Below are 57,671 nucleotides of genomic sequence, written 5' to 3'. Positions count from 1 at the left end.
GCCACCGCCGGCTTTTCCACGCCGGCACAGACCCAATGGCAGGTGAGCAATACCTACCTGCAACGTGATGTCCCCTCACTGCGCAGCGAGTTCACGGCGGGTGAAACCTATACCGGTGGCGACATTTTTGACAGCATCCCGTTTCGGGGTATGAAACTGGCTTCTGAGGAGGCGATGTTACCCGACAGTCAGCGCGGTTTTGCCCCGGTGATAACCGGTGTGGCGAACGCCAATGCGCAGGTGACGGTATCCCAGAATGGCAACATCATATATCAAACCACGGTGGCGCCGGGGCCGTTTCGTTTCACCGACCTCTACAGCACCGGGAGTGCCGGCGACCTGACGGTGACCATCAAAGAGGAAAATGGCCGTACCCGCGTCTCGACAATTACCTCGTCGTCCCTGCCGGTGATGCAACGTCCCGGCGGTATTAAATATGAATTGACGACCGGTCAATATCACGGCGGCAATCTGACCGATGGCAGCCGTTCCCCGGTATTTGCGATGGGCACGCTGGTCTATGGTTTGCCCCACAATATCACCCTGTATGGCGGCGGACTGGCCGCAGGCAACTACCAGTCGGGTGTATTAGGCTCGGGGGTGTCATTGGGGGCATTTGGCGCGCTGTCTGCGGATGTGACGCTGGCCCACGCACAGTTGCAAAAGAGCAGGGATCAGGAAGAAAGCGGACAATTCGGCCAGTCTTATCGCGTGAAATACTCTAAAAACTTGCTGAGTACCGGCACCGGCATTGATCTGGCCGCCTACCGCTATTCCACCCAGCATTACTACAGTTTCAGTGATGCTAACAGCATGGGCTACAGCCTGAATGAATATCAGGTGCCGTGGGCACTTGACCGGCGTCAGAACACCTGGCAGGTGAACCTGCGTCAGACACTGGGACGCTGGGGCAGTCTTTACGCCTCCGGGACGCGCAACAATTATTGGAATGGCCGTACCGACAACAACCTGAGTCTGGGTTACAACGCGATGCTGATGGGGATCAGCTATAACCTGAGTTATAACATTTCTCGTATCAAGGGCGAGGGCCACTGGCCGGAAAACCGTCAGGTGTCATTCAATATGCAGGTCCCGCTGAGCCTGTTTGGATCATCGTCGGCATTACGGGGCGTTTACACCCGCTATACCGCCTCACGCGACTCGCAGGGTAACCTCTCTCAGCAGACCGGCATCAGTGGCATGTTATGGGATAACCGCCTGAGTTATCACCTCCAGCAAGGCTGGGGACACAGCGGCCAGCAAAACAGCCGGGCCCTGTCGCTGGGTTATCAGGGCAGTCAGGGGAGCGTTAATCTGGGTTACAACGACAGCGCAGACAGCCGGCATGTTACCTATGGCACGTCCGGCGCCCTTCTGATCCATCCTTACGGGCTAACGCTGTCACGCTCGTTGGGCGATACCGCCGTGTTAGTCCGCGCACCCGGGGCGAAAGGGGTGACGGTCAGCAACGGCAACGTACAGACCGACTGGCGTGGCTACGCCGTACTGCCGGGCGGATCGGTCTACCACAAAAACACCATCAATCTGGACCCGTCCACTTTGCCGGAAGGGGTCGATATTGACCAGACCAGCCGCAACGTTTACCCGACCAAAGGGGCGGTGACGCTGGCCAACTATCAGGTTCGGCTGGGCAGCCAGTTGCTGCTGACCCTGACACATCAGGGCAAACCCGTGCCCTTTGGCGCCACCGCGACGCTGGCAGGAAACGCAACCCAAGCCGGCAGCGGCATTGTGGGCGATAACGGCCGGGTTTATCTGAGCGGCATGCCGTCCGCCGGTCATGTGAAAGTCAAGTGGGGAAACGAGGCAAATCAGCAATGCACCACCCGTTATCAGGTGTCGTCCGATACCCCCGGAAAACTGGTGCAGGCCGATGCCGTGTGTCTATAAGCGTAACCTTCATATGGGCAACCTGACCGGTGTGCCCGATGAGATATCACCTGTCTCACTTTTACGTCCGGGGCGCCACCAAAAGCGAAGTTAGCCCCGACAGTGAAAGAGCGAGGTGAACAGATGAATAATTTGGAGAGAGAAGGATGTTAAAAACTGAACGTTTGTGGGGCGGTCATACAGGAAACCCCGTCCCAACCATCATGGGGCTGGGGGTGTCACTGCTCTTTTTATTGACCGCATTACCCCTCCAGGCGGCCGAGACTTATCAGGATTGCGAAACAGAACTGGTGAATAAGGTTAGCAATGTAACCGTCACCGGCTATGCCATGATGCCGAACAACAAAGATAAGCGTGATTATTCACGGGATGAAATAGTGGGATATACCACCAGTGGCCCTCTTGACTGGTCGACAACCTGTCGCGTCCCCACCGGGACCCAGTTTATGGCCTACACCTTAGGATCGGGGACCAGCTCATTGATCTCTTCGTCATCACCGGGTAGCGTCCGGGTAGGAAAGGCTGGCGACTTTATGGTTGATATCGGGCAATCTTCACTCTCTTGCCAGACACATGGTTCACCCAATACTTATCAATCAACCAGTCTGGTCAAAGGGAATGCTGGCGTTAACCTTCCCTGCGTCCCGGATGCCAACGGTCTGGTTGATATCAGTGTCCGCTCGGTGACCGGAGCCATTTACCCGGACAGTGACGGGAATTTCAATGCAAAACCGGCTGGAAGTTATTTGTCAGTGGGCGCGATCGGCTGGACTCCTGCGACCATATCGGGCTCTAACGGCATGTTGAAACCCCTGTGGACTACAGTCATCCTTTCATCCGTTAAAAAGCCGTCCACCTGTGCGGTTGTTCTTACTCCGTCATCGGTGGATTGGGGAACAGTGAAAAGAGCCGGTAAACAGGTGGGAGATCCACTTGAGTTAGCAAGGCAGATAGGGATAAGCAGCACCTGTTCCGGCGATGATGATGTATTTCAAAATTCACGCCTGCTTTACCGGATCGATGGGCCGTTTGTGCCGGGGAAACCAAATGCCTTGGCCTCGTCAATAGAGGATGTCGCCTTCATGTTTACTGATGCGGCCAACAAACCCTTATCACTCAGTACCGGGCACCGAAGTGAAGGGCAAAATGCAAGATACGTTAAACAAGGGGACGATAGTTATACGGCATCGACGCAAGTGTCTGTGGTACCGATTCTGTTGAAGACTGACGGTGCCGGAGGGCTAGCCAGAGCCGTCGCGGTCATTTCCGTATGGTCGGATGTTAACTTCGTCGCCCCATAGGCTTAGTTATTACTCTTGTTGCAGCGCCTACCGGCGCTGCAACAAGCTAGCCGACAACCCTAGATAAGTTAAATGACTCCTTATATACCCGTCATCTTTCAAGTTGCCTCTTTGTTGGCTGCACTCGCTCACCCCGGTCACATAGTTATCTATGCTCCCGGGGATTCGCTCCTTTGCCGTCGCGATGCATCTTGAAATCCATAGGGTATAGAGTGATTAATTTGATGAAACTTCGACAAATCAGAGTCATTAAGACAACGAATCAAACCAATGCCCCATAAATCGTCAGTAAAGCAACGACAACAATGATAGAAAAAGTCACCTTTTTCGCCAATATCACCGCTGCAACAGGCGTTTGAATTGAATCAAGATGAGGCTCGCGACTTAATGAAAACTGAGCAAGCTGACAGAGCACTTTATATTGTGAAGTTCTTAAATCACTAAGAGAAGCAACCCACGCCGGTAAAGCCCGTTCACCATGCCCTAATAAAGCATAGGCAACACCCGCCAGACGAGCAGGAACCCAATCCAACCAATGCAACAAGCTATCAACACCAGATTGCGCACGCTGAACCGAAGTACCATATTGCGCTAACCATCCCTGATAAGCTCTCAAAAAGCCATATCCCATCAAAACAACCGGACCTAATTTACCCGCTACAATCAACCAAAAAATCGGCGCCAGATAATAGCGAAAATTTATCCATAACAACGCATTTTGTATCTCTCGCAACATATTCTCTTTGCTGGCATCAGAGGGTAAACCATGAATAATTACGAGACGCGTAAGATATTCCCTTTGTTGTTCCCTATCATCCTGATGAACAGTACGAAAATATTCACGATAGTCATGCCGTAAGCGCCCCGCTCCAATGCACAGCAAACAAATGAACACCCATAACACCAGTTCAAGAACACCGAACATAAAATCATTTAATATTTCAATCAGTAACCATGTTATCAGCATGACTGCTAACGTCATCAAAAGACTTTTCCATAACGAAAAGGATTTCATACCGGTAAATAATGGCTCAAGACGGTGCTCCAATTGCCAATGGTCACCCATTTTAAAAACTCGTTCCCACGCCAACACTAACAACAGTATAAAGAGAGTCATTCTTTCTGCTCCTGTAACAATTGCTGGTAATGTGTCCAATCGAAATAAAGTCCCAGATCAATTTTTCTTCCCAGAACAACATCATTATAGCCAGTGATATGCTCTTTTATATCCAGCCCTTCCTATACCCGTCATCTTTCAAGTTACCTCTTTGTTGGCTGCACTCACTCACCCCGGTCACATAGTTATCTATGCTCCCGGGGATTCGCTCCCTTGCCGCCGCGATGCATCTTGAAATCCATAGGGTATATATCCGGGTCTACCTATAAGCCATTGTGTCAGTACAACAAAGCTTTCCCGGAGACAAACTAATACGATGAATAACCAATAAAACAGTTGCTCACCTGTGGGCACAAATCGTGTGAAAGAATTTTTCTAACTCAATTCATCATGCAACCACATTTTTTCTTTTCCTTAATCTAGATGATAAAACCAAGATAGTAGTTGTTCACTACACAACAGGGTAGCATGTTAAGACCATCAATATTGTTATCACCTCTGGAGCTTTTTAATGACAAAACAAAATTACAATGTAGATCAGCGCCGTGCAGTTCTTATGGAACACTTGCAGAACGACATTCCTGCCAGTGTAACCCTCGCACTAAAAGAAGATCTGGGCGGAAATACAAATTTCACCTCTGATATTACCGGCCAATTAATTCCCGCAGATAAACAAGCCACCGCTGTCATTATCACTCGGGAAGATGGCATTTTCTGTGGACAACAATGGTTGAATGAAGTTTTTACTCAATTAGGCGACCAAATCTCCATTGAATGGTTAGTCAAAGATAGTGATGCGATTACAGCTAACCAAAAACTTTGCATATTACGAGGCCCAGCACAGATATTACTGACCGGTGAACGCACCGCCCTTAACTTTATTCAAACTCTCTCTGGCGTTGCAACGGAAGTCCGTCATTATGTTCACTGTCTTACCGGTTTAAAAACTCAATTACTTGATACACGCAAAACGCTACCAGGATTACGCACCGCCTTAAAATATGCTGTACTTTGTGGAGGTGGTAATAATCACCGCCTCGGATTATTTGATGCTTTCCTTATTAAAGAAAACCATATTATTGCCAATGGCTCTATTAAACAGGCAGTAGATAAAGCTCGTTATTCTCACCCTAATGTCCCTGTTGAAGTCGAAGTAGAAACGCTAGATGAACTCATTCTGGCACTCAAAGCTAATGTTGATATTATTATGCTAGATAATTTTACTATTCCAATGATGAAAGAAGCCGTCGCTATCACATCAGGTAAAGTCGCTTTAGAAGTATCCGGTAATATCACCCTGGATACTTTGCGCAGCTATGCTGAAACAGGCATCGATTTTATTTCTGTTGGAGCACTCACCAAACATATTAGAGCATTAGATCTCTCCATGCGCTTTAATTAGCAATAATAATATTGATGGTGGTGTAAATCAGCAATGAGTAACTAGCAAATTTGCGAACACCACCGTAAATATTTTTGCAAACCTTGCAATCCAAAAATTCTTTTTCGAGTCAATTCCATAACCTTCATATATCCTATTTCATTTTTTTCTCTTTCCTTCATTCTCTATATCGCAATACCACAACACGGAGAAAAAATATGAAACAACAAGGATTTACTTTAATGGAGATCATGGTTGCTATTGCTATCATTTCCATCTTAAGTGCCATTGGTATTCCTAGTTATCAAGGATATATCCAGAAAGCCGCTTTAACAGATATACTACAAAATATTGTACCTTATAAATCAGGGATAGAACTTTGCGGTTTTGAAACTGAAGATTTCAATGGTTGCAATGCAGGAGCAGTGTCAATTCCAAAAGAACATAACAGCAGATATATCGATAACATTTCAGTTAAAAATGGGGAAGTTACCATTAACGGTAAACAGAGTCTTAAAAACCTCAGCGTTACATTAAAGCCGACACAAAATACACAAACAGGTATAATTAAATGGAATATTAAATGTGAATCGACAAACAATTCATTAAAAAGTCGTTGTCAGGAAATATTTGAATTTTAATTCATTACTCTTATCAATACACATTTACCCAGGAAACAACAATGAACTCACTTTCAGCAACGGAAAATACATTAATGGAAAAAGAAATTCATGATATTTGTCAACGCCACCAATCTGTTGTGATAAAAAAAGATGATAATACGATAACAATTGCCAGCAGCGAATTACCCAATGATGATTTATTATCAGCATTACGCTTTATTTCCGGATGTATTGTTAATGTAGAAATTTGGCCACTGGCAAGGATCGAATCAGTATTACATCAAAATATTTCACTGAGTCATGCACCAGAGGAAGAATCCTCTCTATTACCACTTAAAGCTGATATCAATACAGATGAAAATGATGCCCCCGTCATTCAACTTATTAATCAAACTTTATTAACTGCAATTCAACGGCGTGCATCCGATATTCATTTTGAACCCTTCCAACAGGGTTATCGTATCCGTATCCGGGTTGATGGCGCATTACACCTCTTGTCTTCGCCATCTCATCAAATGAATGCAAGCATTGCCGCACGCCTTAAAATAATGGCGAAATTGAATATTGCTGAAAAACGGTTACCTCAAGATGGACAATTTGATTGGTCTGACACCCGACACAACTATGCTATCCGTATGGCAACTTTGCCAACCATACACGGAGAAAAAGTTGTGCTTAGAATATTAAATACAATGCAGCAATTATCGTTAGATCAATTAGGTATTCCTGACCCATTATTAAATCAGCTCCGACAAAAACTCGCATTACCACAAGGAATGATTTTAGTGACTGGTCCAACGGGTAGTGGGAAAACCGTAACTTTATATAGCTGCTTACAATATCTGGATCAGAATAAAAAGAATATTTGTAGTGTAGAAGATCCCGTCGAGATCCCACTGAATGGCATTAATCAGACACAAACTAATAGCAAAATCGAGCTCAATTTTGCCAAAGTATTACGGGCACTATTGCGCCAAGATCCTGATGTCATTATGGTAGGAGAAATACGTGATGGCGAAACAGCCGAAATTTCAGTAAAAGCGGCACAAACAGGTCATTTGGTTCTTTCCACATTGCATACTAATTCAACCATAGATACATTATCGCGCCTACAAAATCTGGGTATTTCAGGTTATATGGCTGCTTCTTGTATCAAATTAATTATCGCCCAACGACTTGTCAGAAAATTATGTCTTCATTGCCGCAAGCAACAAACAGAAGAAACCATTATTAATATTGAAAATAATTCTCTATTCATTAAGCAATGGTTAGCAGTTGGTTGTGAGCATTGTTTCTCCGGTTATTATGGCCGAACGGCTATTTATGAATTCTTAGAAATAACTTATGATATTCAACAAATATTATCAGAACAGAATCCTAAAAATGTGCAAAAAACCATTATGGCTCAAAGAAAAGACACTTTACTTTCATCCGGTATTTTATTAGTGGAACAAGGTATCACGACATTAGAAGAAATTTATCAAGTCACAGGTCAGGAATAGTAATGAAAATCCATTATCTTTATAATTGGCAAGCAGTGAACAACAAAGGCGAAATATCAAAAGGGAAATCACTATGTGATAACAGGAAAGTTTTATATCATCAGCTTATTCATTCTGGATTGCAACCTTATAATATAAAATGTGAAAAATTGATATTTTATCATCAACAACAAATTGCCTACCGTTTGAATTTCATTCGTCAATTGGCAACACTATTATCATCAGGAATGCCATTACTGAATTGCCTCAACATTCTTATTCGAGAATGTGCTCATCCATTATGGCACTGTGTATTATTAGATATTAGCAAGAAAATTACCCGTGGAGAATCATTTTCCTCCTCATTAAAAAATTATCCATTTCTATTCCCACCTTTATTTTGTCAACTTATTTCTGTTGGTGAATTAACCGGGCAATTAGAAGTCTGCTGTCAATTATTGGTTAAACAACAGGAGCAACAAGATAAGTTACAGAAGAAAATAGCAAAAGCACTGCGTTATCCTCTGATTATTACCATTGTTGCCAGCATCATTATTTTATTGATGCTTATTTTTGTTTTACCTGAATTTGAACATATTTATCATTCATTTGATGCACAGCTTCCTCTGCTCACCCGCAGTTTATTAATCACTTCCAACTGGCTGATTCAATATGGTGGCTATGGTGTTATTGGATTAATTATACTGTTTCTATTTTATCTACAATTACGTCAACGCCATACAATATGGATTACTCGTGAAAAAAATCTAATGTTACGTTTACCCGTTATTGCAAAATTAATTAGTTGTCAGCAATTAGGACAACTTTTCCATATTCTGTTTATGACACAAAAAGCCGGCCTAACACTCACCGCAGGGTTAGACAGTGCTATTGCATCAATAAATCATCCGGTATTTCTGCAAGCGACTAAATTCTTACGAGCTCAAATTAATCAAGGGGTACCAATGAGCGAAACACTGAAACAACAATCTTGTTTTCCTGCTCTGTGTCAGCAGTTTGTCAGTGTTGGTGAAGAATCTGGCAATCTGGAGCTATTATTAGGCAATCTCGCTAATTGGTACCAACAACAAGCATTGGAGATTTCTGATAATATGACCCAGTTACTAGAACCAATACTTATAGTCATAATAGCAATTATTGTCGGTACGCTATTGCTCGCAATGTATTTACCCATTTTTCAACTGGGTACAATACTCACCTAAAGACTCACCTAAAGCAAAAATGATTCTGTCGCTTTGTCTCTAGGTCATCTGCCCCCTTTCGGTTACAATCCCGAAATAGTATCAAGTAATATTAAGGGATAGGATGACTTATATTATTGCACTCACAGGTGGGATTGGCAGCGGTAAAACCACCATCGCCAATGCTTTTGCAGCGCTTGGTGTTCCTCTTGTTGACGCAGATATTATTGCCAGAGAAGTCGTTGCTCCTGGAACACCTGCCTTACAAACCATTTCAGAACACTTTGGTCATGACATATTGACACCCGATGGTAACCTTAACCGAGCACTGTTACGCCAGAAAATATTCACAAATAATCAAAAAAAACAGTGGGTTAATCAACTTCTTCACCCTCTAATACATCAAGAAACCCGACGGCAATTAGAACAGATAACGGCACCTTATGTTATTTGGGTTATTCCATTATTAGTCGAAAATAATTTAAGGCATTTGGCAGATCGGATTTTAGTCGTTGACGTTTCACCTGAATTACAAATCAGCCGGGTAGCCACTCGTGATGGCATTAGCAACCAACAGGTTGAAAATATTTTAGCTGCCCAGGCATCCCGTAGCGAGAGGCTGGCTTATGCCGATGACATTATCTCAAATCATGATAACGTACAGGCAATTGCTCCTCGTGTTGCCGAACTACATCAACAATATTTAAAGTTAGCTGGATCAGCCAAGCAGGATAATCATGATAAGTGACACAACTTCTACAATCATTTTTGAACACCCTCTGAATGAAAAAATGCGGGCATGGTTGAGAATTGAATCTTCTCTGCAACAACTCACCAGTCAACGCCATCTAGACTCACTAGCAAGCAGCCTCGCCTTCTTCCGCACTGTGACTGAGCTACTTGAAGTACTAGAACGTGGGGAAGTACGTTCTGAATTGCTAAAAGAATTAGAACGCCAACAGGCAAAATTAAAACAATGGGCTGAAATACCCGATGTTGATATTAATATCGTCAATAGCTTCAGATTAAAATTGAAAGAGCGAGCTATCGCATTAAGTAAAGCTCCACGGCTGGGGCAATCCCTTAAAGAAGATAAAATTATCAGCCTGGTGCGCCAGCGTCTCAGTATTCCCAGTGGCTGCTGTGGTTTTGATCTACCCACCCTACATCTATGGCTTCACTTACCACAATCAGAAAGAGATAAAATGGTCGCATTCTGGATTGATAGTTTGCTACCTCTCCAACAAGCCCTGGAAAGTATTTTAGAACTCATCCGCCAATCTGCTATTTTTCGTTCAGAAATCAGTAAAAACGGTTTCCATCAGAATACAGCAGAAGGCGCAGATTTACTAAGATTACGTTTGCCATTAACACCTTTATTGTTTCCCCAAATTTCCGGTCATAAGACCCGCTTTGCTATCCGTTTTTTACCATTAGATAGTGAAAAAGGCTCCGTGCCAACTCATTTACCATTTGAATTGGCATGCTGTTAATATTACGAACTAATTATCAGGAAAATTATTATGTCTGAATTACTCACGATTGAATGTCCAACATGTGGTAAGACTGTGGTTTGGGGAAAAATAAGCCCATATCGCCCATTTTGCAGTAAACGCTGTCAATTAATTGACTTAGGCCAGTGGGCAAATGAAGAGAAACGGATACCAAGCCAAAATGAAAACTCCGATAGTGATGATTGGAGTGGACAACCTGAGCAATAATAAATAGCCGCGTTATTAATAATGCGGCTATTGACAACTCAAGCGGTAAGTAATGCAACAATGCTACGATTAGCAGGCGGGAATTCATCAGCAATTAAATCTTTCTGTAATACCCACCGAGAAAGTTGCTCTTCTTTACCGAAAGGTTCATTTTCCCATTCATCCACCAAGAAGAAATACAGGGTAATCAACCTGTCAGGAAAATCATGTTCAACCGTTTTTACCAGCTCATAATGAGTAACTGTAATACCAATTTCTTCCTGTAACTCACGTATTAAAGCCTGTTCAGGCGTTTCTTCTTTCTCAACTTTCCCACCAGGGAATTCCCAGAAACCACCCATATGGACATCAGCATGACGCTGAGTAATAAAAATTTCATGTTGCGTATTTCTGATAATCCCAGCGGCTATATGCAGGTGTTTCTTTTCCATATTACCCTTACTTCTTCATCTATTCTTTTTGATTGCTCAACAACCAAATGCTATATCCAACGTTGCTCACTTAAAACTAACAGTAAAAAGGCGGTTTCCCGCCTTTTCATTGTTACTGCAAGCGCCCGTGGCAATGTTTATATTTTCTACCCGATCCACAAGGACAAGGATCATTACGGCCTACTTTACGAGCTCCACTGGCAATCTGAGCTTCTGTTGTAGACATCAATGCGCCTTTTTCAACCTCATGGCTTAATTGCTGTTGCCTTGCCAAGCGTTCAGCTTCCGCCCGGCGCTGCTGCTCCAATGCCTCTACTTCTTCCGGCAATCTCACTTGAACTTTGCTCAATGTACTAATCACTTCATATTTCAGCGATTCCAGCATGTTTGCAAACATAGCGAAAGATTCACGTTTATATTCCTGTTTTGGATCTTTCTGAGCATAACCACGGAGATGGATCCCCTGACGTAGGTAATCCATTGCTGCCAGATGCTCTTTCCACAACATATCCAGAGTCTGTAACATGATACCTTTTTCGAAATTACGCATCATTTCAATGCCAACAATCTCTTCTTTACGTCTATAGACTTCAACAGCCTGTTCAAGGATACGCTCACGCAACGTCTCTTCGTGTAACTCAGGCTCTTTATCCAACCACTCTTTGATCGGCAACTCTAAATCGAAATCAGTCACTAAACGTTGCTGCAAACCTTCCACATCCCACATCTCTTCCAGAGATTGAGGGGGAATATAAGCATCGATGGTTGCTTTAAATACATCTTCACGAATGCTACCAATGGTTTCACTAACATCACTCACATCCAGTAAGTCGTTACGCTGAGTATAAATAGCACGGCGCTGATCGTTAGCAACATCATCGTATTCTAACAATTGCTTACGTATATCGAAGTTACGGCTCTCCACTTTACGCTGAGCATTAGCAATGGCTTTAGTTACCCACGGATGTTCAATCGCCTCACCCGGTTTCATACCCAGTTTACGCATCATGCCAGTGACACGATCAGAGGCAAAAATACGCATCAGTGAGTCTTCCATTGATAAATAGAAACGGGATGATCCCGCATCCCCTTGACGCCCGGAACGCCCGCGTAACTGATTATCAATACGACGAGACTCATGACGCTCCGTACCGATAATATGCAAACCACCCGCCGCCAGAACCATGTCATGACGCTCCTGCCATGCGGCTTTAATCTCTTCAATCTGAGCTTCTGTGGACTCTGTCAGTTTAGCAATTTCTGCCTGCCAACTACCGCCTAGCACAATATCTGTACCACGACCCGCCATATTAGTTGCAATGGTTACCGTACTCGCTTGACCAGCCTGAGCAATAATGTCCGCTTCCATTGCATGAAATTTGGCGTTAAGTACGTTGTGCTCGATACCCGCGTTAGTCAGTTCACGGGAAACCAGTTCAGATTTTTCAATAGAAATAGTTCCCACCAATACAGGTTGCCCCTTGCTGGTACGTTCTCGGATATCTTCAATGATAGCTTCAATTTTTTCAGCTTCGGTCATATAAACCAGATCTGGCAAATCATTACGGATCATTGGACGGTTTGTCGGAACCACAATGGTATCAAGCTTATAAATAGAGCTAAACTCAAACGCTTCTGTATCTGCCGTACCGGTCATACCCGCCAGTTTTTCATACAACCGGAAGTAGTTTTGGAAGGTAATTGAAGCTAACGTTTGGTTTTCATTCTGAATTTCTACACCCTCTTTAGCTTCAACAGCCTGATGCAATCCATCAGACCAGCGACGCCCCTGCATAGTACGGCCCGTATGCTCATCAACAATAATGACTTCACCATCTTTCACGATATAGTCAACATCACGGGTAAACAGCACATGGGCACGTAGTGCGGCTGTAACATGGTGCATTAACATGATATTGGTTGGCGAATATAGGGATTCACCTTCTTCCATCAAGTTGGCTTCTGCCAGTAATTGTTCAATCAAAACTAAACCGCGTTCCGTCAAGTTAGCCTGACGGGACTTTTCGTCGACAGAAAAATGGCCTTCTCCCTGGAAAGTCTCTGAATCCTCTTTTTCCTGACGAATCAATTTAGGGATCAACTTATTGACTTTGATATAAAACTCAGAACTATCTTCAGCAGGGCCAGAGATAATCAATGGCGTCCGCGCTTCGTCAATCAGAATGGAGTCAACTTCATCCACTAGCGCGTAATGTAGCTTACGCTGAACACGCTCTTCCGGGCTAAATGCCATGTTGTCACGAAGATAGTCAAAGCCATATTCGTTGTTAGTACCATAGGTAATATCCGCAGCATATGCCTGGCGTTTAACGGGTGCCGGCATACCTGGCAGGTTAATACCAACACTCAATCCCAGAAATTCAAACAATGGGCGGTTATTTTCGGCATCACGCTGCGCCAGATAATCATTCACTGTGACTACGTGAACACCATGCCCAGTTAATGCATTCAAATAAGCAGGCAAAGTCGCTGTCAGTGTTTTACCTTCACCAGTGCGCATCTCCGCAATGCAACGTTCATTCAGAACCATACCACCCAGTAACTGAACGTCGAAATGACGCATAGCAAACACGCGCTTACTTGCTTCACGTACTGTTGCAAACGCTTCAGGTAACAGATTTTCCAGCGATTCGCCTTTTTCCAAACGGGCACGGAATTCGACTGTTTTACCCTTCAATTCATCATCAGACAATTTTTCAAACTCTGGCTCCATGCGGTTGATGACATCAACAACTTTACGCATACGACGCAGTGTACGGTCATTACGACTACCAAAAACCTTTGTTAATAATTTAATCAGCATAATCAATTACATCTCAGATAAGGCCGTTATCTCGCAGCCAGCAAATAGTTATTTATTTCGAAAATTTGTAAAAAAACGAAGATTCAGAGGTAAGCAGTAGGACCTGCACGGATACCTTGGGCTTTAGCAATCCAAAACGTCGGAGTATAAGAAGATTGTGATACAACATTCAGGAACGGTATATCTAAAACTGGTTCAGGTGGCTTAGGTTCCCGAATTAATAGTGTATTCAGGGTTTCCAGAACAAGCTGCTGAATACTGGAAGAACTTAACCGGATACTTTGTTTTGCTGTTTCATCACTCATAGGTTGCGAAACAGAAAAAGCAAAAGAAAGCTGTCTGATCACGTTACGTACAGCATGTTGTTGCCAGTAATTAACGCCATTGGCTGGCTGGTGTTGAACATTCTGCAATGAGAATAGATTATCAAAAGCCGATAAAGCCTGATTTTGCCAACTCTGGCTAGGCGAGGTATTAGCTTGTGAAATATTATCGGGAACACCCGCTAAAATGGTAGGAACGCCAATACTTGCCGCAACCACCCCTAATAACAGATGTGACCAGAAATAACGTCTGCCAAATTGTCGCCAAAGATTTAGAATACCCATTAATCCTTCATCATACCGGAGCTACTTTCATTATGCGCGATAGCCGCCCACAATCATTAGATGTTCTTTTTGAAGACGCCGCCGCCGTTGAGAAAAGCCCGCTTCATGTTATCCAGCAACGTGCCTTCGCTTTGTTAAAACTTAACCGTGCCGTTGTCAGCTTGCTTCCCGCACAATTACATCCGTGGTGCCGGGTCGCTAATTATCGCAAACAAATTCTGGTACTGGAAGCAGGAAACGCCAGTTGGATGACCAGATTGCGTTACGAGCTGCCAACGCTGCTTTCTACACTAAGAAGCGAAATTCTACCATCATTGTCATCTATCGACATCAGGATTAACCCATCACTCATGATTAAGCATGGCAATAGTGCGCAGAGCTTCGCAAAAACGATGAGCGATGAGCATAAAACTTTACCGACACGTCAGTTAAGTCAAGAGAGTGCGAAAGAATTAATAATGCTAGCGAACCGTAGTCCAAAAAAGCTGAAGGAAAGATTAGAACGACTAGCTGCACTGGCCGGAGAGAGTGCCAGTACAGCTAAAACGACTAAGCGATAACGCTAAATAAATTTAAGTGCTAACGCTGAATAGTGTTGACGCCGAGTAAAAAACATCAGCGAGAACAAAACCACTGATAACATAACCCACTGATATATCATTGAATTATTATCAGCATACTAGAGAGTTATGCCATTACAGTTGATGGAGCACGAAAAGCCAATGGCATTTCAGCTTCATCTTCGAAAGTAGTCAGCTCCCATGCACTTTCTTGCGCCAGAACTGCCTGCAATAGTTTATTGTTCAACGCATGACCAGATTTGAACGCAGTAAATGCGCCAATGATGTTATAGCCACACATAAACAGATCACCAATTGCATCCAGCATTTTATGGCGAACAAATTCGTCTTCAAAACGCAAGCCATCTTCATTAAGCACACGATAGTCATCAACAACAATCGCACAATCAAAGCTGCCACCTAAACACAACCCTTTAGATTGTAAGTACTCAATATCACGCATAAAGCCAAATGTACGTGCACGACTGATTTGACGAACAAACGCTTCTGCCGAGAAATCCAGACAGTAACTTTGAGTGCTTGAATCAATCGCAGGGTGATTGAAATCAATAGTGAAATCCAAGCTGAAACCATTATAAGGTGCCATCTCTGCCCACTTATCCCCCTCCTCCACACGCACGGTTTCCTTAATACGCAGGAATTTTTTAGATGTGTTCAGCTCTTCAATACCCGCATCCAGCAGCAGGAAAACAAACGGGCTGGCACTACCATCCATAATGGGAATTTCTGGCGCATCAACTTCGATAATAATATTATCGATACCTAACCCCGCAAGCGCTGCATTCAGGTGCTCAACCGTTGAGATTCGCACGTCATGCTCATTTACCAGGCAAGTACAAAGCATAGTATCACGCACGGATTTTGCATCTGCCGGAAAATCAACCGGTGGATTCAAGTCAGTGCGGCGATAGATGACCCCGGTGTTAGCCGGTGCTGGGCGCATTGTTAGCATGACTTTTTTGCCGGTATGTAGACCGACACCAGTCGCCTGAACAATACGTTTAAGTGTCCTTTGTTTGATCATCGTTTTATCTCGCAATGTTATCCATCCTGCCAACCACTATACACTATGATTGGCGGGCAAGTTTAGCACAAAAAGCGGAGAATCCAATTTTTTAGCTATTAATCGGCCTGTTTACGCAAAAATGCAGGAATATCCAAATAATCGGGCTCCTTGCTAGTTTGTACGTTTTGGTCATTCACCACTTTTGCTGCTGGTTTATTTTCTTCAGACAATGAAGACATACCGCCAGGCATTTGCTGATGACGGTGTTCCATTACACTTGACTGAGAAGACTTATTGGTAACCAACGTAATTTCAGGGCGTTTATCCATACCAATACCCGTGGCAACCACAGTCACACGCAACTCATCATTCATGTCTGGATCTAAAGAAGTACCGATCACGACGGTTGCATTATCAGATGCAAATGCACGGATCGTGTTACCCACTGTTTCGAACTCATCCAAACGCAGATCAAAGCCAGCAGTAATGTTAACCAGAACACCACGAGCGCCTGACAAGTCGATATCTTCCAGCAATGGGCTGGATATCGCCATCTCAGCAGCTTCTTCCGCACGATCTTCACCCTGCGCAATACCGGAACCCATCATAGCGTAGCCCATTTCGGACATCACGGTACGCACATCAGCAAAGTCAACATTCATTAGACCTGGACGCGTGATCAGTTCAGCGATACCCTGAACCGCCCCTTTCAAAACATCATTAGCTGCGCCGAAAGCGTCCAGTAGTGAAATGCCGCGGCCAAGTACTTTTAACAGTTTGTCGTTAGGGATAGTAATCAATGAATCCACATGCTTGGACAATTCAGTGATCCCTTGTTCGGCAAACGCCATACGTTTCTTACCTTCGAAATTGAAAGGCTTAGTCACCACAGCAACTGTCAAAATTCCCAGCTCTTTTGCAATCTCAGCCACCACAGGCGCGGCGCCAGTACCGGTACCACCGCCCATACCGGCAGCGATAAATACCATATCCGCACCATCAAGCGCAGTACGCAATGCATCCCGATCTTCTTGAGCAGCAGTACGACCAACCTCCGGGTTTGCACCCGCCCCCAAACCTTTAGTAATACCATTACCAATCTGGATAGTCTGGCCGACAGCAGTTTTACGCAATGCCTGAGCATCCGTATTTACTGCAAAGAATTCAACACCTTCGATGCGTTCACGCACCATGTGCTCAACAGCGTTACCGCCGCCGCCGCCGACGCCGATGACCTTAATCACCGCGTCATTGGTTAATTCTATTGGTTCAAACATAGTTTCTCTCCGCTTTATGCCTTTATATCGAGACTAAAAATAGATGTAGTCTCTGTATAAAATTAAAACTCTTTTTTCAGCCAGCTACTGACTCTCTTAAACCAACGGCTCACTGAAACATGTTTTTCAATATCCGCATCACCATTAAGATGAGAGGCTTTTCCGTAATGCAGCAACCCTACCGCTGTTGAATAATAGGGTTGCTGCGCATAGTCCGTCAGACCAGTAATATTAAGAGGTTGACCGATACGCACCTGAGCATGGAACACACGCTGAGCGCATTCAGCCAAACCATCAATCTGAGCACCACCGCCAGTCAAGACAATACCCGCAGCCAGATGGTGTTTAACCCCCTGCTGGCGTAACTGTTCCTGCAATCGCAAGATTTCATCATTCACTAAATTCAGTAATTCGATGTAACGCGGCTCAATGACTTCAGCCAACGTCTGACGCTGTAAGCTACGTGGTGGGCGTCCACCGACACTAGGTACCTCCACACTTTCATCTTTGCTGACCAACGAACCTAGTGCACAACCGTGGCGTACTTTTATCGTTTCCGCATCGCTTGGTGGCGTACCAAAGGCATAAGCAATATCACTGGTGACAACGTTACCGGCATAAGGAATAACTTTGGTATGACGCAGCGCTCCGCCGGTATACACCGCAATATCCATCGTCCCTCCGCCAATATCTACCACGCAAACGCCCAATTCACGCTCGTCTTCGGTCAAAACAGCATAGCTGGCAGCCAACCCGGAAAAAATAAGCTGATCGACTTTCAAGCCACAGCGTTCAACGGCTTTTGCAATATTCTTCGCCATATCATTATGACAGGTAATCAAGTGAACTTTCGCCTGCATACGCACACCGGAAAGCCCCACCGGATTTTTAATGCCTTCCTGATAATCGATAGCATATTCTTGCGGAATAACATGCAGTATTCGGTATTCATCACGTACACGAACTGATTTGGCAGTATGAACAACATTGTCCACATCTTCCTGAGTAACTTCCTCTTCGGAAATAGGAACCATCCCGATTTCATTCTGACAACTGATATGTTTTCCAGATAACGCCAGATAAACAGAGGAAATTTGACAATCTGCCATCAATTCAGCCTGATCGATAGCCCGCTGTACACATTTAACAACCGACTCTAGGTCGTTTACACCGCCTTTATCCATACCGCGGGATGGACAGCTTCCCACCCCGATAATATTAACCATACCATCGGGCAGAATTTCACCAACAAGGGCAGATACCTTTGCTGTGCCAATCTCTAGGCCAACTACTAATTTTCTGTCCGTCGATTTGATCATCGTTGTTCTGCCTGCCTCATATAATTATTGCCAGTAATTGTTTATTGCCCTTTGACCGGAGCATTAGGATCACCCATTGGTAAAGATGCCCAACCTACCGCGGCACCACTGTCATAACGCAAATCCACATAATCTACCCTTTTCTCTGTGTTCTGCTGTAACAGCGGATAAAGCTCGATAAAACGTTTAATACGGCCTGTTGCATCCATTCTTCCCAGCTTTAGCTGGATACCATTATCCAGAGTCAGTTGCCAGGAACGACGCGCAGTCATTGCCGCCGCTTTTAATTTCAGTTTATTGGCAGCGAGAAGTTTAGCCATGGCTCGGTAACCATCAAGTACTTCTTTTTCACTGCCTTGTGGGCCATAAAGCATCGGGAAATACCCTTTAGCTCCCCATTCAGCCGGAATGCTGAATACCTGACCTTCGGCATCCAGCATCTGTGTGTCATTCCAGCGCACATAAGGGATATATTCTACCAGATGAATTCTCAGTTCATCAGGCCACTGTTTGCGGACAGTGACTTGCCTTATCCACGGCATCCGTTCAATTTGTTGCTGAATGATATTCACATCCTGCGTCATGAAAGTTCCCGGTTGCCCTAATGACAAAATTGCTTGCCGGATATCATCGTTGGTAGTGTAGTGACGCTCACCCGTTACCACCAATTTTGAAATAGGCAATCTGTTAGCATCTTTCATCCAGTTAAGGACGGCCAAACCTCCCCAAATAATGGTCCCAAGTACCATCAGGAAGAAGATAAGCCCTGCCAGATAAGAGCCGTTACTAGGACGGGAACTGCTATTTTCATTATCCCGTCCCCTCACTTTCAGGGCCGCTTGAGACATATCAATCAGCCAACTCCAAAATCTTTACCACCAACTGTGAAAAACTTAATCCAGCCTGACGCGCAGCCATCGGCACCAAGCTGTGACTGGTCATCCCCGGAGAGGTATTCACTTCCAACAGATAGAAATCACCATCAGTATCCATCATGACATCAACTCGCCCCCAACCACTGCATCCAACTGACTGATAAGCTTTAAGCGCCAGTTCTGTCAATTGCTGCTCTTTTTCATCACTTAAGCCACTTGGACAAAAATATTGTGTTTCTTCAGACCAATATTTTGCATCATAGTCATAAAAAACAGCAGCGGGTTGAATACGAATAGAAGGTAAAGCCGCATCACCAAGGATGGCTACTGTGTATTCCGGGCCGTTCAACCATTTTTCTACCAGCAAGTCAACGTCATAACGAAACGCTGCCTCTAATGCGCCACGCAACTCTGAAATCTCATCAACCTTAGTCATACCAACACTGGAACCTTCCAGACTTGGCTTAACAATTAATGGCAAACCTAAATCTGCTACATATTCTTGGAGTTGAGAATCAGTCAATCGTTCAAATTGCTGAGAATTAATTGAAACATATGGCGAAACAGTCAACCCAATTCCCTGCCATAACTGTTTTGTACGCAATTTATCCATTGACAGTGCAGAGGCCATCACGCCACTACCGGTATAGGGTAACTGCAAAAATTCCAATACACCTTGCAAAGTACCGTCTTCCCCACCACGCCCATGAAGCGCGATAAAGACTTTCTCAAATCCAGCTTCTTTAAGTTGAGTCACAGGAAAATCTTTTGTATCAACTGGATATGCATCAATACCCGCTTCTCTCAATCCAGCCAACACGGCTTGTCCCGATAACAGCGAAACTTCACGCTCAGCGGAAGTTCCGCCCAACAGTACCGCGACTTTCTCAGCCATTGTGTTTTTCCTCATTCAAAGATGGCTGTAATTTCGTTTCAGCCAGATTACGCGCTATTTTGCCTATATTGCCGGCCCCTTGAACCAGAATTAAATCATTACCATCCAGCACCTGTGCCAATGCAGCGGTCACCTTTGCCGGATCAGAGACCAAAATCGGATCTAACTTACCGCGGCTACGGATAGTACGGCACAACGAACGACTATCTGCCCCCGGAATAACCACTTCACCCGCAGAGTAAACATCCAACATCAGCAATACATCTACCTGATTCAATACATTGGCAAAGTCATCGTACAAATCACGGGTACGGGTATAACGATGAGGTTGAAATATCATCACAATCCGTTTATCCGGCCAGCCCGCGCGAGCGGCTTTAATGGTTGCATCCACTTCCGTTGGATGATGACCATAATCATCAACCAACATCGCACTGCCACCTTTGCCGTTAACATGTTCCAGAGGAAAATTCCCCAAAAAATCAAAACGGCGCCCGGTTCCCTGAAAACCTGCCAACGCAGCCAAAATATCACTGCCAGAAATCCCTTCCTCAGTCGCAACAGCCACTGCTGCCGCCGCATTCAGCGCATTATGGCGGCCCGGTGCATTCAATACGACTTTCAGATCTGCCATATCTTGACGACTAACAGTAAAATATCCCTGAGCACCTTTTTGCTGATAATGGGTGATACGTACGTCCGCGTCCTCACTAAAACCATACGTCGTGATATAGCGCCCAACACGAGGAATTAACTCTTTGGCAACCGGATCATCAATGCACATGACTGCACGCCCGTAAAAAGGTAGGTTGTGCAAGAAGTTGATAAACGTCTGTTTCAAGTTTTCGAAGTCACCATGATAGGTATCCATATGGTCTGCTTCGATATTCGTAATGACCGCCACCATCGGCTGCAAATGCAAGAAAGAAGCATCACTTTCGTCAGCTTCCGCAATTAAATAACGGCTACTGCCAAGACGAGCATGCGTTCCTGCTGCTTTAACTAAACCACCATTAACAAAAGTGGGATCTAAACCAGCCTGTGCATAGATGCTAGAAATCATCGCTGTTGTTGTCGTTTTACCGTGAGTCCCGGCAATAGCAATACCATGACGGTAGCGCATCAGTTCTGCCAACATCTCTGCTCTGCGAATAACCGGAATTCGGGCCTCACGAGCAGCAACAATTTCCGGGTTATCCGCCAAGATTGCGCTTGAAGCCACAACAACACTGGCATCCAGTATATTTTCAGGACGATGATTAAAATAAATCTGAGCGCCCAACTTAGTCAGTTGACGAGTTACCGGGTTTGGTGCCAAATCAGATCCACTAATCTGATAACCTTCATTAGCCAACACTTCGGCGATCCCCCCCATGCCAGCACCACCAATGCCAACAAAGTGGATGTGCCTGACTTTTCTCATCTCAGGCACGAAAACTCTTAATTTCGCCAGTTGTTGTGTATTCACGTTTTCTTCTTCACTATATATGTTTGCTTCACCGCCCCTTTTAAGGCGGTCTAAATCATTTTTTTGCCGCATCGATTAATGCCGCCGATACTCGCTCAGTTGCATCAACAATTGCTGCTGAACGGGCTTTTACCGCCATTTCCAGCAATTGTGGCCGTTGCCATTGAGTTAATAATTCGATTACTGCATCAACCGTAAATTGGGGTTGCTCCAATATTCTTGCTGCGCCAACCTTTTCTAGAGGTAACGCATTCCAGTATTGCTGACGATCTTTATGCTGAAATGGCACAAAAATCCCAGGTAATCCCGCCGCTGACACTTCACTAACCGTCAACGCGCCAGAACGACAAATCACCACATCAGCCCAAGCATAAGCTTGTGCCATATCGTCAATAAATTCAGTAATCTTATGTTCGCATTTAACTGAATTGTCATAGGCATTCTGAACACTCTCTTTAGCCCCTTTGCCTGTCTGATGCCAAAGAGTAATTTTATCACCCATACGGGCAGCAATTTCAGGCATTGCCTGGTTAAGAATTCTCGCCCCCTGACTGCCACCAACAACCAGAACTCGAATCGGACCTTCACGCCCTGCCAAACGTTGTTCAGGTACAGGCAGTGTCAACACATCTTCGCGAACAGGATTGCCAACAACGGGCGCTTTTGGAAATGCGCCGGGAAATGCTTGTAAAACAGTCGTAGCGATTTTAGCCAGCCACCGGTTTGTCAGCCCGGCAATACCATTCTGTTCATGCAATACAACCGGAACACCGCACATCCACGCAGCAACGCCGCCGGGACCAGAAACATATCCCCCCATGCCAAGCACGACATCTGGCTGATAGCGACGCATAATCGCCTTTGCCTGACGGATTGCTTTGAAAATTCGGACCGGGGCAGCCAACAATGCTTTGATCCCTTTACCTCGCAGACCAGAAATCTGAATAAATTCAATATCAATGCCATGTTTTGGCACTAAATCGGCTTCCATACGATCCGCTGTTCCCAACCAGAGAACGTCCCAGCCCTGGTCTTTTAAATGATGAGCTACAGCCAGACCCGGGAAGACATGTCCTCCAGTTCCACCTGCCATCACCATCAAACGCCGGGTTTTGCCACTCATCGGGGGCTCCTTACAAACGCTTGAGCTTTTGCCAAGCGTGTTTCAAAATCAATTCTTAATAGCAATACGATAGCTGTCGACATAATCAGCAAACTTGAACCACCGTAACTAATCAAAGGTAAAGTCAAACCTTTAGTCGGTAACATACCTGCGGCGGCCCCAACGTTAACCAGAGCTTGGAAACTAAACCAAATACCCACCGAACAAGCCAGAAAACCCGAAAAACGCTGATCCATTTGTAATGCGCGGCGACCTATCGTCATTGCGCGAAAAGCGACGAAGAATATCATTAACAACACCAAAACCACACCTACGTAACCTAATTCTTCTGCCAAAACAGAGAAAATAAAGTCAGTATGTGCTTCCGGCAGGTATTCCAGTTTCTGTACTGAATTTCCTAGTCCTTGCCCTAAAAACTCCCCTCGACCAAAAGCCATCAAAGATTGCGTTAATTGATAACCTTTGCCGTATGGATCTTCCCAAGGGTCCAGAAAGGAAGTTACACGGCGTATACGGTAAGGTTCAGCAATGATTAACAAAACCACCGCGAATACCCCTGAACCAATAATTGCTAGAAACTGCCATAATTTTGCCCCGGCCAGAAATAGCATTGCCAACGTTGTTACAAACAGTACAACCACTGTTCCCAAGTCAGGTTGAGCCAGAAGTAACACTGCTAACACGACCATCACGCCCATTGGCTTACAGAATCCCCAAAAGTTATTCCGCACTTCTTCTACTTTGCGCACCAAATAACTGGCGAGATAGCAAAATAGAGAAAGTTTCGATAACTCAGCAGGTTGAATTCTCAAAGGCCCAATGGCAATCCAACGCGATGCACCATTTACTGAATTTCCCACCACCAGGACAACCAGCAACAAAATAATGGAAATAAGCAGCATCAGATTGCTATAGCGTTGCCAGAAATCCATCGAGATACGCAATGTAATCAATGACAACCCGAAAGCCAGCAAGAGATAAATCGCATCACGCTTAGCAAACAGAAACGGATCTTCTGCAAGACGCTGCCCAACCGGCATCGATGCTGATGTCACCATAACAAAGCCGATAATTCCTAATCCGAGTGTCAGCCAAACCAGTGTGCGATCATACAACACCATATTGGTGGCATCAGTTTCACGGCCACCAATAACCCAGTCTTTTAATCTACTGAATCCCGGAATAGACATCAGCCCAACTCCTTTGCCAAACGGGCAAATTCATGACCGCGCTGTTCAAAATTACGGAACTGATCAAGGCTTGCACAAGCAGGAGATAACAGCACCATGTCACCAGCCACCAGACGCGGAGCAATATCACGTATCGCCTGTTCCATAGTTTCAGTCAATATCGCTATTTCCGGGCGGAGTTGAGCCAACTGTTTTCCATCCCGACCAAAGCAGTAAAGCTGAACTTTATTCCCGCTCAGGAAAGGTTTAAGCGGAGAAAAATCTGCCGACTTACCATCACCACCTAATAGCAAATAAAGCGAGCCCTCCAGGTTCAGACCATCAAGTGCCGCCACCGTACTGCCAACATTGGTCGCCTTAGAATCGTTAATCCAACGCACCCCGTTGTTCAGACGAACAAGCTGGAAACGGTGGTCAAGTCCCGGATAAACCGTCAATGTTGCCAAACTGGCTTCACGAGGAATACCAACCGCATCAGCTAAAGCCAATGCAACCAACCCATTGACGTAGTTATGTCGTCCAGTCAGCTTAATTTCATTTGTCGCCAGCAGTGATTGGTTGTGAACTTTCAAAAAGGCATTTTCACTATCAAGCTGGTAGTCACCACAATCGACACCAAAGCTGACACAACGGCTATCCATACCCGTTTCAGGCAGTGTCAGGGGATCTTGAGCATTCACAATACATCTTTTCGCCTGACGATAAATCCTCAGTTTAGCCGCCCGGTACTGAGATACCCCCTGAGGATAACGATCCATATGGTCCTCAGTCACATTAAGCACAGCGGCGGCTGTTGCGTTCAGGCTATATGTAGTTTCCAACTGGAAACTGGAGAGCTCTAAGACATAAAGCTGACAAGATTTCTTCAACAATTCTAATGCAGGTAGGCCAATATTACCGCCAACACCCACCTGCCAATTAGCCGCTTTCGCCATTTCACCGACAAGACTGGTAACGGTACTTTTACCATTAGAACCCGTAATGGCGACTATCGGGGCTGTTGCTTCACGGCAAAACAACTCGATATCACCAACAATTTCAATACCTGCATTAGCCGCAGCCTGCAATTCCGCCGTTGCCAAAGCAACGCCTGGGCTTACAACAATCAAGTCAGTATCCATCAACCAGCCAACATTCAGGCTTCCACTGTGACACTCAACACCAGCGGGCAGTTTATCCTTGCCGGGTGGTACCGCACGAGTATCTATCACACGAGGGATCACCCCTCGTGCCATAAAAAAGTCAACACAGGAGAGACCCGTCAGCCCCAACCCGATAATGACGACTTTTTTACCCAAATAATCCGCCATGATTAACGTACCTTCAATGTTGCCAAGCCAATCAGCACTAGCATCAGAGAAATAATCCAAAAACGCACAATAACACGCGGTTCTGGCCAGCCTTTCAATTCATAATGATGGTGAATAGGTGCCATACGGAAAATACGCTGCCCGCGCAGTTTAAAAGAACCCACCTGTAAAATAACTGACAGGGTTTCCACCACAAATACACCGCCCATAATCACCAGTAGAAACTCTTGGCGTAGCAACACAGCAATCGTCCCCAGTGCACCACCTAATGCCAAAGAGCCCACATCTCCCATGAAAACCTGAGCCGGATAAGTGTTGAACCACAAGAAACCTAGTCCTGCGCCAACAATCGCAGTACAGACGATAACCAGCTCACCAGCATGGCTCAGATAAGGGATATGCAGATAGTTAGCAAAATTGACATTACCTGTCGCCCATGCCACTAAAGCAAAACCAGCGGCAACAAAAACGGTTGGCATAATTGCCAAACCATCCAATCCGTCAGTCAAATTCACTGCATTACTGGTTCCGACAATCACAAAGTAGGTCAACAGAATATAAAGCACACCCAGTTGCGGCATCACATCTTTAAAGAATGGCACGACCAATTGTGTTGCCGGAGTATCTTTACCGAAACTGTACATTGCAAACGCTACCCCCAATGCCAGGACGGACTGCCAGAAATACTTCCAACGGGCAATCAACCCCTTAGTATCTTTGCGCACAACTTTGCGGTAATCATCCACGAAACCAACAATGCCGTAACCAATCAGCACAATCAGCACGCACCAAACATAGGGGTTATTCAAGCGCACCCACAACAGTGTAGAAATCGTAATTGAAAGTAAAATCAGCAAACCACCCATCGTCGGCGTACCACGTTTGCTAAAGTGAGATTCCGGCCCATCATTGCGAACAACCTGCCCAATTTGTAATTTTTGCAGAAAGGCGATCATACGCGGCCCCATCCACAATGCGATAGCCAAAGCAGTCAGCAGGCTGACGATAGCCCTAAACGTCAAGTAAGAAAAGACGTTAAAGCCGGAGTGATATTTGACCAAATATTCGGCCAGCCAAACTAACATGTAAAGCTCTCCTGTAATGCGTGGACAACATCTTCCATTGTGGTATTACGCGAACCTTTAACTAACACTGAAAAGACTTTGTGTTGTTGTAATAGTGGAACTAATGTTGCGATCAATGCAGCTTTATCCGCAAAATGCTGACCACAACCGCTCGCTTCACTAACATGAATACTTAATTCGCCCACACTGAACACACTATCGATACCGCTAGAAGCTGCGGTTTCACCAATCTGACGATGGTAATCTGCTGACTGTTCACCCAATGCCCCTATATCGCCAACAACCAGTACTCGGTAACCCGGCATCTGTGATAACACCTGAACTGCAACGGTCATTGAACCGACATTGGCGTTATAAGTATCATCAAGCAGCAATTTTCCTTCTGCCAGATTGATTGGAAACAACCGCCCTGGTACCGCTTTCAGCTCAGACAAGCCCAAACGGATATCTCGCAGGGTTGCGCCAACAGAAATGGCTAACGCACTGGCCGCTAACGCATTGGCGATATTGTGTTTTCCAGGCAACGGCAAATTGATTTCTGTGCTACCAATAGGCGTATGCAGACAAAAATCCGTAGTCAGTTGTTTAACCTGAACATCTGTAGCGTAAAAATCAGCACCTGATGCTTGTTGCATGGAAAAACGCTGTACTGTTTTGTCGCCAATAACCTGCTGCCAGTGAGTCCAATCATTGCTTTCCATATTGATAATGGCCGTACCTTTCTCTGAAAGACCGGTAAAAATCTCGCCCTTAGCTTTTGCAATACTCGCCAGAGAGCCAAAATCCGCTAAGTGCGCAGCAAACAGGTTATTAATTAACGCTGTTTCTGGCAGGGTCATTTTTGCGGTATAGGCAATTTCACCAACATGACTTGCACCTAATTCAACCACAGCAAACTCATGTTGTTCTGTCAGCCTGAACAATGTCAGCGGCACACCGATATCATTATTCAGATTACCTGCGGTATAGAGCGTGTCACCACATTGGCGCAAAATCGCGGCGGTCATCTCTTTTACCGATGTTTTGCCGGACGAACCCGTCAACGCAACAACACGGGCATTACTCCGCTGGCGAACCCAACTCGCTAATTTACCCATGGCTAAACGAGTATCTTTAACCACGACCTGTGGAAAGTTAATATCCAATACGCGGCTGACAAGCAAAGCACTGGCACCAGCTTTGGCTGCATCAGCACAAAAATCATGAGCATCAAAACGCTCACCTTTCAAGGCAATAAACAAACTGCCATTTCCAACCTGACGGCTGTCAGTAGTCACATCACTAATACAAATATTTGCTGCCTGCTGCTCAGTAACCTGATTCAATACGCCATCCGTTACTTGTGCCAGTTGTTGCAGAGTAAGGGAAATCATGCAATCACCCCCAGTAACTGAGCAACAGTCAACCGGTCTGAGTAATCCAAGCGACGATGGCCTACCAATTGATAATCTTCATGGCCTTTACCCGCTATCAATACAACATCATCTGCTTTTGCCTGCATAATAGCGTTGGTTACCGCTTCAACACGGCCATGAATCGTTATCGCACCTCCCGGATCAAGAAAACCCGTTAAGATGTCAGTAACAATTGCCTGTGGCTCTTCATTGCGCGGATTATCATCTGTAACAATCACATAATCGGCCCACTGTTCTGCAACGCCCCCCATCAATGGGCGTTTACCTTTATCACGATCACCACCACAACCAAAAACGCACCAAAGTTTACCCTTACAATGTAAACGTGCGGCTATCAAAGCTTTCTCCAGCGCATCAGATGTGTGAGCATAATCAACGACGACAACGGGTTTATCCGGTGCCGAGAATACTTCCATTCGTCCACAGACAGGTTCCAAGCAGGAAGCTGTTGCAAGCAGTTTTTCCAGCGGATAATCCAGAGCTAATAAGGTGGAAAGCGCCAACAACAGGTTGCTGACATTAAATGCTCCCATCAGGGCACTATCAATTGTACCGCCTCCCCAACTGGACTCGAAGGTAATGGATACCCCTTTATCGTGATACTTTATTTCACGCGCCGCTAACCAACGCCCCTGCCAATTTTCCGGCAGACAGTTTTCCATCGTCACAGCAACCGCTTGCGGTAAACGGGACAACCATTTCAATCCAATATCATCATCAGCATTAATGATTTGTTGTTTCACATTATGCGTGGAAAACAGCAACCATTTAGCTGCTTCGTAGTGCGCCATATCACCATGATAATCAAGATGATCACGGCTCAAGTTGGTAAACACTGCCGCTTCAAACGACAACGCAGCTACACGCCCCTGAACCAGTCCATGAGAAGAGACTTCCATTGCCGCAAAAGTCGCCCCTTGCCGAACAAGTTGTTGCAAATCCAGTTGAATATCAACAGCCGAGCCTGTGGTATTTTCACTTGGCGCCACATGCCCCAGTAAACCATTACCGACAGTTCCCATCACGGCACTGGTTTCCCCCAATCCGTGACTCCACTGAGCAAGTAATTGGGTAGTGGTTGTTTTACCATTGGTTCCGGTTACACCAATCAAGTGCAACTTATCACCAGGGTGACAATAAAACTCACCAGTTAACTGTGACAACTTATTATTCAAATCGTTCACATAAACAACCGGAACACCGTGCATAATCTGTACGGTTCCGCTATTGGCCTCGCCCTGGGCTTCTGCAATAACCGCCGCAACCCCTTGTGCGATGGCTTGAGGAATGTAGTCTCGACCATCTGCCTGGTGCCCTTTAATGGCAACAAACAGATCTCCGGCAGCCGATTTACGGCTGTCCAATGTCATTTCGCGTAACGCACGCACTGGGGCGTCAATACCCAATGGCGCAAGTAAATCGCGTAGATTACGATCTGCCACCTGTATCCTCTTTCTTATTAATCACAAATTCGTTTTTATCACCTGCCGCCAAAGCATCTGGCTCCACATTCATGATGCGTAGAACACCCCCCATGATGGTGCCAAATACTGGCGCAGAAACCGCACCACCGTAATACTTACCTGCCTGTGGCTCATTAATAATCACAACCAGAGCAAACCTTGGGTTACTTGCAGGGGCAACCCCTGCGGCGTAAGAGATATATCGATTAATGTACTTGCCATCCGGCCCGACTTTCTTCGCAGTACCCGTTTTGATTGCAATCCGATAACCTTTTATTGCGGCCGTTACTCCGCCGCCACCGGGCAAAGCCACACTTTCCATCATATGAACGACCGTACGCATAATTGGCTCAGGAAAGACTCTGGTGCCTGGTACGGGTGGATCAACTTTGGTAATCGACAGGGGACGATAGATACCCATGCTGCCAATCGTTGCATAGACCCGTGCTAACTGTAATGGCGTAACCATCAACCCGTAGCCGTAAGAAAAGGTAGCCCTATCAAGATCTGACCACCGTTGTCTGTTTATTGGATATAAGCCACTGCTTTCTCCGACCAACCCCAGATTGGTCGGTTTTCCCAACCCAAAACGAGAATAAACATCCACTAACTCTGTCGCAGGCATCGCTAACGCCAGCTTAGAAACACCAACGTTACTTGATTTTTGTAAGATACCAGTGATAGATAATTCAGAATAACGGCCTACGTCTCTAATTTCCTTGCCGCTAATCCTATAAGGTATTGTATTAATAACGGTATTTTCTTTGACAATACCATCATTCAGCGCAGCCATGACCACCATAGGCTTAACAGTGGAACCTGGCTCTAAAATATCGGTGATAGCACGGTTACGCATTACTTCTTTGGGCGTATTGATACGATTATTTGGGTTATAAGATGGGCTGTTTGCCATTGCCAGCACTTCTCCGGTATTAACATCTACTAATACTGCTGTACCGGATTCTGCTTTATTAAAGGCCACCGCATTGGTTAATTCGCGATAAACCAGCGCCTGTAAACGTTCATCAATACTCAATACCAGATTGTGTGCCGCCAGACTATCCACAGATGAAATATCTTCGATGACACGGCCAAAGCGATCTTTACGTACAGTCCGCTCACCCGGTTGCCCCGTCAACCAACGATCAAAACTTTTTTCTACGCCTTCAATACCCTGACCATCAACGTTGGTCACGCCAATAATATGTGCCGTTACCTGACCTGACGGATAATAACGCCGGGATTCCTGACGCAAATAAATTCCCGGTAATTTCAGTTTATGAATATAATCGCCAACTGATGGGTTAACCTGACGCGCTAAATAAACAAAACGGCCTTTTGGATTAACGCTAACTTTGTCAATAAGCTGTTCAAGAGGCAAATTAATAGCATCAGATAAAGCTTTCCAGCGGGTATCACCCGTAATTCCCCCTTGTTCAAATACCTCTTTCGGATCTGCCCAAACAGCATTTACTGGAACGCTAACAGCCAGAGGTCGGCCCATTCGGTCACTGATCATACCGCGAGCGGTAGGGACTGATTGCACGCGCAGGGAACGTAAATCACCTTCTTTAACCAGTTGATCAGGATTGATGACCTGCAAATAAGTCACTCTCAGCAATAAGGCAATTAAAGCTACAGCAATCCCCCCGCATAACAAAGCAAAACGCCAGCTAACAAAACTGGCTTTTTTATCTTCTTGCCTTTTTAACTTCACGGGGCGTGCTGCTTTCATCTCTTACCTTTTTAATAATTAAATTAACTCACTGTGAAACAACAATGTTTTCCTGAGCAGGGTTAACATGCTGCATATGCATTTTTTCAACAGCTATCCTCTCAACCCGGCTGTGATCACCCAAAGCATTTTCTTCGAGGATCAAATTGCGCCACTCGATATCTAATGCATCACGTTCCACCACCAGATGCTCTCTTTCAGCCGTCAACAAGCGAGTTTCATGTGCAGTAGTTACAACAACTATGGCCGAAACCAGTACAACAACTAGAAGAATTAACGGTATCTTGGCATTCTTGAGCAAATCGCTGCCGATAATACCGGTTAATCCGTGACGTTCACCTGCCATTATTCACTAACTTTTTCAGCAAAACGCAAAACAGAACTACGAGCCCGTGGGTTATTAGCCACTTCTTCCTCTGGAGGTTTCATCTTGCCAATCGGTTTCAAGCTACGCCCGCCTCGTGCTTTCAGTTGCTCTTCTGTGAGTGGCAATCCTGCCGGTACTTGTGGCCCTCGACTATTCTGACGAATAAATCGTTTAACAATACGATCTTCCAGCGAATGGAAACTAATCACTGAAAGTCTCCCCTGCGGTGCAAGCACTTGTAATGCCCCCTCCAGCGCCTGCTCAATCTCTTCCAGCTCACTGTTGATATAAATCCTAATAGCCTGGAAACTCCTGGTTGCTGGATGCTTATGTTTTTCTTTTACCGGGCTGGCCTGAGCAATCAAATCGGCTAGCGCTTTTGTTCGGGTAATTGGCTCTTCCTGATTGCGTGCCACAATGGCTCTGGCAATGCGTTTGGCGAAACGCTCTTCACCAAATGTTTTCAATACCCAAGCAATATCATCTGCTGTTGCGTTCATCAGCCATTCTGCTGCTGACTGCCCGCGAGTCGGGTCCATCCGCATATCTAGCGGCCCATCACGCATAAAAGAAAAACCGCGTTCCGGATCATCCAACTGGGGCGAAGAAACACCTAAATCCAGTAATACACCATCAATTTTGCCGATTAGCCCGGCTTTTTCTGTATAGTGAGCCAATTTAGAAAATGGCCCATGTACAATTGAAAAACGTGGATCTGTAATCGTTTTCGCCACTTCAATCGCCTGAGGATCTCGATCAATGGCAATTAAGCGGCCTGCCGTCCCCAATTGCGACAAAATCAGACGTGAATGCCCTCCACGGCCAAATGTGCCATCAATATAGATGCCATTTTCACGAATATTCAGTCCGTTGACTGCTTCATCCAACAATACGCTGGTATGTTTAAAATGACTATTTGCCATATTTATAGTGATAATTCCTGTAGCCGTACTGATAAAGGTTCCTGTGTGGATTGCTCAGCTGCAATATCATCTTTAACCTGTTGATACCAAGCCTGTTCATCCCACAGTTCAAATTTGTTGAACTGACCAACCAGCATGACCTCTTTGACTAGCCCTGCATGCTGACGCAATGTATTAGCTAACAAAAGACGTCCTGCACTATCCATCTGGCATTCACTGGCATGACCTAAAAGTAAACGTTGCACCCGACGCTCCGCCGGATTCATGCTGGATAAGCGAGAAAGTTTTTCTTCAATAATCTCCCATTCAGATAATGTATAAAGCAACAAGCATGGTTGATGAAGGTCAATGGTACAAACCATTTGCCCTTGTGATTCCTCATTTAGCATAGCCCGGTATCGGGTAGGTACGGTGAGCCGCCCCTTGCTATCGAGATTTATCTGCGTTGCTCCACGAAACATCCTCAGGTCGCCCCTGGTGATCAAAAATTACCACTTTATCCCACTAATCCCCACAATAAGGAGTTTACGGATGGGATGAAAACCTTGTCAAGCCAGAGCCGATGCGCTTTAGCTATATTTGATGGCAGGATTTTGGCTGTTGGGAGGCATAATTATTAAATTTAGCAATATCAATAATAATTAACACCATGATAATTCTGAATAATTTTACAAGCACAGGGAGAATAAATGTTTACGGCAAAATAATGAAAAAATAGTTGTGTGATTAATTTATTTACATAATTTACATTTCATTACTATTTAACCACCGTGCAGCAATGTTTATCATTCTATTCGATGCATTCAACACTCAAACTAACTAGCAACAAAAAGCCACAAGATAAATATTATTAAAATCAATTTAATATATAAAAGACGGTAAAAAAACGGGAGTAAATAGACAAATCCCAAACTCAAATAAGCGCTGTTCCATGCGCTTCTTCCTACTGAATAATTTATGTATGAACGAAATTGCTATTTGCTCGCGCTAAAACACCTCTTTTAAGACAGATCTGACAACCAAAACCCCCCATCAGAAAATTAATGAGGGGTTTTTATCATATTTTCCGACTCAGGCTTCCTCGCCGACATAAGTCACGATGTATCCGTGTGATACCTGGCCCTGGCTTCTGCTTTTCATCCAGACTTGCTAACACCAGTTCCAATACCCGTTCAGCAATTTCACGATGACGCTGCGCTACAGAAAGCACTGGACATTCAAGGAAATCCAGTAATTCATGATCACCAAAAGTCGCAATAACCAATTGATTTGGTAAACGGCCGCTGTGTTTTAGCGTAACATCCATGACTCCCTGTAACAGGGCAAAAGAGGTGGTGAACAACGCTTGTGGCATTGGATGAGTTTCTAACCATGTGGTGAACACTTCAGCAGCCGCATCACGCTCATAGCTGTTTGAGTAAAGATACATCACTTTACGAGGGTCATCTTTCCATGCTTCACGGAACCCCTGTTCACGCAGAAAACTGACTGATAATTCAGGTAATGCACCGAGATAAAGCACAGATTCAGCAGAGAATTGACGAAATTCTTGCGCCAACATCTTTGCATCTTCAAAATCATCACCCACTACGCTGATAAAGTGTTCATTTTCGAGTGCCCGATCGAGAGCAATAATAGGCAAAGAACGATTTGCCCAGCGTTGATAAAAAGGATGCTCCGGCGGTAATGCGGTAGAAACAATAATTGCATCCACCTGACGTTGTAGCAGGTGTTCAACACAGCGCATTTCATTATCAGGTTGGTCTTCCGAACAGGCTATCAATAACTGATAGCCACGCTGACGAGCCTGACGTTCCAAATAATTAGCAATACGGGTATAGCTGGTATTTTCTAAATCTGGAATAACCAAACCAATAGAACGGGTACGTCCTGCACGGAGACCGGCTGCCACAGCATTAGGATGGTAATTATGCTCTCTGACCACTGCCATCACTTTTTCTACCGTTTTATCACTGACACGGTATTGCTTGGCTTTACCATTAATTACATAACTGGCCGTTGTGCGTGAAACACCTGCAAGGCGGGCGATTTCATCCAGTTTCACATTAACTCCTTCATAGACCCCAAAAAGGCCCTACTTTATCGCAGAGCCTGATAAATGTATGCACATAGCCCCGCAGTTTGCGATTTTTCATCGCATAATTTTATCCCCACGAGAGACACCGACAATACCCGAACGAGCAACTTCAACAATTTCAGCAACATCCCGAACAGCATCGAGAAAGGCATCCAATTTATCGCTGGTTCCCACCAACTGTACGGTATATAAGGTCGAAGTCACATCAACGATCTGCCCACGGAAGATGTCAGTACTGCGTTTGATCTCTTCACGTCCATATCCACTGGCCTGCAATTTGACTAGCATAATCTCACGCTCTACATGAGAACCCGGTGCCAACTCGCTGACTCGTAACACATCCACCAACTTGTGCAACTGTTTTTCAATCTGTTCAAGTACCCTTGCATCGCCCTTAGTCTGAATTGTCATCCGCGATAATGTCGGATCATCAGTTGGGGCGACAGTTAAACTTTCAATGTTGTAGCCACGTTGGGAAAACAGACCAACAACCCGGGACAAAGCCCCTGATTCGTTTTCAAGTAATACAGATAAAATCCGGCGCATAATCAGGTTCTCTCCGTTTTGCTTAACCACATCTCATCCATTGCTCCTCCACGGATCTGCATAGGATATACATGTTCAGTTTCATCCACAGTGATATCAACAAATACCAGCCGCTGATTTTCAGTCACCTCTTTCAAGGCTTCGGCCAATTTACTTTCCAATTCATCATAACGTTGAATAGAAATGCCAACATGACCGTAAGCCTCAGCCAATTTGACAAAATCAGGCAAGGATTCCATATAAGATTGAGAGTGACGACCGGCATAAATCATATCTTGCCATTGTCTTATCATCCCCAAGAAACGATTATTCAAGTTCAGAACCAGTACCGGCAACCCATATTGCAACGCGGTAGACAACTCCTGAATATTCATCTGAATACTGCCATCCCCCGTAACACAGACTACCGTCGCTTCCGGTTTCACCAATTTAACGCCCAAAGCAGCCGGTAAACCAAATCCCATCGTTCCCAAACCACCGGAACTGATCCAACGCCTTGGTTTATCAAATGGGTAATGCAATGCAACAAACATCTGATGCTGCCCAACATCTGAAGTGACGTAAGCTTCACCCTTCGTCAGACGATAGAGAACCTCGATAGCCGCTTGTGGTTTAATTTTTTCACCACTGCGATCAAAACTGAGACATTTACGGCTACGCCATTGCTGAATAGATAACCACCAATCTTTTAGCGCATCGGGATCTTGTGTATCTTCTACTGTCTCCAGCAACGCCAGCATTTGCCTAAGCACCTGTTTAGCATCACCGACAATAGGTACATCTGCGGAAACCGTCTTCGAAATTGATGTTGGATCAATATCAATATGTAATACCGTTGCTTCCGGGCAATATTTTTCCAGATTATTGGTTGTACGATCATCAAAACGTACACCGACAGCAAAAATGACATCTGAATTATGGATTGCTTTGTTAGCTTCGAATGTACCATGCATACCGAGCATGCCCAGGCTTTGCAGATGAGTTGCAGGGAAACTGCCTAATCCCATCAAGGAGCTCACAACAGGGATATTGAATTTTTCTGCCAATACCAGTAATTCTGCTGAACAATCTGCGTTAATCACCCCTCCGCCTACATATATGACGGGTTTTTTCGCATTCAATAATTTGCTTAATGCTCGCTTAATCTGCCCTTTGTGTCCTTGAATCGTTGGATTATAAGAACGCATACTTATCTGATCAGGATAAATATAGGGTAATTTTACTGCCGGATTTACCGTATCTTTCGGTAAATCAATAACGACGGGTCCCGGACGACCACTGGAAGCTAGATAGAAGGCTTTTTTCAGTACCTTCGGAATATCCTCTGCTTTTTTCACTAAAAAACTGTGTTTTACGATCGGGCGGGATATCCCTACCATGTCACATTCCTGGAATGCATCATTACCAATCAACGAACTGGCGACTTGACCGGACAATACAACCATTGGAATTGAATCCATATAAGCTGTGGCAATACCGGTAATGGCATTAGTTGCTCCTGGACCGGAGGTGATCAATACCACACCAACCTTCCCGGTAGAACGAGCATAACCATCAGCCATATGAACTGCCCCCTGCTCATGACGTACCAGGATATGCTCAATGCCCCCAACCGTATGCAGGGCATCGTAAATATCCAGTACTGCCCCCCCCGGATAACCGAATATATGCTTAACGCCCTGATCAATTAACGATCGGACGACCATTTCAGCTCCTGATAACATCTCCATAGGTTTTCCTCCAGGCTCTGTTTGCAAGTTAATAAATCGGAAGTTCCTTCCACTTTTATTTTAGTAAGACGAATGGCCTCTCAGCGATATATTGATGCTGAGTTAATTAACATAACGCTAGAAACGGGTGTTAGCAATGTGAGTAAAGGCAGAATAGCAACTTTCTGACAATTCCAAATGTCTCCTGCAAGCGTTATCTTACTATCAAGAAGCTAAAGATAAGTAGAATATGATTGGCTATACCTAAAAAGAACGACAACGTATAGGTATTATCCAGTATATATACGATAAAAAACTAAAAAGCAGTTTTCAAAATCGTTTAAGTCACCGAAGTATGAAGCTGACAAAGGAAATGCAGACAAATGCCTCAAATAATTTGACCGTCATTTCCTCGTTTCTGAATAACTATTGTGAATAATTCATTCAGGTAAAACCCATTTACCCCATTTTAATTAGAGAACACGATAAAATCCTTTATTTTTTCTAGAAAACTAATTCCATATATTCAATACTTACCTGGATATATAAATATTTATTTTCATTATTAAATAACCCGACATAATAATCAGTAAAATGACGATTTAAAATAAAAGAAAATTATATTAATTAAAATAGCCAAGTTATGAATATAAGTAAACTTGGCATATCTACAAAACAACAAGACATTTATTTACAACATTGAATTATCTTTTAATATCTTTTCTAGCTGAGGAAAAACAGTAAAGCCGTCGCGATCTAAAAAGTGCCCACCATCGGAGAAACCATATAATTCAGTCCGGAGCTGCTGACTTAAATTTAATGTAAACTGTGGCGATACAATCTCATCATTAAGCGATAATATTGCTATCCGTTGGTTTATTTTCTGTCTGAGCGAGCTAAAATCCAGCTCCTCTTCAGTAAATGTACTTAATTCAGGTAAGGTTGATAGTTTTTCATAAAATCCTGAAATTAGTACAACTCCCCCAATATTTACATTATCAGGTAAAGATGAGATATAACGGAGTGTAGCAATGCAACCCAAACTATGTCCAAAAAAAAGTGTTCTTTCGTTAGGACTGGAAATGCTCTCCTGCAATTTTTCTTGCCATAAATGGGGAAAAGGAGCATGAGATTCAGGCAGTTCCGGCACAATAACATTAATATTTAACTTTTCATACTGATCTTTAAGCCAAGGAAACCAATGGTGATCAGGGGTTGCTGAAAGACCATGAACAATAACGACATTATTGAAATTCATCAATTCACCTAATTATACAAAGTGTATTTTATTTACTATACAGACTTTAAATTATCTTATCCATATATACCCGTCATCTTTCAAGTTGCCTCTTTGTTAGCTGCACTCACCCCAGTCACATCGTTATCTATGCTCCCGGAGATTCGCTCCCTTGCCGTCGCGATGCATCTTGAAATCTGGGTATTTTCAGAAAAAACCCAAAGCGGGATATTACTACAATATCCCTCATACTTTCCCTGAATAACTGGTAACACTAACTCTTTGTATAAAATCCCGAAAATCAATCTTGATACATAGATTCAATCTCTTTATAGTAACGCTGCATAATAATTTTCCTCCTCAATTTCAGTGTTGGAGTTAATTCACCCGTTTCCATTGAAAATGGTTTTGGCAGTAATATGAAACGCTTTACCTGATCGAAGTGAGCAAAGTTTTTCTGCACCTCTTTCAAGCGTTGCTCAAACATTTCGATAATCTGACTATGGCGTAGTAATTCAACCCGGTCATGATATTTGAGATTAATTGACCTTGCATACTCTTCCAATGCTTCATAACAAGGCACGATAAGAGCGGATACAAATTTACGGGCATCAGCAATAACAGCCACATGCTCAATAAAACGATCTTGCCCTAGCGTGCTTTCAATCATTTGAGGAGCAATATATTTCCCATTCGATGTTTTCATCAAATCTTTCAGACGTTCAGTAATGAACAAATTACCATTTTCATCCAACTTACCAGCATCACCTGTACGCAACCAACCGTCTTGAGTAAATGCCTTGGTGGTTTCTTGCTGATTATTGAAATAGCCTTTCATCACAATTGGGCCACGCACTTGTATCTCATCTTCTCCACTGATACGGACGTCAATGCCAGGCAAGGGTTTACCAATAGAACCAAATATATAACCTTGCTCTTCCCAACAGGAAACCGTGGCACAAGTCTCTGTCATACCATAGCCATATTTGATATTTATCCCAACAGCGAGAAAGAACAAGATAATCGTTTCGTCCAGACGTGCGCCAGCCGCAGGTAAAAACCGAACTCTGCCCCCCAATACATTTCGCAATTTACTCAACACCAATTTATCAGCCAGTCGATGCATTACTGTTGACCAAAGGCAGCTTTTTTTACTTTGCAAATTACGTAAAAACTGACGCTCACCACATTTAATCGCCCAATTAAAAAGTTTTCTTCGATGCCAAGGAGCCCTAGAAACCTTTTCAAAAACCGCACTATAAATTTTTTCGTAAAATCTCGGCACTGCACACATCACTGTCGGGCGGATATCCGCCATAGCTTGACGAACAAAATTAGTGTCGGTCAGATAAACATTTTGTGCTCCTACATGCATGACATAGAAACTCCATGCGCGTTCAAAGACATGGGATAACGGCAGAAAACTCAAAGAAACGTCCTGATCAGTTAATGTCAAGATATGATCATGTGAATACAACTGATAGGCTAAATTGCGGTAATCAAGCATGACGCCTTTAGGCTCACCCGTGGTACCAGACGTATAAATAAGTGTAAAGAGATCATCCAGATTGTGGTTAGCAATACGGGTTTCCAACGCAGATTGATGTTGTAATTTATTATCCGCCATGAAATCAGATAAATGCTGAGCTAATGAACAATCCCGCAAATCGACTGATTCATCTAAGACAATAATGTGACTTAACTGAGGGCAACGTTCTGTCAAAGTAATAGCAACATCATACTGCGGCTGCCCGCCAACAAACAAAATACGCACACCAGCATCATTAAGTATGAAACTAGCCTGTTCTTGACTACTGGTTGCATATAGAGGGACAGTGACCGCCCGAAGTTGTAATACAGCGATATCTGCCAATGACCACGCCATGCTGTTATGTGCAAAGAGGCCAATTTTTTCTTGTACATCAACGCCAATCTCCAACAACGCCCGGCTAATAGCATTGGTCTTTTTGCCAATATCATTCCAGTTTAGTTCGCGTTGTTCAGCCGGAGACCATTGGCGAAAAGCAATTTTCTCTGGGTGTTGTTTGATTTGTTGTTGCAACCGGTTTATCAAGTGATAAGGATGTAAATTTTTAGTTATCACAATCTTTTTCCTGTTCGAAAAACTTTTTTCTTATCGGAGAAAAAACAGTAATTTAATTCTCTGATAATACCTTTTCGCATCACTTATTCGCTTTTCAGCTTACAGGTGTTAGCTATTTCCTTGCAGTCTACCGATTCCTGAACAACAGGAAAAGTCTATTTATCAAAAGTTGAAAAATTTGTGATAAAATAAAAAAACTCACCACCCTTATCCAGTAGTGAGTTTTCAAGTTAATTATCTGCTACTAAGTTGACTCAACAACGATTTCATCCATTGATGCCCTTTATCTTTCGTTGTAGATTCATGCCAAATCAAATAACACGGACGACTTACTTTCTCCCACGGTAATGAAACCGCTCTTATTGCTAATTGTTCGTTATAGTGCTCAACTAACCATTTTGGTGCAATCGCAACCAAATAGGTTTGAGAGACAATATGCAACACACTATTCAAATCGGTCCCCTGATAAACCACCGAACGCAAACGTTCACCTCCATCATAATAGGGAACGCTGAATGAACAGATATTATCCAATGATACAACGGCATGATGTTCCTCATACAATTGCTGCTCACTAATACTATTTTCAATTCTTGGATGATGATTAGAAACAGCCAAAACCAACTCATCATTGAATAACGGGTAATGATGAAAATCCATACGTTCTAGCTGCGTATAGCTAATGACAAACTCAGTTTCCTGATACCTGAGCTGATGTTCAATATTATCATGTAGATATGATCTAATCGTCACACCCAGATTGGGTGTATTTTGTTTCACCTGTTCAACTATTTTTGCAGCCAGTCTAATATCTAGAGGGCTACAAATTGAAAGACTAAAAACCCTATCACTATTATCAGGTTCAAAACCAACCCCAGGTAACTCGTTATATACCAGTTGTAATGCCTGACGGACGGGACCAAATAATTGATGAGCTCTTGCCGTCGGTTGTATTCCACGCCCATAACGCACAAATAATTCATCATTGAACATTAGCTTCAAACGAGAAACCGCATTACTGACAGCCGGTTGTGACATTCCTAATATCTGTGCCGCACGTGTTACATTCTGCATTTGCATAACTGCATCAAAAACAGTCAGAAGATTGAGATCCACATTACGTAAATGAATTTCATTTGGATCTTTTTTGGTTGCAGTTACTGAGGTGTATTCAGCCATTGTTTAACTCCACTAAACTGATGCAGATGATCCCAGCTAATAACAAAACATCGGAAATACCTTCATTTATTACTCAGATATTACGATGACTCTAACTATTAACGAGATCAATTGTCTTAATCATTTCGATAACAAATAATTAAGACTCGTCCTTGTACAAATCTGAATACGCATAGCTAACCAGCGCATCCCCTTATTAATGTTAAAAATATATAATTTCAATTAGTAGACAATGTAGTGCTCATTATTCATTCACAAAAAAGTACAATTATGTTAACAATTTATTCACCCTGATATTTTGTATATGACGATAAATCAAAGAATTACACAATTTACAATAAAATTACTGACTTATTATTATTAAACAATTTTATCAGAGTTATTATATTATAGAATTATTTTTTCAAAGATATATAACATAACGTCCTATTTGTATCTATTTTTCCAATGACAAATGATGTTTTTCGGAAAAATACAAATCGACTTCCAGCTCATCACACAAAAAATACTTCATTTTAATTAATCAGTATAATGCGCTATTTTTTATATAAATCTGAGCTTATCATTAAAGTCAAACCAGAACAAAAAAGGATAAAATAAAAGCTTTTTAAATATAAACAGATCAACACTTCAATTTATCACCATGAGAAAAGTAAAACCAAGGATCATATGCCTAAATGAATTCTTGACATCACTTTTAAGATAACGTATCAATAAAAGCATACGAATCACAAACACTCATTAATACTACTGAAAGGTTGGATCGATATGATTCACTCAATTTGTCTACTAAACCTACTACTCATCGTATCTGATATGCGCGGTATGCTGGTGGACAGAAAACAGAGTTGATTTAAAACAGAGTTGGTCCAAACCAGACATTAACAAGAACCCGCGCCAAGCGCGGTTTTTTTTTACCTGCTGGGCGCAAAAAACAACCATGAGAGGAACGTACATATGAACCAGCAAGTTATTATCTTCGACACCACGTTACGTGATGGAGAACAAGCATTACAGGCCAGCTTATGTGTGAACGAAAAACTCCAGATTGCCTTGGCCTTGGAGAAAATGGGTGTTGATATCATGGAAGTCGGTTTTCCAGTTTCCTCTCCTGGTGATTTTGAATCTGTACAGACGATCGCTAAGCAGATAAAAAATAGCCGTGTTTGCGCCTTAGCCCGTTGTGTAGAAAAAGACATTGATGTGGCCGCAGAAGCATTAAAAGTTGCAGACGCTTTTCGTATCCACGTCTTTTTAGCCACTTCCGATTTACATATTGAATCCAAGCTGAAAAAAACATTCGAAAATGTCATGGAAATGGCAACTCAATCAATCAAACGGGCACGTCGTTACACTGATGATGTCGAATTCTCCTGTGAAGATGCGGGCCGTACACCTATTGATAATCTGTGTCGGATCGTTGAAAACGCTATCAAAGCAGGCGCAACGACGATCAATATCCCAGATACTGTCGGTTACACCACGCCATATCAATTTGGCGGCATCATCACTAACTTGATCGAACGCGTTCCTAATATTAATAAAGCGATAATATCCGTCCATTGCCACGATGATTTGGGGATGTCTGTCGCCAACTCTATCACAGCAGTACAATCCGGAGCTCGTCAGATAGAGGGGACGATAAACGGTCTGGGTGAACGTGCCGGTAACTGTTCACTGGAAGAAGTCATTATGGCGATTAAAGTCCGTCAGCAAATGTTAGGTGTTTATACTAATATCAACCATCAGGAAATTTACCGCACCAGTCAGTTGGTCAGCCAATTATGCAATATGCCAATCCCCGCGAATAAAGCAATTGTTGGTAGCAATGCATTTTCCCACTCATCCGGGATTCATCAAGACGGGGTACTGAAAAATCGTGAAACTTACGAAATTATGACACCAGAGTCCATCGGCCTGAAAGAAATTCAATTGAACCTGACTTCCCGTTCTGGTCGCGCCGCAGTGAAACACCGTATGGAAGAGATGGGATATCAGGATAAAGATTACGATCTGGATAGCTTATACGAAGCCTTTTTACGTCTGGCAGATAAAAAAGGCCAGGTATTTGACTATGATTTGGAAGCCTTAGCGTTCATCAATTTGCAACAACAAGAACCTGAATTTTTCCATCTGGACAACTTTAATATCCAATCTGGCTCCAATGTGATGACAACAGCTGCTGTACGTTTAGTGTGCGGTAAAGAGGTGAAATCAGAAGCTGCCACAGGTAATGGACCGGTAGATGCTGTCTATCAGGCAATCAGTCGAATAACTGAATACCCAGTTGAACTGGTTTCTTATCAGTTATCAGGTAAAGGCCAAGGAAAAAATGCACTGGGTCAGGTAAATATCGTTGTCGAATGCTTTGGGCGTCGCTTCCACGGCATGGGATTGGAAACAGATATTGTTGAATCTTCTGCCAAGGCAATGATTCATGCTCTGAACTGCGTTTGGCGTACAGAGCAAGTTAAGAAAGAGAAACAACGTATACAGCAAAATACAAAGGAAATGGTGTAAACATGTCGAACAATTATCATATTGCAGTTTTACCCGGTGATGGTATTGGCCCTGAAGTTATGGCACAAGCCTATAAGATATTGGACGCAATCCGTAAGCGTTTCAATATCCGTATCACCACCAGCGAATATGATGTGGGTGGGATTGCTATTGATCACCACGGCTGTTCACTACCGGCAAAAACCGTAGCAGGTTGCGAACAGGCTGATGCCATATTGTTCGGCTCCGTGGGAGGGCCTAAATGGGAACATTTACCACCAGCAGAACAACCTGAGCGTGGCGCACTGTTGCCATTGCGCAAGCATTTCAAACTATTCAGCAACTTACGCCCTGCCCGCTTATATGCTGGATTAGAGGTATTTTGTCCTTTACGCCATGATATTGCCGCCAAAGGCTTTGATATTTTATGTGTCCGTGAATTAACCGGCGGTATCTATTTTGGTCAACCCAAAGGACGTGAAGGCCAAGGTAAATATGAACGAGCATTTGATACTGAGGTTTATCACCGTTTTGAAATCGAGCGTATTGCCCGCATCGCCTTCGAATCCGCTCGCAAACGCGGTAATAAAGTCACATCTATTGATAAAGCAAATGTGTTGCAGAGTTCCGTATTGTGGCGAGAAGTTGTTACTGAGATTGCAAAAGCGTATCCAGATGTAGAAATCAATCACATGTATATTGATAACGCCACCATGCAGTTAATTAAAGATCCGTCTCAGTTTGATGTGATGCTGTGCTCCAATATTTTCGGCGATATCTTATCTGATGAGTGCGCCATGATTACCGGTTCAATGGGGATGTTACCTTCTGCTAGCCTGAATGAAAAAGGTTTTGGCCTGTACGAACCCGCTGGTGGTTCTGCACCAGATATTGCCGGAAAAGGTATTGCTAACCCGATAGCCCAGATCCTGTCTGCCGCTTTACTGTTGCGCTATAGCTTAGGTCACAATGACGCCGCTAATGCGATTGAACAAGCGGTTAACTACGTACTGGAACAGGGCCATCGCACAACAGATTTAGCCGGAAACGGTAAAGCAATTAGCACTGATGAAATGGGCAGCGCTATCGCCCGTTATATAGCCGAGGGTGTTTAACATGGCTAAGACTTTATATCAAAAATTATATGATGCTCATATTGTCCGGGAAGTACCGCATGAAACCCCGTTACTCTATATTGATCGTCATCTGGTTCATGAAGTAACCTCCCCGCAAGCTTTTGATGGTTTGCGTACTAAAGGCCGCCCAGTGCACCAACCCGGTAAAACGTTCGCAACAATGGATCATAACGTATCCACGCAAACAAAAGATATTAACGCTTGTGGTGACATGGCACGTATTCAAATGCAGGAGTTGATGAAAAACTGCGCTGAATTCGGTATCACATTATATGACCTCAATCATCCCTATCAGGGGATTGTTCATGTCATCGGCCCTGAACAGGGGATAACCCTACCAGGCATGACGATTGTTTGTGGTGATTCCCATACTGCCACGCACGGCGCATTCGGCTCGTTGGCCTTCGGTATTGGCACTTCTGAAGTTGAACATGTACTCGCTACCCAAACTCTGAAACAAGCCCGTGCCAAGACTATGAAAATCGAAGTGATGGGTGATGTCGGTGATGCTATTACCGCCAAAGATATCGTTCTGGCGATCATCGGCAAAACAGGCAGTGCAGGTGGTACAGGGTATGTAGTGGAATTCTGTGGTAAGGCGATTGAAGCACTTAGCATGGAAGGCCGTATGACTTTATGTAACATGGCAATTGAAATGGGTGCTAAAGCAGGTTTAGTTGCACCGGATGAAACCACTTTTACTTATATGAAAGGCCGCCAGTTCTCACCGAAAGGAGAGCTATGGAAGCAAGCTGTTGCTTACTGGAAGACATTGAAATCCGATCCTGATGCACAATATGACACCATTGTTACGATTAATGCAGAAGAGATCTCCCCGCAGGTTACATGGGGAACAAACCCTGGGCAAGTGATCGCCATTGATCAAACAATTCCAGCGCCGGAATCTTTTAGTGATCCTGTTGAACGAGCATCTGCTGAAAAAGCACTGGCGTATATGGATTTGAAACCCGGTATTAAGCTAACAGATGTGAAGATCGATAAAGTCTTTATCGGCTCTTGCACCAACTCCCGGATTGAAGATTTACGGGCTGCCGCAACCATCGCACAAGGCCATAAAGTTGCACCTGGTGTTCAGGCGATCGTTGTTCCCGGATCAGGCCCCGTTCAAGCACAAGCAGAAGCAGAAGGTTTAGATAAAATTTTCATAGAGGCCGGTTTTGAATGGCGCTTACCCGGATGTTCCATGTGTCTGGCAATGAATAATGACCGCCTGCAACCCGGTGAACGCTGTGCTTCTACCAGTAACCGCAACTTTGAAGGGCGCCAGGGACGTGGTGGACGCACCCATTTGGTGAGTCCAGCGATGGCAGCAGCAGCAGCGATTAATGGTCATTTTATCGATATACGCCATCCAGCACAGAAGTCATAAAGGAGAGAATGATGGAAAAGTTTATTCAACATACCGGCTTAGTTGCTCCTTTAGATGCGGCAAACGTCGATACTGATGCCATTATTCCCAAACAATTCTTGCAAAAAGTCACTCGCACAGGCTTTGGTCAGCACCTGTTTCATGACTGGCGTTTTCTTGATGAGGCAGGACAAAAACCTAATCCTGAATTCGTATTAAATCAGCCTTGTTATCAGGGTGCCAGTATCCTTCTGGCTCGTGAAAACTTTGGTTGCGGTTCCTCCCGTGAACATGCACCTTGGGCACTAACGGATTATGGTTTTAAAGTTGTTATCGCCCCAAGTTTCGCGGATATTTTCTACGGTAATGCTTTCAACAACCAGTTACTGCCAGTAAAACTGAACGATAACGATGTCAATGAGCTATTTGAGTTGGTTCAGCAAAACAAAGCTTGCCGTTTTACTGTCGATCTAGAACAACAGAAAGTCCATGCTGGCGATAAAAACTATGATTTTGAAATCGATAGTTTCCGGCGCCACTGTATGATGAATGGTCTGGATAGTATTGGCCTAACATTACAACATCTGGATGCCATAATAACCTACGAGCAAGAACAACCGGTTTTCCTACGTTAATTTTTCCGTTATTGATTTATCCCGTAGTTTTCTACTACGGGATTTTTTCTATAGAAATTTACAGATAGAAATAGCGATAGTAGCTGGACAAAACACCTCCAATACCAGATTATTACTCGCTTTAAACTGATATGTATACCCTATGGATTTCAAGATGCATCGCGACGGCAAGGGAGTGAATCCCCGGGAGCATAGATAACGATGTGACCGGGGTGAGTGAGTGCAGCCAACAAAGAGGCAGCTTGAAAGATGACGGGTATAAAAGAAATAGAGAGTACACAATGTATAATAAGAAAAAAAGCCAGTAAGCTTTCTTACTGGCTGGCAAATCACCATTACTCAAGAAAATTGGGGGAGAAGCCAGATTTCGTCTGGCCTATTGAGCTACTTTCAATATGGATAATTATCGTCGCAATATAAGGAAATAAAAATTGATGAATAATACTCTGGAGTTCCTCTTTTATGCCCAGTTCACGCTTACAACAACAATTCATTCGATTATGGCAACACCATCAAGGAAAAGAGGCTGAAACAACGTTACAAGAACTGGCAAATGTACTGCATTGTTCAAAACGCCATATCCGTTCACTGCTCAACAATATGCAGAAAGCTGGCTGGTTACAGTGGCAGTCTGAGTCCGGGAGAGGGAAACGTTCTCAACTGAATTTTTTACGTGATGGATGGGAATTTCAACAACAACGAGCTGAAGAGTTGCTTGAGCAACATAACGTTGAGAAGTTGGTCCAACTGGTTGGTGATAAAGATACAGTCCGTCATATGGTACTATCCCAGATTGAGCGCCGTTTCCGTCAAGGAAAAAACTTACTGCGGATACTCTATTATCGCCCCTTCCCTAATCTTCTACCCGGTTCACCTTTACGCCGTTCTGAAATTCATCTGGTCAGGCAGATATTTAATAGCCTAACCCGCATAAATGAGGAAAATGGGGAACCAGAAGCTGACATAGCTCATCATTGGCAACAATTATCCTCAAATCATTGGCGCTTTTATCTACGGCCGGCCATCCATTTTCACCACGGCAGAGAATTACAGATGGCAGATGTCATCGCTTCGCTACAAAGATTACGCAGCCTGCCCCTTTTTTCTCATATTGAAAAAGTCACAACGCCCACCCCCTACGTGATTGATATTTTTCTTTCAGAACCTGATCTCTGGCTCCCCTTATTAATCGGCAGCCCACATGCCATGATCTTGCCTCAAGAGTGGCAAAAGTTACCGAACTTCTCTCGTATGCCAGTGGGAACCGGCCCTTACCAGGTCATAAAAAACAGCGCTCAGAAACTACAAATTCGTGCCTTTGATAATTACTTTGGCTTTCGGGCACTGATTGATCAGGTGAATATATGGTTTCTACCAGAATTAGCGGAGAAACTGGTTTGTACAACTCTGCATCTGGAAAGTGACAGCACGGATAATAACTCGCTAGATAGCAGGATAGAAGAAGGCTGTTATTTCCTACTACACGACCATCGTTCAACTAAATGTAAGAGAGAAGACGTTCGCCAATGGCTATGCAGTCTGCTAACACCGATCAATCTGCTAGCGCATTGTGACCCCTTTTATCAACGTCACTGGTCACCCGCTTATGGTTTATTACTGCGCTGGCATCACAGTAAGCTCATATCCGAATTGAACAAACCAGAGGATATTACCCATCTGACCGTCACGCTTTGTCATCAACATCACGAATACCACACAATCAGCCAGATCCTTCAAGCCATACTGACCAAGTGCGGCGTCGAATTGAAAATCAACATCGTGGATTATGACACATGGTTCAATGGTAACACCGAAAGTGACCTCTGGCTTGCTACCGCCAACTTTTATAATCCTCTGGAGTTTTCGCTGTTCGCTACACTGTACGAGATGCCATTATTGAAAAAATGCCTTGGTAATGACTTAAGTAAAGAAGTATCACAATGGCGACGACAAGAGTTATCGCTTGAAGAGTGGTGCGAAAAAATAGTTGATGAACATTGGTTGCATCCACTGTTCCACCACTGGCTTGAGTTACAGGGGCAGAGAAGTATGCGGGGAGTCAAAATGAACACCTTTGGTTGGTTTGATTTCAAATCTGCCTGGTTCAACCCATATGAAGGGTAATTCACAGAAAAAGCCAGAGTTATGAACATACACAGGTGTGCAAACTTGCTTTTATTCACTTTTTCTGTGGATATCTATGTGAAAAAGGCAGGGGTAATTCAGGTATAGCTTTATATTATGAATTATCAGTCTATAGACAAAAAATGAAATAGTATTTATTTTTCATTGAAATAGCAGCTATTTATCTCGCTATTTCTAGCATCAACCATAACTATAATGGACAACGTTAGTTGATGAGAACAAAAAACAATCAAAAATTATGTTATCCACAGGTTATGCTTTTTAGTTAAGCAAAAAACAGCGGTTTTTGTAGAAAAAAGTGTTAGTCAAACCTGTAAATCAAACCAGTGATCTCATTTTTGTCTACTTATCCCATAAAACTGTGGATAACATGGTGTAAGATCCTGTTCATTATTACCAGCAATAGGTGAACAAGAACGGCAGTCAATTTTACAATATTTGAAACAGCAATAAAAAATGTTTGTATATCATGCTATTATCACTTTTTAGCTATTGTATGAACCTCGGATTTATTATTCACAGAAACTAAGGCTGTTTTTTGACCTAAAAAACGGATATCTCAAATGAACATACTGTTTTCCCCCCCACCTCCACCAGACAACGAGCAACAGTTGCTTGAATGCGCCCAACTTCTGGCTGGCTTATCAATGGGAGAACTCGCGGCAAAAGCAAATTTACCTATCCCACCCAATCTGAAACGAGATAAAGGCTGGGTAGGCATGTTGCTAGAATATTATCTGGGGGCAAGTGCCGGCAGCAAGCCAGAGCAAGATTTCGAACATATCGGTATTGAGCTTAAAACCATCCCAGTAGACAGAAGAGGTTATCCATTAGAAACAACATTTGTCTGCGTTGCACCATTAACAGGGAACAGTGGTATTACCTGGGGAAGCTGTCATGTTAGACGCAAATTATCGCGAGTGCTGTGGATACCTGTTGAAGGTGAACGGGAAATCCCTCTAGCCAAACGCAGGGTTGGCTCTCCTTTATTGTGGAGTCCCAATCAAGAAGAAGAAGAGTTACTACGTCGCGACTGGGAAGAATTGATGGATTTCATCGTGCTTGGCAAAGTAGAGAGCGTTACCGCTCGTCATGGCGAAGTATTACAGTTGCGCCCAAAAGCGGCTAACAGCAAAGCATTAACCGAAGCAATCGGTGTACACGGCCAGCCTATTATGACTCTGCCTCGCGGGTTCTATCTAAGGAAAAATTTCACTGCTCCTCTACTGGCCCGTCATTTTTTGATTTAACGTTGAGCTCTGACTGATTTTTACATCGACATACTTACCTTACATCTAATCACGCGTATAATTAGCTTTTTACCTTAAGGTTTTAATAAGCAATGTTAGAATGGATTGTTGATCCCCACGCCTGGATGGCACTTGCCACCCTGACAATTCTAGAAATCGTTTTAGGGATTGATAACATTATCTTTTTGTCACTTGTTGTGGCAAAACTCCCTAACCATCAACAAAATAAAGCACGTAAGATCGGACTAATGGGAGCAATGCTGATGCGCTTGGCGCTGTTAGCATCTATTGCCTGGGTTATTCGGCTAACCTACCCGATATTGACAGTTTTTGAACATGACATTTCTGCCCGTGACTTAATCCTATTCTTTGGCGGTCTATTCCTGATCTGGAAAGCCAGCAAAGAAATCCACGAAGCGATCGAAGGTGACAATGAAGGAGAGCTAAAACGTCCTGTTCACTCCTTCCTGGGGGCCATCATCCAGATTATGTTGCTGGACATTATTTTCAGCCTGGATTCAGTCATCACCGCTGTTGGCCTGTCCGATCACCTATTCATTATGATGGCAGCCGTTATCATAGCCGTCGGTGTCATGATGCTCGCCGCTCGTCCTATCGGTGAATTCGTTGACCGTCACCCTTCCGTCAAAATGCTGGCGCTGTCGTTCTTAATCCTTGTAGGCTTTACCCTTATTCTGGAAAGCGTACAAGTGCATATACCTAAAGGTTACATCTATTTTGCTATGTTCTTCTCAATGGCAGTGGAAACACTGAATCTCATGCGTGGGAAAAAGAAAAGAAATTAGAAATAACGCTAAATAACGCTAAAAAATATCATTCTTTGATTTAAAAAGTACGCCATAGATGCCCAGTTCAGTACTGCGGCATCTCAATTCTATGCAGCAAAAAATTGCCGGTTATTTCGGCATTTTTTGTTATACCTGGCTAACCTAGCCAAATATGAAAACTTTATTATGACTATCCAAACAAATATGCATGAAGCTAAAAGTAACTTAAGCCAACTAGCTGACAAACCTTATGTCCAACTTATACCAATAACCCAATCAGATAGGGTTCCTGGAAGATTCGAAGATCTTACTACCATAGGAGAGGATTTTTTTAATACAGACCGGGAAATTCAGTTCATGCTTGAAGGTAACAAGTGAAACATTTGTTGCTTGATAAACATGTTCTTAATGGAATTCGGTTAATTGATGCTCGCATGTAAAAAATGACAAAGAGCCTCCAAGAAAAGCATATAAAGGTTACATCAATCCAAATAACAGCCGAGTTTCAAGGGATAGCGCCACAACTCAGTACGAGCTTATTTCACTATCCCCTAAGACTATATTAAGACTATGTGCTCTTTAGCGCTTCTTAGATGCCTGTAAATAAAGCATCTCCAATGCAATAGTCGCACCGGCCAGAGCCGTAATTTCAGACTGATCATAAGCTGGAGCAACTTCTACCACATCCATACCGACAATATTTAGCGGTTGCAAACCACGCAGCAATTTCAGTGCACGATCGGTTGTCAGGCCACCAATGACTGGCGTGCCCGTACCCGGCGCAAAAGCTGGATCAAGACAATCGATATCGAAAGTCAGGTAAACCGGCATATCACCAACCGTCTCTTTTATCTGAGCAAGCAAATCATCCACACTACGGTCATTAACCTGATCAGCATCCAGTACCGTAAAACCATCGTCCCGTCCATGCTCAGTACGAATACCAATTTGTACTGAATGATGCGGATCGATCAACCCTTCATTTGGTGCGTGATAGAACATGGTACCGTGATCAAATTGGCTACCGTTTGGATAGGTGTCAGCATGAGCATCAAAATGAACCAGAGCCATTTTACCGAAATGTTTGGCATGAGCGCGCAACAAAGGCAAAGTAATAAAGTGGTCACCACCAAAAGAGAGCATACGCTTACCGGAAGCCAGCACTTTTTCAGCATGAGCCTGTAATTTATCACTCATATCCTGAGCATCACCAAAGTTGAAGACCACATCACCGCAATCTACAACTTTAAGACAATTGCGTAGCTTAAAATCCCACGGCCAACGGCGGCTTTCCCATGCCAAGTGAGTAGAAACCTGACGAATGGCCGCAGGCCCGTGGCGACTACCTGCACGACCTGATGTTGCCATGTCAAATGGTACGCCAGTAATTACCCACTCTGCATCGCTGGAATATGGCTGGAAATTCAGCGGAAAGCGCAGGAAACCGAAGGCATTAGAAACCAAAGAGTCATCTTGTTGGTTGCCCAAGGTACTTATTGTCATGAGATATATCCTCAAAAGTTTCCCGACAGAACAAAGCTATTTAATTCCAAGATACCCATGCCATGACGAAATGGGGTATTTCTGAGATAACCCTATTTCTCTGCATCTCCGCATCTGGTTTATATTAAATAACGTTATCTGTATACAGGAGGCTTAATTAACACCAGAAGATTATTCATCTTCCAGATATGTGTAGCCATAAAGACCACTTTCAAATTCCAGTAAAAATTGCTCTTGCAAGCCTGTATCCAAATCCGTGCCTTTTACTTGATCACGGAAGCGAGCCATCAATACATTAGGGTCCAGTTTCACATATTGCAGCATATCCGCGACTGAATCCCCCTCTTCACTTTGGTTATAGGTCACTTCGCCATTATCGAATACATAAACATCAATAGCCGCTGTATCGCCAAACAGGTTATGCATATTGCCAAGAATTTCCTGATATGCTCCCACCATGAAGAAACCAATCATTGGCGGGCAATCAGGATCATAAGCGGGCATCGGCATTGTCGCGGCTACACCATCACCATCCACATAATGATCAACAATACCATCGGAGTCACAGGTGATATCCAACAATACCGCACGGCGATCCAACGGCTTATCCAGTCCCTCAATGGGTAAAACAGGAAATAACTGATCGATACCCCATGCATCAGGCAGAGACTGGAACAGTGAGAAATTCACATAGAATTTGTCTGCCATACGCTCTTGCAACTCATCAATAATTGGCCGGTGAGCACGGTTGCTTGGATCAAGATCCTGTTGAATATGGCGACAGATATTCAGATATAACTCTTCCGCCCACGCCCGCTCTGCCAAATCCAGCATGCCATGAGCATATTGTGTATGAACATCATGTAGATCGAGCTGACCATCATGCAGCGATTCACGTAAAGAGCGTCTATTTCCTTCTGAATGCATCTCCTGCCAGGTTTCCCACAAACTGGTGAGCGGGCGAGAAGCATCTTCTGCCGGTGGTGTCGTCTGCGTAAATTCATTACGCTCAACCCCGATAACATTAGAGACCAAGACAGTATGGTGAGCGGTCAGGGCACGACCTGATTCCGTGATAACCGTCGGATGGGGTAAACCATGTTCATCACAAGCATCACCAATACCCCAGATGACATTGTTGGCATATTCATTCAACCCATAGTTCACAGAACAATCAGATTGAGAGCGGGTCCCTTCATAATCGACCCCCAGTCCACCACCAACATCAAAACATTGAATATTTACCCCGAGTTTATGTAATTCGACATAAAAACGCGCTGACTCACGGACACCTGTTGCAATATCACGGATATTCGCCAACTGTGAGCCTAGGTGAAAATGCAACAATTGCAGACTATCAAGTCGATCCACTGCGCGCAAAATCTCAACCAATTGCAATACCTGAGTTGCCGCCAGCCCAAACTTCGATTTTTCACCGCCACTGGCTTGCCATTTACCTGAACCCTGAGATGCCAAACGTGCACGGACTCCCAAACGCGGGATCACATTCAATCGTTCAGCTTCTTCCAATACCTGGGCAATCTCAGACATCTTTTCGATCACCAAATAAACCTTGTGACCTAACTTCTCACCTATTAGCGCCAGACGAATATATTCACGATCTTTATATCCATTACACACGATGACGGTACGAGTCATACCCGCATGGGCCAGCACTGCCATTAATTCCGCTTTAGAGCCAGCCTCAAGCCCTAAAGGTTCACCGGAACTGGCCAGTGATTCAATAACGCGGCGTTGTTGGTTAACTTTAATGGGATAAACTAAAAAGTAATCGCCTTTATAACCATATGACTCTCTGGCACGTTTAAATGCGGCATTGATTGAACGCAAACGATGTTGCAGGATTTGAGGGAAACAAAATAGCGCCGGCAAACGCAAATGTTTCTGCTCCTGCTGAACTTTTTTCACCAATTCCGCAAGATCAATTTTTGCCCCCGGCAAATCAGGATTTGGACACACACTAACATTGCCAAGATCATTGACGTAGTAGTAACTCCCTCCCCAATATGCAATATTGTAAGTCTGTTGCATTTTACGAGCGATATTATCATTCATGGCAGTCTCCTTAAGGGAGTTAGAGTTTTTCGCCTTCGCCTGTAATTAATAAATAACCCAAAACGCCATAATCTCACGTGTTGAGAAATATCAGGGAACAGCATGCTCTTAGGTTGTAAAAAGCGTTTAGTTACTACTAAACAACGACAAAATTACCGAGTGACAATACGACTGTCCGACATATCCGGCCTGTTTGCTGGTAACAGATAACATCGAATTAAAGACATATTGAAAAGAAAGGAAAAAGACGCGGATACATCCGACGACAAGTGTGGCTGTTGGCCATTAGCAATCAGCAGATAATGGTTCATTACCCCATTCACCCCCACACATGACTCATATCTAAGGAGCCATTTTCTCGATTGAGAAACAGAAGCTAGTTAGCTTTCTGCGAATCTGTAGCCAAAATAGTTCAACTACGGCCGCAGTTTATACTCGCAATCACATAAAATTGCAAAATGAAATTGAACAAAACTGACATACAAACCAAGAAATTATTCATTCACCCAATGAAAATGACTAGCTGAACTAAAAAAATCTAGCACATGGATAAGAATTATCCTAAAATAGCCATCTAGATGTTAATCCATCCATTTCCAAACTGAAATTATATTTTAAGGTAACGTTATATAATGACCACATACCTTTTCACTTCCGAATCTGTTTCCGAAGGGCATCCTGATAAAATTGCAGACCAAATATCTGATGCCGTTCTTGATGCTATTCTAGAACAAGATCCAAAAGCACGAGTTGCCTGTGAAACCTATGTTAAAACCGGCATGGTCATGGTTGGTGGTGAAATTACTACCAGCGCTTGGGTTGATATTGAAGAAATTACGCGACAAACAGTTCGAGAGATTGGTTATGTTAATTCTGAAATGGGTTTTGATGCAAACTCATGTGCAGTATTAAGTGCCATTGGTAAACAATCACCGGATATTAACCAAGGTGTTGACCGTGAAGATCCCCTGCAACAAGGTGCTGGTGACCAAGGGCTAATGTTTGGTTATGCAACCAACGAAACTGATGTACTCATGCCTGCGCCTATCACCTATGCACACCGTCTGGTTCAGCGTCAAGCTGAAGTTCGGAAAAATGGTGTACTGCCGTGGTTACGCCCCGATGCTAAAAGCCAAGTCACTTTCCAATACAATAACGACAAAATTGTCGGCGTTGACGCGGTTGTACTTTCCACACAGCATGCTGAAAATATTAGTCAGAAAGATCTGCAAGAAGCGGTCATGGAAGAGATCATCAAGCCGGTACTGCCTGCTGAATGGTTAAATCCAACAACCAAATATTTCATTAACCCAACTGGTCGTTTTGTCATTGGTGGCCCAATGGGTGACTGTGGTCTGACTGGTCGTAAAATCATCGTAGATACTTACGGTGGCATGGCACGTCATGGTGGCGGAGCATTCTCCGGTAAAGATCCATCCAAAGTCGACCGTTCAGCGGCTTATGCTGCACGCTATGTGGCAAAAAATATTGTCGCGGCTGGTCTGGCTGATCGTTGCGAAATTCAAGTTTCTTACGCTATCGGCGTTGCAGAACCGACTTCCATCATGGTGGAAACATTCGGCACTGAAAAAGTTTCAACGGCAACTTTGACTCTACTGGTACGTGAATTCTTTGATTTACGTCCTCATGGTTTGATTCAGATGCTGGATCTATTGCACCCAATCTATCGTGATACTGCCGCTTATGGTCATTTTGGTCGTCCACAGTTCCCGTGGGAAGCCACTGATAAAGCAGAAGCACTGCGTGATGCTGCGGGCCTAAAGCTATCAGCGATGAATATGTAAAAATATATACGCGAAAAGCCCGGTTTGGATAATTGAACCCGGCTTTTTTAGCATTAGCTGACAATTGAAGAATCCGTGACAATATTATTATCAGCTTGTTTCAGGATTTCTAATAAAATTCACTGATCATTGCCTATTTACTTTCAATACATGAAATTAGTTAACGTTCCAATTTCTCTACAACAAGCCATTATGAATACTTTGCAGCAAAAACTGCAACAAGCAAACTTATATCTCAACCGTGATTTTCCTGAACCTACAATAAACTACCGCCAGAGGGGAACTACTGCGGGCAGTGCCTATATAAAAAATTGGGAAATCCGCCTTAATCCAGTATTATTGATTGAAAATCAACAAACTTTTATTGATGAAGTTGTACCTCACGAATTAGCTCATCTATTGGTTTATCGCTACTTTGGGAAAGTGCCTCCACATGGAAAACAGTGGCGTTGGATGATGGAAAAAGTACTGAACGTTCCAGCTAACCGTACACACAAATTTAAAATCGACTCAGTACGTAGTCAAACTTTTACTTATTACTGTAGTTGCCAACAACATGAATTAACCCTACGACGCCATAATAAAATTCTGCGAGGAGAAAGTCATTATATCTGTCAAAAATGCGGAGAAAGGCTTATTGTTAAATCAATTGACTCTTTCAATCCTAATTTATAAAGATTTATAATAATAAAAATGTGATTTAATTACCCCACTATCTGAATATAAATCACACTAATAATATATGAACCAAAATCCTATTTTATCAATAAATTCTTATAAATATTCTCATTTTAAAAAAGAAAGAAATTTTTTAAGTAAAATTAAAATCTCCAGATAAGAAAATTAAGCAATAATTAATTTTATACCCTATGGATTTCAAGATGCATCGCGACGGCAAGGGAGCGAATCCCCGGGAGCATAGATAACTATGTGACCGGGGTGAATGCAGCCAACAAAGAG

Annotated in this window: 48 protein-coding genes (1 of these 48 running past the window's edge); 19 read left to right on the top strand and 29 right to left on the bottom strand. The window is 43.7% G+C overall.

Going from position 1 to position 57,671, the window contains the following annotated elements:
- A protein-coding gene (locus LGZ98_RS06900) for a fimbria/pilus outer membrane usher protein (protein WP_262977863.1) crosses the window boundary here: on the top strand, positions 1 to 1,911 show its 3' portion. The gene continues 732 nt to the left of window position 1, outside the view; 1,911 of the gene's 2,643 nt are visible here — the last part of the coding sequence; its start codon lies beyond the left edge, outside the window; its stop codon occupies positions 1,909 to 1,911.
- A 146-nt stretch (positions 1,912 to 2,057) separates the two neighbouring features.
- Positions 2,058 to 3,212 carry a hypothetical protein gene (locus LGZ98_RS06895; RefSeq protein WP_113043332.1) on the top strand — a complete coding sequence of 385 codons (1,155 nt, stop codon included), beginning with the start codon at positions 2,058 to 2,060 and terminating at the stop codon, positions 3,210 to 3,212.
- Between the two features lie 262 nt (positions 3,213 to 3,474).
- On the opposite strand, the gene ampE is transcribed toward LGZ98_RS06895, so the two are convergent.
- Positions 3,475 to 4,329, bottom strand: coding sequence for a beta-lactamase regulator AmpE (gene ampE, locus LGZ98_RS06890; RefSeq protein WP_113043333.1), 855 nt, complete (start codon positions 4,327 to 4,329; stop codon positions 3,475 to 3,477).
- Positions 4,330 to 4,840: 511 nt separating this feature from the next.
- On the opposite strand from ampE, the gene nadC reads away from it, so the two are divergent.
- The 7 genes from nadC to yacG all read left to right on the top strand — a co-directional run bounded on the left by nadC (position 4,841) and on the right by yacG (position 10,737).
- Positions 4,841 to 5,731, top strand: coding sequence for a carboxylating nicotinate-nucleotide diphosphorylase (gene nadC / locus LGZ98_RS06885; RefSeq protein WP_262977862.1), 891 nt, complete (start codon positions 4,841 to 4,843; stop codon positions 5,729 to 5,731).
- A gap of 197 nt (positions 5,732 to 5,928) precedes the next feature.
- Complete coding sequence (gene ppdD / locus LGZ98_RS06880) at positions 5,929 to 6,351, top strand: prepilin peptidase-dependent pilin (RefSeq protein ID WP_011147801.1); 423 nt, start codon at positions 5,929 to 5,931, stop codon at positions 6,349 to 6,351.
- A gap of 41 nt (positions 6,352 to 6,392) precedes the next feature.
- Positions 6,393 to 7,835, top strand: a complete 1,443-nt coding sequence (gene gspE / locus LGZ98_RS06875; protein WP_113043335.1) for a type II secretion system protein GspE — start codon at positions 6,393 to 6,395, stop codon at positions 7,833 to 7,835.
- 2 nt (positions 7,836 to 7,837) lie between these two features.
- Positions 7,838 to 9,037, top strand: coding sequence for a protein transport protein HofC (gene hofC, locus LGZ98_RS06870; RefSeq protein WP_112895349.1), 1,200 nt, complete (start codon positions 7,838 to 7,840; stop codon positions 9,035 to 9,037).
- Between the two features lie 103 nt (positions 9,038 to 9,140).
- A complete protein-coding gene (coaE, locus tag LGZ98_RS06865) occupies positions 9,141 to 9,764 on the top strand; it encodes a dephospho-CoA kinase (RefSeq protein ID WP_262977861.1) in 624 nt (207 codons plus the stop codon).
- Positions 9,757 to 10,509 carry a cell division protein ZapD gene (gene zapD, locus LGZ98_RS06860; protein WP_113043365.1) on the top strand — a complete coding sequence of 251 codons (753 nt, stop codon included), beginning with the start codon at positions 9,757 to 9,759 and terminating at the stop codon, positions 10,507 to 10,509. Before coaE ends, zapD begins: the two co-directional genes overlap by 8 nt.
- A 30-nt stretch (positions 10,510 to 10,539) precedes the next feature.
- Positions 10,540 to 10,737, top strand: a complete 198-nt coding sequence (gene yacG, locus LGZ98_RS06855; protein WP_113043337.1) for a DNA gyrase inhibitor YacG — start codon at positions 10,540 to 10,542, stop codon at positions 10,735 to 10,737.
- Positions 10,738 to 10,775: 38 nt separating this feature from the next.
- Here yacG and mutT read toward each other — a convergent pair whose 3' ends face one another.
- From mutT to secM, 3 genes are all read right to left on the bottom strand, one after another.
- Complete coding sequence (mutT, locus tag LGZ98_RS06850) at positions 10,776 to 11,168, bottom strand: 8-oxo-dGTP diphosphatase MutT (RefSeq protein ID WP_113043338.1); 393 nt, start codon at positions 11,166 to 11,168, stop codon at positions 10,776 to 10,778.
- Positions 11,169 to 11,280: 112 nt separating this feature from the next.
- Entirely contained in the window at positions 11,281 to 13,992 is a 2,712-nt protein-coding gene (secA, locus tag LGZ98_RS06845; RefSeq protein WP_113043339.1) for a preprotein translocase subunit SecA, read from the bottom strand.
- A gap of 83 nt (positions 13,993 to 14,075) precedes the next feature.
- The gene (secM, locus tag LGZ98_RS06840; protein WP_262977860.1) at positions 14,076 to 14,600 is read right to left on the bottom strand and encodes a secA translation cis-regulator SecM; all 525 of its coding nucleotides are present in this window, start codon (positions 14,598 to 14,600) and stop codon (positions 14,076 to 14,078) included.
- A gap of 32 nt (positions 14,601 to 14,632) precedes the next feature.
- On the opposite strand from secM, the gene LGZ98_RS06835 reads away from it, so the two are divergent.
- The gene (locus tag LGZ98_RS06835) at positions 14,633 to 15,160 is read left to right on the top strand and encodes a DUF721 domain-containing protein (protein ID WP_113043341.1); all 528 of its coding nucleotides are present in this window, start codon (positions 14,633 to 14,635) and stop codon (positions 15,158 to 15,160) included.
- Between the two features lie 127 nt (positions 15,161 to 15,287).
- Here the strand turns inward: LGZ98_RS06835 and lpxC are convergent, their stop codons facing one another.
- The 23 genes from lpxC to leuO form a co-directional block, all read right to left on the bottom strand.
- Positions 15,288 to 16,205, bottom strand: a complete 918-nt coding sequence (lpxC, locus tag LGZ98_RS06830) for a UDP-3-O-acyl-N-acetylglucosamine deacetylase (RefSeq protein ID WP_262977859.1) — start codon at positions 16,203 to 16,205, stop codon at positions 15,288 to 15,290.
- A gap of 98 nt (positions 16,206 to 16,303) precedes the next feature.
- On the bottom strand, positions 16,304 to 17,464 hold the full coding sequence (gene ftsZ, locus LGZ98_RS06825) for a cell division protein FtsZ (protein WP_113043343.1): 1,161 nt from the start codon (positions 17,462 to 17,464) through the stop codon (positions 16,304 to 16,306).
- A gap of 62 nt (positions 17,465 to 17,526) precedes the next feature.
- Positions 17,527 to 18,783, bottom strand: coding sequence for a cell division protein FtsA (gene ftsA, locus LGZ98_RS06820; protein ID WP_011147813.1), 1,257 nt, complete (start codon positions 18,781 to 18,783; stop codon positions 17,527 to 17,529).
- 41 nt (positions 18,784 to 18,824) lie between these two features.
- Complete coding sequence (ftsQ, locus tag LGZ98_RS06815) at positions 18,825 to 19,631, bottom strand: cell division protein FtsQ (protein ID WP_113043344.1); 807 nt, start codon at positions 19,629 to 19,631, stop codon at positions 18,825 to 18,827.
- 1 nt (position 19,632) lies between these two features.
- Entirely contained in the window at positions 19,633 to 20,553 is a 921-nt protein-coding gene (locus tag LGZ98_RS06810; protein ID WP_113043345.1) for a D-alanine--D-alanine ligase, read from the bottom strand.
- Positions 20,546 to 22,021 carry a UDP-N-acetylmuramate--L-alanine ligase gene (gene murC, locus LGZ98_RS06805; RefSeq protein WP_113043366.1) on the bottom strand — a complete coding sequence of 492 codons (1,476 nt, stop codon included), beginning with the start codon at positions 22,019 to 22,021 and terminating at the stop codon, positions 20,546 to 20,548. The genes LGZ98_RS06810 and murC overlap by 8 nt, the downstream gene beginning before the upstream one ends.
- 55 nt (positions 22,022 to 22,076) lie before the next feature.
- Positions 22,077 to 23,144, bottom strand: a complete 1,068-nt coding sequence (gene murG, locus LGZ98_RS06800) for an undecaprenyldiphospho-muramoylpentapeptide beta-N-acetylglucosaminyltransferase (protein WP_113043346.1) — start codon at positions 23,142 to 23,144, stop codon at positions 22,077 to 22,079.
- Positions 23,141 to 24,334 carry a cell division protein FtsW gene (ftsW, locus tag LGZ98_RS06795; RefSeq protein WP_113043347.1) on the bottom strand — a complete coding sequence of 398 codons (1,194 nt, stop codon included), beginning with the start codon at positions 24,332 to 24,334 and terminating at the stop codon, positions 23,141 to 23,143. Before ftsW ends, murG begins: the two co-directional genes overlap by 4 nt.
- Positions 24,334 to 25,644 (bottom strand): UDP-N-acetylmuramoyl-L-alanine--D-glutamate ligase, encoded by a 1,311-nt coding sequence (murD, locus tag LGZ98_RS06790; RefSeq protein WP_228899538.1) that lies wholly within the window; start codon positions 25,642 to 25,644, stop codon positions 24,334 to 24,336. Before murD ends, ftsW begins: the two co-directional genes overlap by 1 nt.
- A gap of 2 nt (positions 25,645 to 25,646) precedes the next feature.
- Complete coding sequence (gene mraY, locus LGZ98_RS06785) at positions 25,647 to 26,729, bottom strand: phospho-N-acetylmuramoyl-pentapeptide-transferase (RefSeq protein WP_011147820.1); 1,083 nt, start codon at positions 26,727 to 26,729, stop codon at positions 25,647 to 25,649.
- Positions 26,723 to 28,102: a UDP-N-acetylmuramoyl-tripeptide--D-alanyl-D-alanine ligase gene (gene murF, locus LGZ98_RS06780; protein ID WP_228899502.1), complete on the bottom strand. Its 1,380-nt coding sequence runs from the start codon at positions 28,100 to 28,102 to the stop codon at positions 26,723 to 26,725. The genes mraY and murF overlap by 7 nt, the downstream gene beginning before the upstream one ends.
- A complete protein-coding gene (gene murE, locus LGZ98_RS06775) occupies positions 28,099 to 29,586 on the bottom strand; it encodes a UDP-N-acetylmuramoyl-L-alanyl-D-glutamate--2,6-diaminopimelate ligase (RefSeq protein ID WP_262977858.1) in 1,488 nt (495 codons plus the stop codon). Before murE ends, murF begins: the two co-directional genes overlap by 4 nt.
- On the bottom strand, positions 29,573 to 31,342 hold the full coding sequence (locus LGZ98_RS06770) for a peptidoglycan DD-transpeptidase PBP3 (protein ID WP_113043351.1): 1,770 nt from the start codon (positions 31,340 to 31,342) through the stop codon (positions 29,573 to 29,575). Before LGZ98_RS06770 ends, murE begins: the two co-directional genes overlap by 14 nt.
- A gap of 28 nt (positions 31,343 to 31,370) precedes the next feature.
- On the bottom strand, positions 31,371 to 31,691 hold the full coding sequence (gene ftsL / locus LGZ98_RS06765) for a cell division protein FtsL (protein WP_041380284.1): 321 nt from the start codon (positions 31,689 to 31,691) through the stop codon (positions 31,371 to 31,373).
- The gene (rsmH, locus tag LGZ98_RS06760) at positions 31,688 to 32,632 is read right to left on the bottom strand and encodes a 16S rRNA (cytosine(1402)-N(4))-methyltransferase RsmH (protein WP_113043352.1); all 945 of its coding nucleotides are present in this window, start codon (positions 32,630 to 32,632) and stop codon (positions 31,688 to 31,690) included. Before rsmH ends, ftsL begins: the two co-directional genes overlap by 4 nt.
- A gap of 2 nt (positions 32,633 to 32,634) precedes the next feature.
- A complete protein-coding gene (gene mraZ, locus LGZ98_RS06755) occupies positions 32,635 to 33,093 on the bottom strand; it encodes a division/cell wall cluster transcriptional repressor MraZ (RefSeq protein ID WP_011147826.1) in 459 nt (152 codons plus the stop codon).
- 596 nt (positions 33,094 to 33,689) lie between these two features.
- Positions 33,690 to 34,697: a catabolite repressor/activator gene (gene cra, locus LGZ98_RS06750; protein ID WP_113043353.1), complete on the bottom strand. Its 1,008-nt coding sequence runs from the start codon at positions 34,695 to 34,697 to the stop codon at positions 33,690 to 33,692.
- Between the two features lie 87 nt (positions 34,698 to 34,784).
- Positions 34,785 to 35,276, bottom strand: a complete 492-nt coding sequence (ilvN, locus tag LGZ98_RS06745; protein WP_167405300.1) for an acetolactate synthase small subunit — start codon at positions 35,274 to 35,276, stop codon at positions 34,785 to 34,787.
- Between the two features lie 2 nt (positions 35,277 to 35,278).
- Complete coding sequence (gene ilvI, locus LGZ98_RS06740; RefSeq protein WP_113043354.1) at positions 35,279 to 37,006, bottom strand: acetolactate synthase 3 large subunit; 1,728 nt, start codon at positions 37,004 to 37,006, stop codon at positions 35,279 to 35,281.
- 670 nt (positions 37,007 to 37,676) lie between these two features.
- On the bottom strand, positions 37,677 to 38,243 hold the full coding sequence (locus LGZ98_RS06735; protein WP_113043355.1) for an RBBP9/YdeN family alpha/beta hydrolase: 567 nt from the start codon (positions 38,241 to 38,243) through the stop codon (positions 37,677 to 37,679).
- A gap of 80 nt (positions 38,244 to 38,323) precedes the next feature.
- Positions 38,324 to 38,497 carry a hypothetical protein gene (locus LGZ98_RS06730; protein WP_158536584.1) on the bottom strand — a complete coding sequence of 58 codons (174 nt, stop codon included), beginning with the start codon at positions 38,495 to 38,497 and terminating at the stop codon, positions 38,324 to 38,326.
- A gap of 26 nt (positions 38,498 to 38,523) precedes the next feature.
- Entirely contained in the window at positions 38,524 to 40,323 is a 1,800-nt protein-coding gene (locus LGZ98_RS06725) for an AMP-dependent synthetase/ligase (protein ID WP_191214919.1), read from the bottom strand.
- Between the two features lie 237 nt (positions 40,324 to 40,560).
- Complete coding sequence (gene leuO, locus LGZ98_RS06720) at positions 40,561 to 41,505, bottom strand: transcriptional regulator LeuO (protein ID WP_113043357.1); 945 nt, start codon at positions 41,503 to 41,505, stop codon at positions 40,561 to 40,563.
- 957 nt (positions 41,506 to 42,462) lie between these two features.
- Here leuO and leuA point away from each other — a divergent pair.
- The 7 genes from leuA (at position 42,463) to LGZ98_RS06685 (ending at position 51,345) form a co-directional block, all read left to right on the top strand.
- The gene (leuA, locus tag LGZ98_RS06715) at positions 42,463 to 44,025 is read left to right on the top strand and encodes a 2-isopropylmalate synthase (protein ID WP_112895372.1); all 1,563 of its coding nucleotides are present in this window, start codon (positions 42,463 to 42,465) and stop codon (positions 44,023 to 44,025) included.
- Between the two features lie 2 nt (positions 44,026 to 44,027).
- Complete coding sequence (gene leuB / locus LGZ98_RS06710) at positions 44,028 to 45,119, top strand: 3-isopropylmalate dehydrogenase (RefSeq protein WP_262977857.1); 1,092 nt, start codon at positions 44,028 to 44,030, stop codon at positions 45,117 to 45,119.
- 1 nt (position 45,120) lies between these two features.
- Positions 45,121 to 46,530 (top strand): 3-isopropylmalate dehydratase large subunit, encoded by a 1,410-nt coding sequence (gene leuC / locus LGZ98_RS06705; protein WP_228899512.1) that lies wholly within the window; start codon positions 45,121 to 45,123, stop codon positions 46,528 to 46,530.
- Positions 46,531 to 46,538: 8 nt separating this feature from the next.
- Entirely contained in the window at positions 46,539 to 47,144 is a 606-nt protein-coding gene (gene leuD, locus LGZ98_RS06700; RefSeq protein ID WP_228899514.1) for a 3-isopropylmalate dehydratase small subunit, read from the top strand.
- A 462-nt stretch (positions 47,145 to 47,606) separates the two neighbouring features.
- Positions 47,607 to 49,268, top strand: coding sequence for an HTH-type transcriptional regulator SgrR (gene sgrR / locus LGZ98_RS06695; protein ID WP_262977856.1), 1,662 nt, complete (start codon positions 47,607 to 47,609; stop codon positions 49,266 to 49,268).
- 584 nt (positions 49,269 to 49,852) lie between these two features.
- The gene (gene mutH, locus LGZ98_RS06690) at positions 49,853 to 50,539 is read left to right on the top strand and encodes a DNA mismatch repair endonuclease MutH (protein ID WP_112878568.1); all 687 of its coding nucleotides are present in this window, start codon (positions 49,853 to 49,855) and stop codon (positions 50,537 to 50,539) included.
- 92 nt (positions 50,540 to 50,631) lie between these two features.
- Complete coding sequence (locus LGZ98_RS06685; protein ID WP_228899520.1) at positions 50,632 to 51,345, top strand: TerC family protein; 714 nt, start codon at positions 50,632 to 50,634, stop codon at positions 51,343 to 51,345.
- Between the two features lie 561 nt (positions 51,346 to 51,906).
- Here the strand turns inward: LGZ98_RS06685 and speB are convergent.
- A complete protein-coding gene (gene speB / locus LGZ98_RS06680) occupies positions 51,907 to 52,830 on the bottom strand; it encodes an agmatinase (protein WP_113043361.1) in 924 nt (307 codons plus the stop codon).
- Positions 52,831 to 53,001: 171 nt separating this feature from the next.
- Positions 53,002 to 54,906 carry a biosynthetic arginine decarboxylase gene (gene speA / locus LGZ98_RS06675; RefSeq protein WP_113043362.1) on the bottom strand — a complete coding sequence of 635 codons (1,905 nt, stop codon included), beginning with the start codon at positions 54,904 to 54,906 and terminating at the stop codon, positions 53,002 to 53,004.
- A gap of 632 nt (positions 54,907 to 55,538) precedes the next feature.
- Between speA and metK the strand changes: the two genes are divergently transcribed.
- Together metK and LGZ98_RS06665 are read left to right on the top strand one after the other, a co-directional pair.
- Positions 55,539 to 56,711: a methionine adenosyltransferase gene (gene metK / locus LGZ98_RS06670; protein WP_011147846.1), complete on the top strand. Its 1,173-nt coding sequence runs from the start codon at positions 55,539 to 55,541 to the stop codon at positions 56,709 to 56,711.
- 150 nt (positions 56,712 to 56,861) lie between these two features.
- Complete coding sequence (locus LGZ98_RS06665; RefSeq protein ID WP_113043363.1) at positions 56,862 to 57,386, top strand: SprT family zinc-dependent metalloprotease; 525 nt, start codon at positions 56,862 to 56,864, stop codon at positions 57,384 to 57,386.
- Positions 57,387 to 57,671 lie beyond the last annotated feature (285 nt).

The sequence above is a fragment of the Photorhabdus kayaii genome (genome assembly GCF_025384895.1).
Lineage (GTDB): Bacteria > Pseudomonadota > Gammaproteobacteria > Enterobacterales > Enterobacteriaceae > Photorhabdus > Photorhabdus kayaii.
The sequence above is the reverse complement of the archived record's forward strand: the minus strand, read 5'-3'. Positions and strand labels throughout refer to the sequence as shown.

What these genes read in the sequence shown, in the direction of transcription:
- LGZ98_RS06895 (WP_113043332.1), top strand. Translation starts at nt 2,058, where the DNA reads ATGTTAAAAACTGAACGTTTGTGGGGCGGTCATACAGGAAACCCCGTC.
- ampE (WP_113043333.1), bottom strand. Translation starts at nt 4,329, where the DNA reads ATGACTCTCTTTATACTGTTGTTAGTGTTGGCGTGGGAACGAGTTTTT.
- nadC (WP_262977862.1), top strand. Translation starts at nt 4,841, where the DNA reads ATGACAAAACAAAATTACAATGTAGATCAGCGCCGTGCAGTTCTTATG.
- ppdD (WP_011147801.1), top strand. Translation starts at nt 5,929, where the DNA reads ATGAAACAACAAGGATTTACTTTAATGGAGATCATGGTTGCTATTGCT.
- gspE (WP_113043335.1), top strand. Translation starts at nt 6,393, where the DNA reads ATGAACTCACTTTCAGCAACGGAAAATACATTAATGGAAAAAGAAATT.
- hofC (WP_112895349.1), top strand. Translation starts at nt 7,838, where the DNA reads ATGAAAATCCATTATCTTTATAATTGGCAAGCAGTGAACAACAAAGGC.
- coaE (WP_262977861.1), top strand. Translation starts at nt 9,141, where the DNA reads ATGACTTATATTATTGCACTCACAGGTGGGATTGGCAGCGGTAAAACC.
- yacG (WP_113043337.1), top strand. Translation starts at nt 10,540, where the DNA reads ATGTCTGAATTACTCACGATTGAATGTCCAACATGTGGTAAGACTGTG.
- mutT (WP_113043338.1), bottom strand. Translation starts at nt 11,168, where the DNA reads ATGGAAAAGAAACACCTGCATATAGCCGCTGGGATTATCAGAAATACG.
- secA (WP_113043339.1), bottom strand. Translation starts at nt 13,992, where the DNA reads ATGCTGATTAAATTATTAACAAAGGTTTTTGGTAGTCGTAATGACCGT.
- secM (WP_262977860.1), bottom strand. Translation starts at nt 14,600, where the DNA reads ATGGGTATTCTAAATCTTTGGCGACAATTTGGCAGACGTTATTTCTGG.
- LGZ98_RS06835 (WP_113043341.1), top strand. Translation starts at nt 14,633, where the DNA reads ATGCGCGATAGCCGCCCACAATCATTAGATGTTCTTTTTGAAGACGCC.
- lpxC (WP_262977859.1), bottom strand. Translation starts at nt 16,205, where the DNA reads ATGATCAAACAAAGGACACTTAAACGTATTGTTCAGGCGACTGGTGTC.
- ftsZ (WP_113043343.1), bottom strand. Translation starts at nt 17,464, where the DNA reads ATGTTTGAACCAATAGAATTAACCAATGACGCGGTGATTAAGGTCATC.
- ftsA (WP_011147813.1), bottom strand. Translation starts at nt 18,783, where the DNA reads ATGATCAAATCGACGGACAGAAAATTAGTAGTTGGCCTAGAGATTGGC.
- ftsQ (WP_113043344.1), bottom strand. Translation starts at nt 19,631, where the DNA reads ATGTCTCAAGCGGCCCTGAAAGTGAGGGGACGGGATAATGAAAATAGC.
- LGZ98_RS06810 (WP_113043345.1), bottom strand. Translation starts at nt 20,553, where the DNA reads ATGGCTGAGAAAGTCGCGGTACTGTTGGGCGGAACTTCCGCTGAGCGT.
- murG (WP_113043346.1), bottom strand. Translation starts at nt 23,144, where the DNA reads ATGAGTGGCAAAACCCGGCGTTTGATGGTGATGGCAGGTGGAACTGGA.
- ftsW (WP_113043347.1), bottom strand. Translation starts at nt 24,334, where the DNA reads ATGTCTATTCCGGGATTCAGTAGATTAAAAGACTGGGTTATTGGTGGC.
- murD (WP_228899538.1), bottom strand. Translation starts at nt 25,644, where the DNA reads ATGGCGGATTATTTGGGTAAAAAAGTCGTCATTATCGGGTTGGGGCTG.
- mraY (WP_011147820.1), bottom strand. Translation starts at nt 26,729, where the DNA reads ATGTTAGTTTGGCTGGCCGAATATTTGGTCAAATATCACTCCGGCTTT.
- murF (WP_228899502.1), bottom strand. Translation starts at nt 28,102, where the DNA reads ATGATTTCCCTTACTCTGCAACAACTGGCACAAGTAACGGATGGCGTA.
- LGZ98_RS06770 (WP_113043351.1), bottom strand. Translation starts at nt 31,342, where the DNA reads ATGAAAGCAGCACGCCCCGTGAAGTTAAAAAGGCAAGAAGATAAAAAA.
- rsmH (WP_113043352.1), bottom strand. Translation starts at nt 32,632, where the DNA reads ATGGCAAATAGTCATTTTAAACATACCAGCGTATTGTTGGATGAAGCA.
- mraZ (WP_011147826.1), bottom strand. Translation starts at nt 33,093, where the DNA reads ATGTTTCGTGGAGCAACGCAGATAAATCTCGATAGCAAGGGGCGGCTC.
- ilvN (WP_167405300.1), bottom strand. Translation starts at nt 35,276, where the DNA reads ATGCGCCGGATTTTATCTGTATTACTTGAAAACGAATCAGGGGCTTTG.
- ilvI (WP_113043354.1), bottom strand. Translation starts at nt 37,006, where the DNA reads ATGGAGATGTTATCAGGAGCTGAAATGGTCGTCCGATCGTTAATTGAT.
- LGZ98_RS06735 (WP_113043355.1), bottom strand. Translation starts at nt 38,243, where the DNA reads ATGAATTTCAATAATGTCGTTATTGTTCATGGTCTTTCAGCAACCCCT.
- leuO (WP_113043357.1), bottom strand. Translation starts at nt 41,505, where the DNA reads ATGGCTGAATACACCTCAGTAACTGCAACCAAAAAAGATCCAAATGAA.
- leuA (WP_112895372.1), top strand. Translation starts at nt 42,463, where the DNA reads ATGAACCAGCAAGTTATTATCTTCGACACCACGTTACGTGATGGAGAA.
- leuB (WP_262977857.1), top strand. Translation starts at nt 44,028, where the DNA reads ATGTCGAACAATTATCATATTGCAGTTTTACCCGGTGATGGTATTGGC.
- leuC (WP_228899512.1), top strand. Translation starts at nt 45,121, where the DNA reads ATGGCTAAGACTTTATATCAAAAATTATATGATGCTCATATTGTCCGG.
- leuD (WP_228899514.1), top strand. Translation starts at nt 46,539, where the DNA reads ATGATGGAAAAGTTTATTCAACATACCGGCTTAGTTGCTCCTTTAGAT.
- sgrR (WP_262977856.1), top strand. Translation starts at nt 47,607, where the DNA reads ATGCCCAGTTCACGCTTACAACAACAATTCATTCGATTATGGCAACAC.
- mutH (WP_112878568.1), top strand. Translation starts at nt 49,853, where the DNA reads ATGAACATACTGTTTTCCCCCCCACCTCCACCAGACAACGAGCAACAG.
- LGZ98_RS06685 (WP_228899520.1), top strand. Translation starts at nt 50,632, where the DNA reads ATGTTAGAATGGATTGTTGATCCCCACGCCTGGATGGCACTTGCCACC.
- speB (WP_113043361.1), bottom strand. Translation starts at nt 52,830, where the DNA reads ATGACAATAAGTACCTTGGGCAACCAACAAGATGACTCTTTGGTTTCT.
- speA (WP_113043362.1), bottom strand. Translation starts at nt 54,906, where the DNA reads ATGAATGATAATATCGCTCGTAAAATGCAACAGACTTACAATATTGCA.
- metK (WP_011147846.1), top strand. Translation starts at nt 55,539, where the DNA reads ATGACCACATACCTTTTCACTTCCGAATCTGTTTCCGAAGGGCATCCT.
- LGZ98_RS06665 (WP_113043363.1), top strand. Translation starts at nt 56,862, where the DNA reads ATGAAATTAGTTAACGTTCCAATTTCTCTACAACAAGCCATTATGAAT.